At 49.0% G+C, this 57,551-nt stretch carries 56 protein-coding genes (1 of these 56 running past the window's edge); 38 read left to right on the top strand and 18 right to left on the bottom strand.

Annotated elements, in window-relative coordinates; translation table 11 throughout:
- Positions 1–428 carry the final stretch of an ATP-binding protein gene (locus H6F72_RS19380; RefSeq protein ID WP_206755450.1) on the top strand. It extends 1,477 nt beyond the left edge of the window, so 428 of the gene's 1,905 nt are visible here — the last part of the coding sequence; its start codon lies beyond the left edge, outside the window; the stop codon is at positions 426–428.
- Here H6F72_RS19380 and cobS read toward each other — a convergent pair whose 3' ends face one another.
- A complete protein-coding gene (cobS, locus tag H6F72_RS19385; RefSeq protein ID WP_190439352.1) occupies positions 429–1,178 on the bottom strand; it encodes an adenosylcobinamide-GDP ribazoletransferase in 750 nt (249 codons plus the stop codon).
- A 557-nt stretch (positions 1,179–1,735) separates the two neighbouring features.
- Here cobS and H6F72_RS19390 point away from each other — a divergent pair.
- Positions 1,736–2,194, top strand: a complete 459-nt coding sequence (locus H6F72_RS19390) for a hypothetical protein (protein ID WP_190439354.1) — start codon at positions 1,736–1,738, stop codon at positions 2,192–2,194.
- 631 nt (positions 2,195–2,825) lie between these two features.
- Positions 2,826–3,290 carry a CAAD domain-containing protein gene (locus H6F72_RS19395; protein WP_190439356.1) on the top strand — a complete coding sequence of 155 codons (465 nt, stop codon included), beginning with the start codon at positions 2,826–2,828 and terminating at the stop codon, positions 3,288–3,290.
- A 247-nt stretch (positions 3,291–3,537) separates the two neighbouring features.
- On the opposite strand, the gene H6F72_RS19400 is transcribed toward H6F72_RS19395, so the two are convergent.
- The 3 genes from H6F72_RS19400 to H6F72_RS19410 all read right to left on the bottom strand — a co-directional run bounded on the left by H6F72_RS19400 (position 3,538) and on the right by H6F72_RS19410 (position 5,726).
- Complete coding sequence (locus H6F72_RS19400) at positions 3,538–5,124, bottom strand: glucose-6-phosphate isomerase (RefSeq protein WP_190439359.1); 1,587 nt, start codon at positions 5,122–5,124, stop codon at positions 3,538–3,540.
- A gap of 72 nt (positions 5,125–5,196) precedes the next feature.
- Positions 5,197–5,454, bottom strand: coding sequence for a cytotoxic translational repressor of toxin-antitoxin stability system (locus H6F72_RS19405; protein WP_190439360.1), 258 nt, complete (start codon positions 5,452–5,454; stop codon positions 5,197–5,199).
- A 74-nt stretch (positions 5,455–5,528) separates the two neighbouring features.
- A complete protein-coding gene (locus H6F72_RS19410) occupies positions 5,529–5,726 on the bottom strand; it encodes a hypothetical protein (RefSeq protein ID WP_190439362.1) in 198 nt (65 codons plus the stop codon).
- A 220-nt stretch (positions 5,727–5,946) separates the two neighbouring features.
- Here H6F72_RS19410 and ispF point away from each other — a divergent pair, with 220 nt between their 5' ends.
- From ispF to H6F72_RS19460, 10 genes are all read left to right on the top strand, one after another.
- The gene (gene ispF, locus H6F72_RS19415) at positions 5,947–6,429 is read left to right on the top strand and encodes a 2-C-methyl-D-erythritol 2,4-cyclodiphosphate synthase (RefSeq protein ID WP_190439364.1); all 483 of its coding nucleotides are present in this window, start codon (positions 5,947–5,949) and stop codon (positions 6,427–6,429) included.
- Positions 6,430–6,465: 36 nt separating this feature from the next.
- Complete coding sequence (locus H6F72_RS19420) at positions 6,466–6,879, top strand: peptide chain release factor 1 (RefSeq protein ID WP_190439366.1); 414 nt, start codon at positions 6,466–6,468, stop codon at positions 6,877–6,879.
- Positions 6,880–7,003: 124 nt separating this feature from the next.
- Positions 7,004–8,785, top strand: coding sequence for an ABC transporter substrate-binding protein (locus H6F72_RS19425; protein WP_190439368.1), 1,782 nt, complete (start codon positions 7,004–7,006; stop codon positions 8,783–8,785).
- Between the two features lie 76 nt (positions 8,786–8,861).
- The gene (locus H6F72_RS19430; RefSeq protein WP_242017023.1) at positions 8,862–10,694 is read left to right on the top strand and encodes an ABC transporter substrate-binding protein; all 1,833 of its coding nucleotides are present in this window, start codon (positions 8,862–8,864) and stop codon (positions 10,692–10,694) included.
- Between the two features lie 15 nt (positions 10,695–10,709).
- Positions 10,710–11,480, top strand: a complete 771-nt coding sequence (gene larB, locus H6F72_RS19435) for a nickel pincer cofactor biosynthesis protein LarB (RefSeq protein WP_190439381.1) — start codon at positions 10,710–10,712, stop codon at positions 11,478–11,480.
- A 131-nt stretch (positions 11,481–11,611) separates the two neighbouring features.
- A complete protein-coding gene (gene yidD, locus H6F72_RS19440; protein WP_190439383.1) occupies positions 11,612–12,118 on the top strand; it encodes a membrane protein insertion efficiency factor YidD in 507 nt (168 codons plus the stop codon).
- A 137-nt stretch (positions 12,119–12,255) separates the two neighbouring features.
- Positions 12,256–12,798: a photosystem II reaction center PsbP gene (gene psbP / locus H6F72_RS19445; RefSeq protein ID WP_190439386.1), complete on the top strand. Its 543-nt coding sequence runs from the start codon at positions 12,256–12,258 to the stop codon at positions 12,796–12,798.
- Positions 12,799–12,827: 29 nt separating this feature from the next.
- A complete protein-coding gene (locus tag H6F72_RS19450; RefSeq protein ID WP_190439388.1) occupies positions 12,828–13,433 on the top strand; it encodes a nucleoside triphosphate pyrophosphatase in 606 nt (201 codons plus the stop codon).
- A gap of 194 nt (positions 13,434–13,627) precedes the next feature.
- The gene (locus tag H6F72_RS19455; RefSeq protein WP_190439391.1) at positions 13,628–14,758 is read left to right on the top strand and encodes a serine/threonine-protein kinase; all 1,131 of its coding nucleotides are present in this window, start codon (positions 13,628–13,630) and stop codon (positions 14,756–14,758) included.
- Positions 14,759–15,049: 291 nt separating this feature from the next.
- Positions 15,050–16,111 (top strand): hypothetical protein, encoded by a 1,062-nt coding sequence (locus H6F72_RS19460; protein WP_190439395.1) that lies wholly within the window; start codon positions 15,050–15,052, stop codon positions 16,109–16,111.
- Between the two features lie 96 nt (positions 16,112–16,207).
- Here the strand turns inward: H6F72_RS19460 and H6F72_RS19465 are convergent, their stop codons facing one another.
- Positions 16,208–17,632, bottom strand: coding sequence for an NADP-dependent isocitrate dehydrogenase (locus tag H6F72_RS19465; protein ID WP_190439398.1), 1,425 nt, complete (start codon positions 17,630–17,632; stop codon positions 16,208–16,210).
- Between the two features lie 521 nt (positions 17,633–18,153).
- On the opposite strand from H6F72_RS19465, the gene H6F72_RS19470 reads away from it, so the two are divergent.
- The 5 genes from H6F72_RS19470 to H6F72_RS19490 all read left to right on the top strand — a co-directional run bounded on the left by H6F72_RS19470 (position 18,154) and on the right by H6F72_RS19490 (position 24,013).
- Positions 18,154–18,810, top strand: a complete 657-nt coding sequence (locus H6F72_RS19470) for a response regulator transcription factor (protein ID WP_190439401.1) — start codon at positions 18,154–18,156, stop codon at positions 18,808–18,810.
- A 111-nt stretch (positions 18,811–18,921) separates the two neighbouring features.
- On the top strand, positions 18,922–19,416 hold the full coding sequence (locus tag H6F72_RS19475) for an adenylyltransferase/cytidyltransferase family protein (RefSeq protein WP_190439404.1): 495 nt from the start codon (positions 18,922–18,924) through the stop codon (positions 19,414–19,416).
- Between the two features lie 96 nt (positions 19,417–19,512).
- Positions 19,513–20,286 (top strand): GUN4 N-terminal ARM-like repeat domain-containing protein, encoded by a 774-nt coding sequence (locus H6F72_RS19480; RefSeq protein WP_370527538.1) that lies wholly within the window; start codon positions 19,513–19,515, stop codon positions 20,284–20,286.
- A gap of 632 nt (positions 20,287–20,918) precedes the next feature.
- Complete coding sequence (locus H6F72_RS19485; RefSeq protein ID WP_242017024.1) at positions 20,919–22,475, top strand: GAF domain-containing sensor histidine kinase; 1,557 nt, start codon at positions 20,919–20,921, stop codon at positions 22,473–22,475.
- Positions 22,476–22,582: 107 nt separating this feature from the next.
- Positions 22,583–24,013, top strand: a complete 1,431-nt coding sequence (locus H6F72_RS19490) for an IctB family putative bicarbonate transporter (RefSeq protein WP_190439407.1) — start codon at positions 22,583–22,585, stop codon at positions 24,011–24,013.
- Between the two features lie 74 nt (positions 24,014–24,087).
- On the opposite strand, the gene smpB is transcribed toward H6F72_RS19490, so the two are convergent.
- Positions 24,088–24,552: an SsrA-binding protein SmpB gene (smpB, locus tag H6F72_RS19495; RefSeq protein ID WP_190439420.1), complete on the bottom strand. Its 465-nt coding sequence runs from the start codon at positions 24,550–24,552 to the stop codon at positions 24,088–24,090.
- Between the two features lie 60 nt (positions 24,553–24,612).
- Entirely contained in the window at positions 24,613–24,879 is a 267-nt protein-coding gene (locus tag H6F72_RS19500; RefSeq protein WP_190439423.1) for a YciI family protein, read from the bottom strand.
- A 59-nt stretch (positions 24,880–24,938) separates the two neighbouring features.
- Between H6F72_RS19500 and H6F72_RS19505 the strand changes: the two genes are divergently transcribed.
- The 13 genes from H6F72_RS19505 to H6F72_RS19565 all read left to right on the top strand — a co-directional run bounded on the left by H6F72_RS19505 (position 24,939) and on the right by H6F72_RS19565 (position 39,275).
- Positions 24,939–25,520: a 2'-5' RNA ligase family protein gene (locus H6F72_RS19505; RefSeq protein ID WP_190439426.1), complete on the top strand. Its 582-nt coding sequence runs from the start codon at positions 24,939–24,941 to the stop codon at positions 25,518–25,520.
- Between the two features lie 394 nt (positions 25,521–25,914).
- Positions 25,915–27,273, top strand: a complete 1,359-nt coding sequence (locus tag H6F72_RS19510; protein WP_190439429.1) for a CmpA/NrtA family ABC transporter substrate-binding protein — start codon at positions 25,915–25,917, stop codon at positions 27,271–27,273.
- A 59-nt stretch (positions 27,274–27,332) separates the two neighbouring features.
- Entirely contained in the window at positions 27,333–28,160 is an 828-nt protein-coding gene (gene ntrB / locus H6F72_RS19515; RefSeq protein ID WP_190439432.1) for a nitrate ABC transporter permease, read from the top strand.
- A gap of 116 nt (positions 28,161–28,276) precedes the next feature.
- On the top strand, positions 28,277–30,280 hold the full coding sequence (locus tag H6F72_RS19520; protein ID WP_190439435.1) for a nitrate ABC transporter ATP-binding protein: 2,004 nt from the start codon (positions 28,277–28,279) through the stop codon (positions 30,278–30,280).
- 83 nt (positions 30,281–30,363) lie between these two features.
- The gene (locus tag H6F72_RS19525) at positions 30,364–31,230 is read left to right on the top strand and encodes a nitrate ABC transporter ATP-binding protein (protein WP_190439450.1); all 867 of its coding nucleotides are present in this window, start codon (positions 30,364–30,366) and stop codon (positions 31,228–31,230) included.
- 70 nt (positions 31,231–31,300) lie between these two features.
- Positions 31,301–31,447, top strand: coding sequence for a hypothetical protein (locus H6F72_RS19530; RefSeq protein WP_190439453.1), 147 nt, complete (start codon positions 31,301–31,303; stop codon positions 31,445–31,447).
- 100 nt (positions 31,448–31,547) lie between these two features.
- Positions 31,548–32,015 (top strand): phosphate-starvation-inducible PsiE family protein, encoded by a 468-nt coding sequence (locus H6F72_RS19535; protein ID WP_190439456.1) that lies wholly within the window; start codon positions 31,548–31,550, stop codon positions 32,013–32,015.
- A 9-nt stretch (positions 32,016–32,024) separates the two neighbouring features.
- Positions 32,025–32,888, top strand: a complete 864-nt coding sequence (locus H6F72_RS19540; RefSeq protein WP_190439458.1) for a DUF6671 family protein — start codon at positions 32,025–32,027, stop codon at positions 32,886–32,888.
- Between the two features lie 255 nt (positions 32,889–33,143).
- Entirely contained in the window at positions 33,144–34,976 is a 1,833-nt protein-coding gene (locus H6F72_RS19545) for an NAD(P)H-quinone oxidoreductase subunit F (protein ID WP_190439461.1), read from the top strand.
- Positions 34,977–35,035: 59 nt separating this feature from the next.
- Entirely contained in the window at positions 35,036–35,782 is a 747-nt protein-coding gene (locus H6F72_RS19550) for a carbonic anhydrase (protein WP_190439464.1), read from the top strand.
- Positions 35,783–35,812: 30 nt separating this feature from the next.
- Positions 35,813–37,327: an NADH-quinone oxidoreductase subunit M gene (locus H6F72_RS19555; protein WP_190439467.1), complete on the top strand. Its 1,515-nt coding sequence runs from the start codon at positions 35,813–35,815 to the stop codon at positions 37,325–37,327.
- Between the two features lie 112 nt (positions 37,328–37,439).
- Positions 37,440–38,726, top strand: a complete 1,287-nt coding sequence (locus H6F72_RS19560; protein WP_190439470.1) for a CO2 hydration protein — start codon at positions 37,440–37,442, stop codon at positions 38,724–38,726.
- A gap of 147 nt (positions 38,727–38,873) precedes the next feature.
- Entirely contained in the window at positions 38,874–39,275 is a 402-nt protein-coding gene (locus tag H6F72_RS19565) for a fasciclin domain-containing protein (protein WP_190439473.1), read from the top strand.
- A 64-nt stretch (positions 39,276–39,339) separates the two neighbouring features.
- On the opposite strand, the gene H6F72_RS19570 is transcribed toward H6F72_RS19565, so the two are convergent.
- Entirely contained in the window at positions 39,340–40,308 is a 969-nt protein-coding gene (locus H6F72_RS19570) for a M48 family metallopeptidase (RefSeq protein WP_190439476.1), read from the bottom strand.
- A 190-nt stretch (positions 40,309–40,498) separates the two neighbouring features.
- On the opposite strand from H6F72_RS19570, the gene H6F72_RS19575 reads away from it, so the two are divergent.
- Complete coding sequence (locus tag H6F72_RS19575; protein ID WP_190439479.1) at positions 40,499–40,723, top strand: hypothetical protein; 225 nt, start codon at positions 40,499–40,501, stop codon at positions 40,721–40,723.
- 214 nt (positions 40,724–40,937) lie between these two features.
- On the opposite strand, the gene psb34 is transcribed toward H6F72_RS19575, so the two are convergent.
- The 6 genes from psb34 to H6F72_RS19605 form a co-directional block, all read right to left on the bottom strand.
- Positions 40,938–41,108: a photosystem II assembly protein Psb34 gene (gene psb34 / locus H6F72_RS19580; protein WP_190439482.1), complete on the bottom strand. Its 171-nt coding sequence runs from the start codon at positions 41,106–41,108 to the stop codon at positions 40,938–40,940.
- Between the two features lie 293 nt (positions 41,109–41,401).
- On the bottom strand, positions 41,402–42,262 hold the full coding sequence (locus H6F72_RS19585) for a neutral zinc metallopeptidase (protein WP_190439485.1): 861 nt from the start codon (positions 42,260–42,262) through the stop codon (positions 41,402–41,404).
- Between the two features lie 371 nt (positions 42,263–42,633).
- The gene (locus H6F72_RS19590) at positions 42,634–43,569 is read right to left on the bottom strand and encodes a phosphodiester glycosidase family protein (RefSeq protein ID WP_190439889.1); all 936 of its coding nucleotides are present in this window, start codon (positions 43,567–43,569) and stop codon (positions 42,634–42,636) included.
- Positions 43,570–43,609: 40 nt separating this feature from the next.
- Positions 43,610–43,858, bottom strand: coding sequence for a hypothetical protein (locus H6F72_RS19595; RefSeq protein ID WP_190439487.1), 249 nt, complete (start codon positions 43,856–43,858; stop codon positions 43,610–43,612).
- Positions 43,836–45,479, bottom strand: a complete 1,644-nt coding sequence (locus H6F72_RS19600) for a hypothetical protein (protein WP_190439490.1) — start codon at positions 45,477–45,479, stop codon at positions 43,836–43,838. The genes H6F72_RS19595 and H6F72_RS19600 overlap by 23 nt, the downstream gene beginning before the upstream one ends.
- A gap of 87 nt (positions 45,480–45,566) precedes the next feature.
- On the bottom strand, positions 45,567–47,015 hold the full coding sequence (locus H6F72_RS19605; protein ID WP_190439492.1) for a PLP-dependent aminotransferase family protein: 1,449 nt from the start codon (positions 47,013–47,015) through the stop codon (positions 45,567–45,569).
- A 580-nt stretch (positions 47,016–47,595) separates the two neighbouring features.
- Here H6F72_RS19605 and H6F72_RS19610 point away from each other — a divergent pair.
- The 4 genes from H6F72_RS19610 to H6F72_RS19625 all read left to right on the top strand — a co-directional run bounded on the left by H6F72_RS19610 (position 47,596) and on the right by H6F72_RS19625 (position 49,753).
- Positions 47,596–47,820 (top strand): hypothetical protein, encoded by a 225-nt coding sequence (locus H6F72_RS19610; protein ID WP_190439494.1) that lies wholly within the window; start codon positions 47,596–47,598, stop codon positions 47,818–47,820.
- A gap of 64 nt (positions 47,821–47,884) precedes the next feature.
- Positions 47,885–48,679 (top strand): PhzF family phenazine biosynthesis protein, encoded by a 795-nt coding sequence (locus H6F72_RS19615; RefSeq protein ID WP_190439496.1) that lies wholly within the window; start codon positions 47,885–47,887, stop codon positions 48,677–48,679.
- Between the two features lie 24 nt (positions 48,680–48,703).
- Entirely contained in the window at positions 48,704–49,435 is a 732-nt protein-coding gene (locus tag H6F72_RS19620) for an SAM-dependent methyltransferase (RefSeq protein ID WP_190439499.1), read from the top strand.
- Positions 49,436–49,567: 132 nt separating this feature from the next.
- On the top strand, positions 49,568–49,753 hold the full coding sequence (locus H6F72_RS19625) for a hypothetical protein (RefSeq protein WP_190439503.1): 186 nt from the start codon (positions 49,568–49,570) through the stop codon (positions 49,751–49,753).
- Positions 49,754–49,778: 25 nt separating this feature from the next.
- Here the strand turns inward: H6F72_RS19625 and H6F72_RS19630 are convergent, their stop codons facing one another.
- On the bottom strand, positions 49,779–50,036 hold the full coding sequence (locus tag H6F72_RS19630; protein WP_190439505.1) for a hypothetical protein: 258 nt from the start codon (positions 50,034–50,036) through the stop codon (positions 49,779–49,781).
- Between the two features lie 249 nt (positions 50,037–50,285).
- Positions 50,286–50,441, bottom strand: coding sequence for a hypothetical protein (locus H6F72_RS19635; protein WP_190439507.1), 156 nt, complete (start codon positions 50,439–50,441; stop codon positions 50,286–50,288).
- Positions 50,442–50,724: 283 nt separating this feature from the next.
- On the opposite strand from H6F72_RS19635, the gene H6F72_RS19640 reads away from it, so the two are divergent.
- The gene (locus H6F72_RS19640; RefSeq protein ID WP_190439510.1) at positions 50,725–52,236 is read left to right on the top strand and encodes an SLBB domain-containing protein; all 1,512 of its coding nucleotides are present in this window, start codon (positions 50,725–50,727) and stop codon (positions 52,234–52,236) included.
- A 489-nt stretch (positions 52,237–52,725) separates the two neighbouring features.
- Entirely contained in the window at positions 52,726–54,381 is a 1,656-nt protein-coding gene (leuA, locus tag H6F72_RS19645) for a 2-isopropylmalate synthase (protein ID WP_190439511.1), read from the top strand.
- Between the two features lie 108 nt (positions 54,382–54,489).
- On the opposite strand, the gene H6F72_RS19650 is transcribed toward leuA, so the two are convergent.
- Positions 54,490–56,280: an ABC transporter ATP-binding protein gene (locus H6F72_RS19650; protein ID WP_190439514.1), complete on the bottom strand. Its 1,791-nt coding sequence runs from the start codon at positions 56,278–56,280 to the stop codon at positions 54,490–54,492.
- A 22-nt stretch (positions 56,281–56,302) separates the two neighbouring features.
- Positions 56,303–57,472 (bottom strand): glycosyltransferase family 2 protein, encoded by a 1,170-nt coding sequence (locus H6F72_RS19655; protein ID WP_190439516.1) that lies wholly within the window; start codon positions 57,470–57,472, stop codon positions 56,303–56,305.
- Positions 57,473–57,551 lie beyond the last annotated feature (79 nt).

The raw sequence follows: 57,551 nt of genomic DNA on the forward strand, positions 1-57,551 counted from the left end.
CGCTACCCCTCGTAGAATGCTATGCGGGCCAGCTCAATCAGGTATTTATGAACATTCTTAGCAATGCTTTAGATGCCCTAGAGGAGCGGGAGAACCAAAGCCACGCAGCGACCCTACAGCAATCCCCCAGCACGATTCGGATTACTACTCACCAGCAGAGCAGAGATCGTATTGCCGTTTGTATTTCTGATAATGGTTTAGGAATGACTCCAGAGGTGCAGCAGCGGATTTTTGATCCCTTCTTTACGACCAAATCTGTTGGCAAGGGCACAGGCATGGGCATGTCGATCAGCTACCAAATTGTCACAGCGAAGCATCAAGGGCAAATTTGGTGTGAATCGTTCTTAGGAGAAGGCACTAAATTTTGGGTTGAGATTCCGATCAAACAAGCTGCTAGCTTAGTCACTCAAGGCGTTGCTCAAAATTAGTTAGAGTCCAGCAAGTAAGCATAGTAAACCAGCTTCGGTCCACTCCACGGTGGCTCCGTACGTATCACCCGTATGACCGCCGAGCTTGTGGTTGAACCATGTGCCAGTTAGCCAAGCGATCGCAATGCCTCCCGTAGCCATCCCCAAAGCAACAGGCCAGTGAGCTGGATTGAGCAAGACTTGTAGCCCACTCAGGCTGAACAACAAAAATAAGCTAGGCACTGCCTCCCAGAGCGAACGAATGGCTTGCTTGTGAAAGGCTCCTTTCCCCGTGGGTTTGAGGTAAGGGTAACGGGCGATCGCCACGAGTTGTCCCCAACGGCCCCAACCTGCCGCCGCCATTAAAGCCAGCCATCGATCCCCTTCTAAGTCATTCAAAGCTGCGGTTTTGAGCAAGACGAGCGCGATCGCCGCCATTACCCCAAAAGCTCCAGAGCGACTATCCGCCATTACCTCCAGCCGACGTTCTGGGTCTAAAACTGCCAAGCCGTCGGCGGTGTCCATTGCTCCATCTAAATGCAAGCCCCCTGTCACAGCCGTCCAAGTCACTACAATCAAGGCACTGCGAGTCAAAACGGGCATCGCGATCGCCTGTAGCCCCAGATCCAACGCGCCCAACAGCCCTCCGATTAGCAACCCTATGTAAGGCGCGAGACGAGCTACACCCTGAAACTCCAACGCCCAAGTCGGAGGAACAGGTAAACAGGTATAGAAGGCGATCGCCGCTGCGACTCTAGAACCAATTCTCATAGCTTTCTCACTCTGCTTTACTTGTGCCACAGCCCTTGCTCTCCAATGCTCCCAATCAGATAGCTGATGCTTGAGAGCAGATTTTCAGCCTTTTGACCGAACTCATACCTTACTAGACCAAGCACAATTAAAGAACAGCCTAAATCTTGCCTCTGTGACAGATTCCTTAACGCCATCTACCCGGTGCAGCTAGGTCAGCGACCGAATCTATAACTGGTCCAGTCTCAGCCTTAAAACAGGCATAGATTTATTAAAGTGAAATATATTAATCAATCACTCAAGAGGGTGTTGCTAAACTAGGTCAGACCAGTCCATCCCCTGAAATTTTGTTAGTAGCGAACCGAAAATCTTGAGCTAAGATTGTTTCGTACACAACCATTTTCTACATCCAGCGATTACCCTCTCAGGGGTTAGCTGTCCTGAAGTCGTCCCATTAGCGCCTCTTAAGAACTTCTCTGGCTTTGGTTAACCAGCCTTGGTTGCCCAATCCTTGCCAAGTTCTACCGTCAAATTCGATCACTGCATCCCGCTATAAGGCCCATTTGAGGCTGTTTCCCATGAGTCATGATCCCCTGCCTAGAGATATGAGGTTGCCAGCGCCCTGTATTGTTGACACTGGCATCATTGTGAGTAAACAAGACATGCAGCGGCTGTTAGCTGACTTGGGCCGAGTTCGCTATATCTATACCCAAGATGACAATCTCCTCAGCGAAGGGGAAGGGTGCGTGTTAGAGGTTTTTGCCGACCCTCAACAATCAACCTTAGTTGCCAATCACGCCCTGTATCTAAACGTTTGTAGCTTCGATTATTTAGAACTTAAGAAATCAGCTGAACAGGAACCTTGTTTTGATTTAATTCAAGATTCAAGACAACTCCGGTTGATTCCAGTCTCCAATCCTCTGCAAGAGCAAACTACCCGCACCTTAAATGCAGCCGCCCTAGAAGCAGTCGTGGCCGAGGTACTGTCTGCTAACTGGGATGTCAGAATTGACGATGAAGAAAACTTTTCGTTTTAAGTTCTATTCACTGTTAGGTCTTGCTGGATGAAGGTTACGGTTCTTCAGCAGCAAAATCTAGGACCAAGCATTTCTAGCAACTGCCAACGATCTACATGGTCACGAGCGGCAATCATCGCTCTATATAATGCTGGCTTTAACCATGTAGATGTACCAGTGCAGAGAAACTTAGCTTAACAATAGTCCGAGCGCTTGCTTGCTTTCCTGATGCGATCGCAGAGTATCCAGTTGACTTAATTCTGGTGCTCAACTGTAAGATTCATCGAGCTTACTCGCGTAGCAGACTTACTCGCTGCGGCCAAATCATCACGCTGGATGCGCCCATCACCCGTGATACCGTCACTTAGCGCCAATCGAGTCAGCTTCCCAAACAACCCAACCTAAGACAGATTCAGGCAGGAATTTCTGATTCTAGTCTTATGGGATGCTGTAAGCAATCGTTTAACTGAAACTTTACTTAACAAATTTTGAAGTCGCAGTTGTTAACTATCTTGCAATTTGTGAAGCTCTGCTTTAGTGTCAGATATGTTTGAAAACTAGCAAAAACAGTTCTATAACTCTGCTACTGTCTGCCGTTAGTTGGAGCTTCCCAAAGCTATATTACCCAGGTTGTCGTTCTCGAGATATTCATATGAATCCCGAACTGAAAACATCTGATTATACTGATTCCAGCACCCCTGAGTTTGCTGACGTAGAAGGTAGAGCAGACATTGAAGTAACTTCTACTGAACCTGCTCCGCTCGTTGTTCAACCTCATCAGCAGTCTCAGTCTTCTGAGCAATGGTCACAAATTGGCGATCGCGTTTCTTACTATTTAGGACAGTTGCCCGACCTGCTATCGGATTTCTTTAATCAGAATCAGCGCCTTCTGATTAACTTAGGCCTTCTATTTGGGGGCATTGTTACTGTCAAAATCACCCTAGCGATTTTAGACGCCATCAACGATATCCCTCTTCTAGCTCCTACTTTTGAACTAGTTGGAATTGGCTACTCAGCTTGGTTTGTTTACAGATATCTATTGAAGGTTGAGAATCGCCAAGAGCTATCTCAAGAAATTGATGTGCTGAAACAACAAGTTGTCGGCGGTCAGAAATAGGTAGCCTGAGCAGTGTTGAATCTGTTGGGTCTGCTGATTTAACTTCAAAGATTTATCCATTGATTTAGCTAAAAAGCCCACTATTAAAATTAGTGGGCTTTTTTATGTAGCAATCCTGAATGATTTATGAAATTGACCGGTTGGAGAAGCACACCCCTCCATCTACCCTATTTAGGATTGCTATATCAGGTCAGGGACGTGAGAACGGGCGCTATAAGGAAAAGAGTTGAACGATTAAGTTAAGGGGTTAGAGGGCTGAGACGGTTAGTTGGTTAGGTTGGGCAGGGTTGCCGTGGAGGGTGACGGTGCGTTGGTTGGCGGCTAGGTGGCGGACGATTTTGTAGATGGGCTCGATTTGGTCTGGGGCACCTGCTTTCTCAGCGATCGCCTGTAAAGACAGAGGTTGACCAGATTGTTGCAACGCCTTGACCACTTGTTTTTGCAAGTCAAGTACGGAAGCGGCGGCTTTTTTGCCTGCTTCTACACCGGGTTGGTGGTAAGCGTTGACGTTGACGAGAAAGCCGTAGAAACCCACAGCTCTTTCGTACAGAGCAATCAAAGCTCCAACGTTGTAGGGATCAACTTGGGGAATAGTAACGGTGATGGAGTCCCGCTGGTTTTCGTAGAGGGCGCGGCGAGTGCCTTGCAGCAAACCAGAGAGGTAGTCACCTGAGGTAACGCCGGGCTCAACTTCTACAGAAGGGCCTTGGCGATCGCGTAGTACTTCGATAAAGGTAACGAAGAAATTAGCGACACCTTCGCGCAACTGCTGCACATAGGCATGCTGATCGGTCGAGCCTTTATTGCCATAAACGGCGATCCCCTGATGCACCACTTGGCCGTTTAAGTCTTTCTCTTTGCCCAGAGATTCCATGACTAGCTGTTGCAGATAGCGACTAAACAGCAGCAGGCTGTCTTTGTAGGGCAGCACTACCATGTCTTTTTCGCCTCGACCATTCCCAGCGTAATACCACGCCAGAGCTAGGAGAGCAGCTGGATTGCTTTTGAGGTTGGGAATCCGAGTCGCGGCATCCATCTCTTTCGCACCCTCTAGCATCGTGCGGATATCAATTCCTTGCAGGGCCGCAGGTAGCAAGCCGACTGACGAAAGCTCGGAGGTGCGTCCACCGACCCAGTCGTGCATGGGAAAAGTGGCTAACCACTCTTCTGACTTGGCGAGTTTATCCAAGCTGCTATCTTGCCCTGTAATGGCGATCGCATATTGCGGAAAGTTGAGCCCTTGGTCGTTGTAGGCTTTTTGCACTTCCAGCATGCCATTACGTGTTTCTGGGGTACCGCCAGACTTGGAAATCGTAATTACCAGCGTGCTAGAGAGCCGATCTTGAAGCTGAGTCAAGACGCGATCGATGCCTGCGGGATCAGTGTTGTCAATGAAGTGAAGGTTGAGGGGCGGAAAATCTGGTGCTAGTGCTGCGGCAACAAACTGCGGCCCTAATGCCGAACCCCCAATCCCGATGGAAAGGACATCAGTGAATTTTTCAGCTTGGGGAGGACGAATGGCCCCGCTATGAACTTTTTGAGTAAACGCTTCAATCTGCCCTAGCGTTTCTACAATGTCTTGCTTGAGTTCCGCTGTGGGAGCTAAGTCGGGGTCGCGGAGCCAATAATGCCCCACCATGCGATTTTCATCCGGGTTGGCGAGCGCGCCTTTTTCTAGCTCAGCCATGTCCCGAAAGGCCCGCTCAAACTTAGGCTGTAGTGCTGCGACGAAGGCATCATCAAACCGCATGCGGCTGATATCTAGATAAAATCCCAAGCCCTCGTGGTAGTAAAGCCAGTCTTGGTAACGTTGCCAAAGTGCAGCGGCATCCATAAACAGTATTTCCACCTATTGTCTTTACCATTCATCAGTTTACCGATGGAGTTTAGAGTCTGTCTGAGTCCTCTAAACATTCGGCTTTGGAAGGATACGCAGAAACTTAATAATTTGACCTGTGACTTCGATGCCGACGAAGTGATGATCGAGGGTGAACCGATAGAAAATTGCTCTAGAACCCATTTGTCGAAGTTCTGGCAAGTCTTGCAATTGCGTTATCTGTAAAAACTCCACAAAGACAAATTGGCACACCTGCTGATACACAGTCGGCTCTAGCTCTTTTAGGTCTAAGAGAAAAGACCTCTCGTAACGAATTTCCAACTTCAAAGGTTTATGCAATCTACTCTTTAGTGGTAATTCACGCATGTTGGCACTGCCACAGCATTGGATTACAGCGTTTTTTACAGTAAAGGCAGCGATCGCAACGCTTCTTCACGAGTGAGCGTGTCACCGGGTTGCAGGGTTTGCTTCGATTCTTCGATCGCCCGGAGCATATAAAAATCGTAATAAAGCGCTTCTAATACTGGCCATATACTTTCTATCTCCTCATCCGACAGTTGATCAATTAAGCGATGTACCCTACTTCTCAGAGGATTCATACTTCAAATCTGCTGTAGTTACCGAGTAGCCAGCGATCGCGCCGCCACTTTTACAACACACAATACTGCATTGGCTCAATTTAATGGCGAAACTACCCTGAGAGATGTTGTTCGTCCCAAACCTTGAAGCCAAGCATTTTTAACAACACCTGTTGGCAACACTTGTTGACTGAAGACACCGAGATGATGCAGATTGCTTAATGCAGCGATCGCAGAGTTCATGAATATTCGCATTGGCAACGGCTACGACATTCACCGCCTCGTAGAGGGACGAGCCTTAATTCTGGGTGGTGTCAACATTCCCCACAAACTCGGCTTACTGGGCCATAGTGATGCCGATGTGCTCACCCACGCCATTATGGATGCCATGCTAGGGGCGCTCAGCTTGGGCGACATTGGCCTTTACTTTCCCCCATCCGATCCCCAATGGGCGGGAGCCGACAGCCTCAAGCTACTTGAGCAAGTGCATCAATTAATCCGGAACGAAGGTTGGCAGATTGGCAACATTGACTCGGTGATTGTGGCAGAGCGGCCCAAGCTCAAGCTCCACATCTCAGCCATGCGCGATCGCCTTGCCACCGTTTTAGAACTCAACCCCAATCAAGTCGGCATCAAAGCCACAACCAACGAGAAGCTAGGCCCAGAAGGCCGAGAGGAAGGGATTTCCTCTTATGCAGTCGTACTATTGCAGCAAGCAACGTAGCAAGTAGAATCGAGGCAATTAGCTGCCCCTTTAAACATGTTCGATCCATTGCGCCGCTTAAAGTTTTTGCCTTGGCGATCGCTCGCCTTACTGACACTTGCCACTTTAGCGATCGTGGCAGTGATAGAAGTGGCCTTAGGAATGGGTTACACCCAAGTGGGTTTGCTCAGAGCGGTCTTAAACGCTTTATTTAGTCCACCTTGGGTAGTGATTATGCAGGTGGCTGCTGGCATTGGCATCGGAGGGTTAGCAGTTTTCCTACTAGAAACAAAATGGCAGCAAGTATCCATCAACGCTGGCGTGCTGTGGGCATTAGTGCTGTGTTTGATTTTGGGATCACTGGTTCGCTCCTTCATTCCGTTGCCAGCAATCCTAGTCAATCCTGGGGAAACGCTGTTTATGGGCTTCATTGTGGGGGTATTTTGGCGAGGCCGCCCTTACTGGCGCTAAACCAGCCACATCATTGAGGTAGCCTCAAGCAGACTTCAGCCAGAAAATCTGACTTTTGGCTTTACCTACCTACTTCAGAGAAATTGAGATCTATGATGGCAAAGAAGCTTGATGTTCGTGCAACATGTTCTCTGCTGCTTTTTTGACTGTACCGCTGCGTCGCTGGGGTTTAGTTGCCTTGGTCGCTATGTTGGCGATCGCCCTAAGTGCTTGCAATCTCACCAACTTTAAGACTGAAGCAGCTCAGGTGCCTCAGATTGTGGTTAGCACCCTCAGTGATCCCAAAACTTTTAACTATCCCCTCAACCAAGAAGCTCCTAACGTTTTCACCTACATTTACGAAGGGTTGGTCACCGAAAACGGCAACAGTGAAATTGAGCCAGCTCTGGCGGAATCCTGGGAGATTTCGGAGGATAAGCGGCGGATTGTCTTTACGCTCCGTGAGGGCTTGAAGTGGTCGGATGGAGCACCTCTGACAGCAGACGACATTACGTTTACTTACAACGACCTTTACTTCAACGAAAAAATCCCCACTGATACGAGGGATGTTTTGCGAATAGGCGAAAGTGGCGCTTTACCAACGGTTCGCAAGCTGAGCGATCGCCGGATTGAATTTACGGTACCAGAACCATTTGCGCCGTTCCTCCGCATCACTGGTTTACCGATTCTGCCTCGTCACGCTCTGATTGATTCTGTCAAAACCCTAGGTTCAGATGGTAATCCCAAGTTCTTATCGACTTGGGGCGTGGATACAGATCCCAGCAAGATTATTGCCAATGGTCCTTATATGCTGGCAGGCTATGTTCCTAGTCAGCGAGTGATTTTTCAGCGCAACCCTCATTACTGGCGTAAGGATGCTCAGGGCAACGCGCTGCCCTATATTGAGCGCTTTATTTGGCAGATTGTTGAGTCTACCGATACCTCACTGCTCCAGTTTCGCTCTGGGGGCTTAGATGCTTTAGGAGTTCAGCCCGAAAATTTCTCGCTGCTGAAGGGAGAAGAAAAGCGTGGCAAGTTCACAATTTACAATGGCGGTCCCGCAGCAGGCACCAACTTTATTTCCTTTAATCTCAATAAAGCTCGGCGCTCAGATGGTCGCCCGATTGTAGACCCGATTAGGTCCAAGTGGTTTAATACCCTGGCATTTCGGCAGGCAGTTGCCTATGCGCTCGATCGCCAAACCATGATCAACAACACCTTTCGGGGAATCGGTCAGCCGCAGAACTCTCCCATCTCCTTGCAAAGCCCCTACTATCTCTCGGCTGAGGAAGGGTTGAAGGTTTATAACTACAATCCCGAAAAAGCCAAACAGTTATTGCGAGGGGCGGGGTTCAAATACAGCGCCCAGGGACAGTTGCAAGATGCCGAAGGCCATCCGGTGCGGTTCACTTTGATTACTAACTCTGGCAACAAAATTCGGGAGGCAATGGGGGCACAGGTAAAGCAAGACCTCCAGAAGATTGGCATTCAAGTGGATTTCAATCCGATTAACTTCAACACGTTGGTGGAAAAACTCTCCACGACCAGAGATTGGGACTGCTATCTTTTGGGCTTAACCGGAGGGGTAGAACCTAATGATGGCGCGAACGTATGGTTAAGCCAAGGCGGATTACACAGCTTTAATCAAGGTCCATCACCGGGACAACCTCCCATTCAGGGTTGGGAAGTAACGGAGTGGGAAAAAGAAATCGATCGCCTTTATATCCAAGGTGCTCAAGAGCTAGACGAGGCCAAGCGCAAAGCTATTTATGCCAAAACGCAGCAGATTACTCAGGAGCAAGTGCCTGTGATTTATCTGGTCAATCCACTGTCGTTGTCGGCGGTACGCGATCGCGTTGAAGGGGTGAAATTCACGGCTTTGGGTGGCTCGCTCTGGAACATCTACGAACTCAAGTTAAGCGAGTAATTTGTTCAGAACTAGCCATCATTCAGACACAAATAACATAGCGGTTTATGATGCTGAAAAGCTTTGCAACGTCTCCATGACCGCTATTTCTTTTGGGATGAAATTGCTCCGTCGTTGGCTCTCTGTCCTGCTGGTATTGAGTTTGGCGATCGCGCCCTCTCTACTCTTAACTGGGTGTCGTCCAACGGAGTTCCGCACTGCTGCCGCCCAAGTGCCGCAATTAGTTCTGACATCCTTGAGCGATCCCAAAACGTTTAATCCCACCTTTAACCAAGAATTTCCCAATGTGTTTCTCTTTACCGAGGAGCATCTGCTGCGAGAAAACGGGGTGACGGGTGAGGTAGAACCTGCTCTGGCAGAATCTTGGAGCATTTCAGCTAATAAACAGCGGGTCATCTTCAATTTAAGGCCAAATCTGCAATGGTCGGATGGTCAACCGCTGACGGCGGCAGATGTCGTCTTTACCTTTCAGCAGGTCATCTTCAACCCAGAAATTCCCACGGATTATGCCGATAGCTTACGGATTGGTGGTAACCGAGCTTTCCCGCAGGTACAGCAACTAGACGATCGCCGGGTAGAATTTATTTTGCCTGAACCGTTTGCGCCGTTGCTGCGATCGCTGGCAGGACATGATGGTGCGCCGATTTTGCCTAAACATGCTTTAGAGCGATCGGTGCAGACACTCAGTTCCGATGGCAACCCCCAGTTCATTTCCACTTGGAGTACAGCTACCAATCCCAAGCAACTAGTCGTCAACGGTCCCTACCAAGTCGAAAGTTACGTTTCGGGACAGCGGATTGTGTTTCGTCGCAACCCTTACTACTGGCGGCGCGATCCTCAAGGCCAACCCCTACCCTATATCGAGCGGCTTGTTTGGCAATTTATCGAAAACACCGACACTCAACTGCTACGATTTCGCTCTGGCGATTTGGATGTGATGGGTGATGTGCGACCTCTACGCCCAGAGTATTTTTCGTTGTTAAAACGGGAAGAAAAGCGGGGCAAATTTAAGCTTTACAATGGTGGCCCTTGGTCGGGTACTACCTATCTCACCTTTAACCTAACGGAAGCGAGAGACAAAAATAATCGGCCCTTTGTAGACCCCATTAAGTCTAAGTGGTTCAACACCTTGGCCTTTCGGCAAGCGATCGCCCACGCCATCGATCGCCCCCGCATGAATAACAACCTGTTTCGGGGCATTAGTGAGCTGCAAGATTCGCCCATTTCGGTGCAAAGCCCTTACTATCTCTCACCCCAAGAAGGGCTAAAAACCTACGATTACAATCTGCAAAAAGCGCGACAGCTCTTGAAAAGCGCAGGCTTTAAGTACAACGCCCAAGGCCAGTTGCTTGATGCGGAAAACCACCCAATCCGTTTTACATTGCTCACTAACGCAGAAAATCGTCAGCGAGTTGCGATGGGAGCGCAGATCAAGCAAGACCTAGCTGCTATTGGCATTCAAGTTGATTTCACTCCAATTAGCTTCAACACTTTGCTAGATAAAGTTTCTAGCTCGCGGGATTGGGAAGCTCATATGATCGGCTTTACGGGTGGCATTGAACCCCACGGAGCGGCGAATCTGTGGCTGAGTAGTGGTGGGTCGCATTCCTTAAACCTGAAGCAACAGCCAGGACAACCACCGATTCAAGGCTGGCAACCGAAAGATTGGGAGCTAGAAATCGATCGCCTGTATACTGCTGGTGCCAGAGAGCTAGACGAAACTAAGCGCAAAGCGATTTACGGCGATTTTCAGCGAATTGTGCAGGAGCAATTGCCCGTGATTTACCTGGTGAATGAAATTGCCATCGTGGCGGTGCGCGATCGCATCCAGGGAATTCAGTACACAGGTTTACCCAGTTGGGGATTGTGGAATATCGCAGAACTTAAAATTGAAGACAACAAAGATTAACTAATTCTGAATCCTGTGACCCAACCCGAAGCCATCCGTCTCCTCCTGCAAGCTGTAGCTCACGGTGAAGTCAGCCCTGACTCAGCCCTAGAAAAACTCAAGCATTTTGATTTTGAACCTGTTGAAGATTTTGCTCGCATTGATCACCACCGCACCCTGCGAACAGGATTCCCTGAGGTGATTTGGGGTCCGGGCAAAACCCCAGAGCAAATTATTGAAATTATCAAGGTGATGCGCGATCGCAATCCAGTCGTCATGGCGACTCGGATCGAACCTAATGTGTACGCTCAATTGCGAGAGCAGATTCCAGAATTGCATTACTACGCCCTGGCTCGGATTTGCGCCTTAGTGCCTGCCCGTTTAGAACCTCGCCATTCTGGGACGATTGGTTTGCTGTCAGCGGGTACAGCCGATCTGCCTGTAGCTGAAGAAGCCGCCATCACCGCCGAACTGTCTGGTTTTCAAGTCAAGCGGTTTTGGGATGTCGGAGTGGCGGGCATTCATCGTTTGCTCAGTAACCGTCAGGCGATCGCGGAAGCAGACGTGTTGATTGTGGTAGCAGGTATGGAAGGAGCCTTACCCAGCGTGGTCGGTGGCTTGACCGATTGCCCTGTGATCGCAGTACCCACAAGTATTGGCTATGGCGCTAGTTTCAATGGCTTAGCTGCTTTGCTCACCATGCTCAACTCCTGTGCCGCTGGGATTGGTGTGGTGAATATTGACAATGGTTTCGGCGCAGCAGTTCTGGCAGGGCAAATTCTCCGCACGGCGCAGAAGCTGCGATAAAGATTTGCAAGTCTGCCTGGAACCCTGCACAACTCTGATGAATTCTACAGTAGCTATTTCATAGTCCTGGTATAGGCTGACACTGCTGCCTGTATCAATTCCTTGAGCTTCTGAGTTGAAATTCGCCTGCAATGGAAACGTCAATCCCTGATCTTTGGCTTCGTCAAGCAGCGGCCAGTGCGATCGCTGGGTACCAAAAACATCTCTCCCCCCGCAAAGGTTTCTCCTGTGCCCATCGGGTGCTGCATGGAGGTGAATCCTGCTCACAATATGTGAAGCGGGTGATTCTAGAGCAAGGCTTGTGGACTGCCATTCCAGCCACGCGATCGCGCTTCGCTGAATGCAAGGTTGCTAACCAGATTTTGCAAGCTCGGAGAAACCATTGCAGACTGCAAGCGGCCAGCAAGATCGAGCAAGAGGGGGAAGAGAAAAGGCGCGATCGCAGCTCCCAGCCACAAAACGACTGTTATGGAGTAGACGGGTTACTGTCCTGTATTGATTGCGCCGATTGCATGAACTTTAAATGGGGAGAGCAGGCCAATTGCGCTGACCTGGATTGCGGCTCTGGTCTAGACTGCTCTAGCTGCGATTGTAGTGGGGGTGACTGTGGCAGTGGTGATTGTGGCAGTTGTAGCTAAACGATTTAGCTTGGCAATACTTCCTGCTGCCGAATTCCCCCTAAATGAGACAATAAAGGCACAAAACCACGGAGCCAGTAAGTTCTTGAATTAACTTCACGGACTCTTTGGTTAGTACATCGGGGAAGGGTATGGCAATGCTGAGAAAAATCGCAGCACTCTTGATCGTTTTATGTCTCAGCCTCTCTGGTTGTGCCGCTTCAGCCACCAGCGGCATGACTAGCTATGTGGACAGCATTGATGGTTACCAATTTCTGTATCCACTCGGTTGGAGCGAAGTTAAAGTCACCAACGGTCCAGATGTCGTGCTGCACGATTTGATTGAGCCGACTGAGAACGTCAGCATTGTGATCAATCCTGTCCCCAACCAGAAAACGCTACAGGATTTAGGCAGTCCGGGTGAAGTCGGCTATCAACTCTCCAAAAGTGCGATCGCTCCCACAGGGTCTAAGCGCAAAGCCGAACTAGTCACCGCCGATTCCCGCGAGTTCAATGGCAAAACCTATTACACCTTGGAATATGCAGTGCAGTTGCCCAACAACCAACAACGGCACAATCTCGCTAGTGTAGTGGTGAGCAATGGTCGGCTTTACACATTAAACGCTTCCACTACCGAGCAACGGTGGCCCAAAGTGCGTAGTTTATTTTCAAACGTCGTCAACTCTTTTTCAGTTAATTAAGTCCAGTAAGTCCAGTTAATTAAGGTTGGATGGGTATCCCACAGTTTGTTTTAGCCTCCGCTTCTCCCGCTCGTCGTCGCTTGCTACAGAATGCTGGCATTCAGCCACTTGTCAGTCAGAGCAATTTTGACGAGTCTCAGGTACAGCTATCAAATCCAGCAGACTTGGTGCAAACGCTGGCGCTGCGTAAAGCTGAAACCGTCACCCCTTACTTTACAGAAGCCCTGATTCTAGGCTGCGACTCTGTCTTAGCGATTGACGGAGAAATTCACGGCAAACCCGCTGATGCAGCCGATGCGATCGCCCGTTGGCAACAAATGCGGGGAAAAATTGGTGATTTATACACAGGCCACGCCCTGATTGACCTCACCCGAAACCAATCCCTAGTCCGCTGCCGTGTGACTCGCGTCTACTTTGCCAATGTCAGCGATCGCCAAATTGAGGCATACGTGGCGACAGGTGAACCGTTGAATTGTGCGGGCTGTTTTGCCTTGGAAGGAAAAGGCAGCGCTTTTGTCGAGAAGCTAGAAGGCTGTCATACCAACGTGATCGGCTTGAGCATGCCACTGCTCCGACAAATGGTGAGCGACTTAGGCTATGACATTACCGACTTTTGGGGTAGGACTATTAGCTGATAACTAAACCCAATATTCTAACTAAGGTAGTATAAAGATTTCAACAAAATCGAGACATCTCTGACTAGACTGTAAATAGCAAGCAAATCCTTTGGTGGTCTGTCCTAGATCACATTGCTAAGGCTCCATACCAGTTAAAGTTTGTATGAAGCTGGCTTGGAATCTTTTATTCCAGCAGTCATGAGTAAAGTCTGATGGCTCCTTCATTAGCAGATCTATCTAATTTTCGCGCTAACATCTTGAACCAAACGGCACCAGGCCAAGTTTGTGGTTCAATCCAGTTGTTTCGCGATCGCTACAAGGTTTTGCGTGTTCTAGGTCGCGGTGGCTTTGGGGTCACTTTCCTAGCGCGGGATGTCTCCTTGCCATATCACCCACTCTGTGTCATTAAGCAACTGTGTCCCAAAGTCAACGATCCTGTGACGTTGGATCGAGCCCGGAAGCGATTTGAGCAAGAAGCCAAAACTCTTAGCAAATTAGGCAGTCACGCGCAAATCCCTCAATTATTGGACTACTTTGAGGCGGACGGCGAGTTCTATCTCGTGCAAGAATACGTCCGTGGCTCTACCCTCGCCCGGGAGATTCGGCGCTACGGTCCCCAATCTGAGGTAGTGGTCAAGCGATTTCTGGTAGAGATGCTGCCGCTTCTGCGCTACGTCCACAGCCACCGAGTCATCCACCGAGACATTAAACCCCAAAATATTATTCGTTGCCGAGATGACGGTCGGCTCGTTCTGATTGACTTCGGTGCTGTCAAGGAGCAGATTGCACGATTGGAAGACACCAGTCAGCGAGCCCCTACTACGCATTTTATTGGTACTGTTGGCTTCGCTCCGCCAGAGCAACTGTCGATGCGCCCAGTCTTTGCTAGTGATATCTACGCTTTGGGCGTTACTTGCGTGTATCTGCTCACAGGCAAGTCCCCGTTCGATTTTGACTACGACCCCAGTACAGGGGAAATCGACTGGCAAGGCTCAGCTCAAGTCAGTGAGCATTTTGGTCGCGTGCTCACCAAGATGTTGCACCATGCGCCACGCGATCGCTACCCATCAGCCGAGGCTTTACTCCGGGCACTCAATCTAGAGCCCTATCTGGATAGCCTTTCCAATTGCATGACGGTACAACCCCACCGCCCTGAACCAGAACATTCAAGTACCGCTGGAGCGGCTGATGGTTATCAGTCTCCGATTACCAGAACGGCGATCGCTATTCGCGAATGGAAGACAAAGTTACAAAACCGAAATTTGATCAAACAGAAGCACCTAGTTCCGGTCGGTGCTGTGACTACCCCAGCTCGGACTCAGTTTCGTCACCAAGACACTTGAGGCAGCAACTCAAGTAAAGTTGGTTGGTATCAGCATCAAAACTTTCATGAAGTGCTCCGGACGTTAGAGGCGTTCCGGAGCTAATTGAACTTAGATTGAACGTAAACAGGTTTTAGTTAAAGTTAAACTCAGACTCGTTATCCCAAGCTTGGATATCTGAGCAACTGAAGTTATTCTGACTGTAACAACCTGCGACTATTCACTTTGCTGCGTAGTGCCATGCCATTTTCGAAACAGCTTCCTGCTCCAGTTAGTCACCTGAAAGCCAGACTACGGGCTCTAAAGCAGCCTATGGTATGGGGACCTGGCATCATCTTGATGCTGATTGTGCTATTTACCCTGGAATATTGGTTGCATCCAGAGTGGTTTGAAAATACTCAGAGCGCTACGAATGTTGAGGGTGGGTTTAATCCTGCCGTCTCATCGGAAGATGGAGCCATTGGCGCGGATATTGACAGTTTGCCGCTACTACTAAACCAACTTAACAGCGCTCCTGCTGACCAAGCCCAAAATAAGCAGGAAGGCGGCAAGGACAAGGTAGCTACCAAGCCGAGCCTGTTTAGTGAGCTGCTGAAACCTAAGAACCCAGCCACTACTCAGAACGGCAACAGCACGCCCAGCAACAGTTTATCTGCTCCCGGATCGGCTACATCACCCCTGCTCAGCTCTAACGGGGGTTTACCCAGTCAACCCGGAGACGGGGCAACGCCTGGATTTACAGGGCTTAACGCGCCTGGCTTGCCCACTACAGCGCCAAGTGCTTTATTAGCTCCCCCTAAAGCTTCCACTATCCCTAGTTTAAATTTGCCGAACACCTCTAGTACCCCTGCTTCAGCCCCTGTTAGTGCCCTTCAAACCGCAATAGAGCAGGCTCAATTACAGAAAAATGCCGCAGGCGCTTCTCCATCAAGCCCGACGACGGGACTGGACAATAACACCACTTCGCCTAGCTCCACTCAGCCCTCTGCTCAACCCAATGCGATCGCTCCTGGTTTTAGTAATGGCGGCATCAACTACAGTTCCACTCCAGGGGTGAGTAGTGCTCCTCCTAGCAACTCCTTTAACTATCTGACTCAGCCCCAGCCAGATAGCAGCCTTCCCTCTGGGATTGCGCCTGTTGTCCCTGATGCCCCAGCGATCGCCCCAGTGGTGCCGAGCACTAACTTAAACCCCAACTTCGGGCAGTCTTCTTTTTCAGGATCTCAAAACAACAACGGCTTCAACAACTCTGGCTTTTCTGGCAATGCAGGCATTCAGCCCAGCCAACTGAATCAACAGCCCTTCTCCACGCCGCGTCGGGTTCCAGGACGAAACATTGGAGGCGGACAAATTAACACCTTCTCTAATCCGTAAATCATTGAGTCAAATCTTACAGGGAAGGCAGGAACCAAGAAAACTATAAAGTTCTGGCTCTTGCCTTCTAGCTCCTAGGCTGCTCTTTCTAGTCGCTTAGTCATTAAAGTGCTGAATAATTGCTTCAGCAAATTCCGAACACTTTAGTGGTTCTACTGGAGGCTCCATCATGCGAGCCAAGTCATAGGTGACTTCACCCTGAGAAATTGCCGCACCAATTCCCCTCTTAATCAGGTCGGCTGCTTCTTGCCAGCCCATATATTCCAGCATCATCACCCCAGATAAAATCACCGACCCAGGATTAATGCGATCGAGCCCAGCATGCTTAGGAGCCGTGCCATGAGTCGCCTCAAAGATGGCACAACTATCCCCAATATTGGCCCCGGGTCCCATCCCCAAGCCCCCGACGATCGCCGCTGCCGCATCAGATAAGTAGTCTCCATTCAGATTCATCGTGGCCAGAATCGAGTATTCATCCGGTCGAGTCTGGATCTGCTGGAAAATGCTATCTGCAATGCGGTCATTCACCATCACTTTGGTCTTCCACTGACCGTTGCCGTGGGTATCCCAAATAGCGTTAAGCACTGTTTCCACTTCTTGACGAATCTGCGCTTGCTTTTCCTCAGTCAGAGCGTCGTAACCTGGTTCAATTTGGCGAGCATTGTCTTCTACAGAAAGGTTAGGGTTGCCTTCTTTGTTACCCAGAATCCAAGACTCTCGCTCTGTCACGCATTCATGACGAAACTCAGTTGTAGCTAACTCATAACCCCAATCCCGGAATGCACCTTCGGTGTACTTCATAATGTTGCCTTTGTGCACTAAAGTCACCATTTGCTTTTTCGCGGGAAGTCGTAGCGCATGTTTAATGGCTCGTCGCACGAGACGCTGAGAGCCTGTCTTACTGATAGGCTTAATGCCAATCCCCGAATCTAAGGGAATTTGTTTGTTGCGGTGCTCTGGAGTCGCAGGAATCAAATCGGTGTTTAGCAACTTAATCAAGCGATCGCCGATTTCACTGCCCTGCCGCCACTCAATGCCTAGGTAAATGTCTTCAGTATTCTCCCGATAGACAATCACATCCAGCTTTTCTGGGCTTTTGTGTGGCGAAGGGGTACCTGGATAATACTTACAAGGACGTACACAGGCATAAAGGTCGTGAATTTGACGTAGAGCCACGTTGAGCGAGCGAATACCACCACCCACGGGAGTTGTGAGCGGTCCTTTAATCGCAACTCCATACTCCTTGATGGCGTTTAAAGTGTCTTCTGGTAAGTACTGATAGGTACCATACTTCTCGCAAGCTTCATCGCCAGCATAAATCTTGAACCAAGCAATTTGGCGCTTGCCACCATAAGCCGCTTGTACTGCGGCATCAAACACCTTTTGGGCTGCTGGCCAAATATCAATTCCCGTACCATCTCCCCGAATAAACGGCACAATCGGGTTGTCAGGAACAATGGGTTCTCCGTTCTCAAACGTAATGCGGCTTCCAGTTTCGGGGGGCGTAAGCTTTTCGTACATAACCTAACAGCGGCTCCTGATTACCACACAGCAAAAGGGTTCAGGGGAATATGCTAAGCGATCGCGCGGGTAAAAAAACACTCAATCTGAACCAAGTTACTTTTGTTGACGTGGCTATCCATGCTCCATATTTCTCTGGTAGGCTATCAGGCTTGTGGCACTGCTAGGACGCAACCAGCTCTGGTTGGCTCCAAATTCTTGAATGAATTAGCAACATTCCTAGAGTACACAACCTAAATAGTGAGCTGATAGGAGGGAATTCTTACAATAGAAGTGGCAATAGAATTTAGTTTTACTAAATCAAGGCAGCATTATAGCGATCTCCAATGGGTTGTCAGAGTCGCATTCCCGAGGGTGGGCTTTTCACAACCCGCCAATTACATAAATTATTTAAGACTGCTGTATCAACAAAAATCATTCCTAGTTTGCTTCAGCAATCTTAAGCAAACTGATATACAACCCATATTAGGAATAGATTGAGTGCCTGTTAAGCTGTTTGTACTGCGTGCGTGAGAGCTTGGATGAAAAGAATTTTAGTCGTCGATGACGATACTACTTTACGAATCGCTTTAACACGCTACCTCCAAAATCGTGGATACGTGGTTCAAGACGCTGGCTCTGGAGTCGAAGGACTATCAGCTTTTGAACAAAGCTCTCCGGATTTAGTTGTATCGGATGTCATGATGCCAGAAATGGACGGGTTCGAATTTTGTCGCCGTCTTCGGGCCATGCGCTCTGGTCAGCTTGTACCCTTTATCTTTCTGTCTAGCCGAGGAGAAGTTGAAGACCGCATTCAAGGGCATGACATTGGCGCAGATGACTACTTAATCAAACCGTTTGAGCCGAGGGAACTAGTCGCCAAAATTGAGGCCCAGTTAGAGCGATCGCGCCGCACTCATGCTGAGATCATTCGCTTAATTCAGCAATCCAACGTTACTACTGAAGCCAGTCCCACCCCCCTACCGCTCACTCCCGCTGAGGAAAAAGTCTTTTGGGAAGTGATTCAAGGCTATACCAACAAGCAAATTGGCGATCGCTTATTTGTCAGTCCCCGCACTGTGCAAACTCACCTCAGCAATATCCTGAGTAAGTTGCAGCTGGAAAATCGTTCCCAGCTCGTTCGCTTTGCCTTTGAGAGAGGCTATCATCCCCCCACGGAAGCGAAAGAGGCAGAGTAACTAAGCCGAATCCAGGCTCAGCAGAGTTACGGAGTGATTTGTTGGTACCATAAGGGTTGGGCGGAGCATCTCCGCAGGAAATTGATTGACTGCTGAGAGCAAAGCTAAGTGATGATTCCTGGCGTTTATACCTTGACTGAACTACAGCAAGCAATTGCCGCAGCGCCAAACCGCTGGCGACCTTTAGTGTTCACTAACGGTTGCTTCGATCTACTCCACGTTGGACATATCCGCTACCTCCAGTCGGCAAAAACTCTAGGGCGATCGCTAGTGGTTGGTCTCAATCATGACGCTTCTGTTGCCGCCATTAAACCTCACACACCAGGACAGCCACCTCGACCAATTGTTCCAGCAGAGCAGCGAGCCGAACTCTTAGCAGCGCTCAAACCTGTAGATGCAGTCGTTGTCTTTGCAGAAACCACTGCTGATCCCCTAATTGCCGCCCTTAAACCTGATGTCTATGTCAAAGGCGGAGACTATCAGCTGGAGACTTTACCAGAAGCGTCCAGTGTCCGAGCCTGTGGGGGTCAGATAGAGTTTGTTCCTGTAGAAGTACCTACCTCTTCCACAGCCATCATCAATCGAATTTTGCAGTCCAGCGGATAAAATGAGCTTTCTGAGGCGCGGCTATCCAGCAGCGATCGGGGGCATTTAGATTCCAGCTAATTTTTCCAGCCTGCGTTGGGCAAGAGCTTCCAGTCCATGAATGAATTGCAGCAACTTGACATGAGCGGTTTCACTACTGATTCAAATCTCTCTTCTGCAACCCATACCGCGAGTCACCTAGACGACCTCCGGCTCAAGTTAAAGTCGGACTCTCCTAAGACTCAGTTGCAAGCCTTGCAAGACATCATTCAGGCAGACGAAGTAGGGCTAGCCTTATTGATGGAGTTTCTGCTAGAGCGCCGTGCTGCCGTTCCAAGCTTCGTTGAAGGCACAGCGTATCAAGCGCTTTATGCAGCCAATTCTCCCAAAGCCGCAGAATTTCTTCAAACCCACTTCCCTACAGGTATTGTTCCTCTGCGCTCTGAGGGCAACATTGACTACAGCGAACTGCAAAAGTTACTGGCTCAACAAGAACTAGAAGCAGCCGATCGCCTTACCTTAGAGAAACTCTGTGAATTAGCGGGTCCTGCCGCAGCCCAACGTAAATGGGTCTACTTTACAGAAGTTGGTAGCCTACCAATCACAGACTTACAAACCATTAACAGCCTCTGGCTTGTGCATTCCGAAGGCAAATTTGGCTTTTCTGTGCAACGAGAAATTTGGCTGAGCGTTGGCAAAGACTGGGACAAGCTTTGGCCTAAAATTGGCTGGAAAGCTGCCAACAACTGGACTCGCTATCCTCAAGGGTTTACCTGGAACCTTAGCGCTCCTAGAGGCCATCTACCCCTGTCTAACCAGCTACGAGGCGTGCGAGTGATGGCCGCCCTCCTAGCTCACCCTGCGTGGCTTAGCGCTCCTACCGCCAAATAGCACTGGCAAAAGTGCGCTCAGTCACCCAAACAGTTAGCACTCCAGTCTAAGGCATACGCAGGGATAAATCCTGGCTGAATCCAGAAATATGTAACACGCCAGAGGTACTATAGCCTTGTATTTAACAGCTTAATTTGATACTGCAGCTTTATAAAATTTTTACTTTTTCCGGGAATTTTTCTACTACACCTGAAAACTGTAGCGTAGCCAAGAGTTGTAGGCTCAAATCATGCCTTCGTCTTGGGTCGCCCTACTTATCGAGAAGTCCTGAATTGATTTCTCTCCCTGTCTAATATGTCCTATTTCGAATTCTAGATAGTTTCATGGTTGGCATCAGTATATTCTCTGAGGTATGGCATCAATTTACATCTCATAGCATCATCCAGATACCTGATTCAACGGACTCTAGAATGTTGATTGCATCCTAGGTTTGGGCATAGTGATGGCAGAGACGATTGTGAGCCAAGTGCAGCAGATTTTAGGGTTGGTTCATTAATCATTCAATTCGTTAATCTTTCACTTCACCACGTTTGTCATGCACAGAGTTAGGGCATTCTCTGTATAGTTGACTACCCTTGGTAAGAGCTAGATGAGTCACATGGTCAACACATATGGGGGTAGGGGTTAGAATAATGAACCCTGAAAACAGACTATTTTTTCATCACAACAGCTTGGCAAGCTCAGCTCAAGAACAGCAACGCTTGTTAGCGTTGGTAGACTTGGGGCTGCTAGAGGCAGAAAGTGTTCCAGTTTTTGAAGAGGCTACGCAAACAGCTGCCCTCTTTTTAGACATCCCTGTTTGTATGTTGGGTGTTATTGATCAGGACCGCCAATGGATTAAGTCAGCGGTAGGCTTGTCTCGGCTAGGTCTGATGAATGAGTTGGCCGCCTCTCGCCAGATGCTACGCAGTGATTCTTTCTGTAGCAAGGTGATTGAGAACCAGCAAGTCTTAGCGATTAATGACACTAGTGCCGATCCAGACCTTGCCACTAGTTTGCTAGCACAACGTTATCGTATCCGGGCTTACTTAGGCGTTCCCTTAGTAGACTCCGCTGGCAATTGCCTAGGTACCTTAGCTGTGATGGATTTAGTCCCCCGTAATTTCACTAGCCGGGAGATTCAGTTCTTAGAACTCACAGCCCGATGGAGTATGAGTGAGTTTGAGCGCAATCGTCTTGTCAAAGCGCAGCAAATAGCTCCTCACATTCAGGCTCTCCCAGGCTCCGTTGGTGAGTTGGGCTATGAAATCAATGTCGCCTCTACCAGTGCTCTTGCCATTTCACTAGAGCAAGCGGCCCGGAATGTTAGTCAGGCAGAAAAATTAGCGTTAGTCCAAGCGCCCTTCAACAATCCAGTCAAAATTCAGTTGTTGGCCCAACTGACTCAAGAACTACGCACCCCCTTAACCTCAGTGATGGGAATGGCGAGTGTGTTGAATCGGGAGATTTACGGCCCGCTTACGACTAAGCAAAAAGAATATCTCAACATTATTTATCAGAGCGGACAGTATCTCCTCTCGCTAGTGAATGAAATTCTAGAGTTAGGAACACTAGACGATCGCGCTGAAACGCTCAACCTGGCTTCTGTAGATATTGAGATGTTGTGCCAGCAAGCGATCAATACTTTGGAGCAGGCTGCCAACCGACGGGAACAACAAATTCGCCTAAGCATTGAGCCAGGTTCTCGCATTTGGTTGTTAGACAAAAATAAAGTCAGACAGATTCTGTATCACTTAGTGTTTGGTGTTATCCAGGCATCAAGTGCCGGAAGCATTGTCCGGATTCATGTTTCTCGGAAGCAAAATCGACTAAATATTGCAATTTGGGTTTCTCATCCTTGGTTAGGAGATAGTCTGCCCAACACGGAACTCTATACTTATCAAGCTCCTACTCCTGCCGGAATTAATGGCTCTGAGACAGCCTATTCTGGGCATCAGACCTGGAATAATAATGCAGACAATGGCTTAGCGATCGGGACTACGAGCACCAGTGCTTTAACTGCCGCAGAAACGACAGAAGCCGTAGAATCTAGTCAAGAAATTGGTTCTCGCGAAAGTTTGGGAGTGCTTTTGAGCCGCCAGCTAGCAGAGATGCATGGTGGGCAAGTCTCGATCCAAGGGACCCCGGAGTCAGGATATCGTTATGTGGTCAGTTTGCCGCAAATGACTGAACTGGAGGAAGTCCTCTAATCGGGATTCTTCCGGACCGAGCTTGCTGAGGGGTTGTTTTTAGGGATAATGGCAATGACCTTTGCGGTAGCTACAGCCGTTTCCCTTTGACCGACAGAAAACAGCCTATGAACTCAGCGTGGCAACAGCTTACTCTCGCCAATTTGTCCCTGGCGCAGTGGCGGGGTGGAAGCTATTTATATCGACTGGTCGGCCCATTACAAGCATGGCGGCAAAGTAGTTGGCTGATGCAATGGTCGGAACCCATTGGAGCCTTACTGCTGAGTTTTGTCTTTGGCCTCGCTCCGTTCGTCTCTAATGGCTTGATCGGCATGCTGCTGGCTGCCTGTCTGGGCTATTGGGCACTCCTGACAATTTCAGACTCAGCTGAGTCAAAATTTAGCACCCCCATTCACTTATTAGTCTTGTTGTACTGGGGTGTTTCGACAGTTGCAACGGCTCTATCTCCGGTGAAGCAAGCCGCGTTGGTGGGTTGGGGCAAGCTAACCCTTTATCTGGTGCTGTTTGCTCTGATGGCCCGTATACTGCGATCGCCTAGACTCCGCTCTTGGGTGATTACGCTCTACTTACACGTATCGTTGATTGTCAGTGTGTACGGCTTACAACAGTGGCGTCTAGGCACGACTGCCTTGGCTACTTGGGTTGATCCAGAATCACCCCTGGCTAAGACAACGCGGGTATATAGCTATCTAGGCAATCCCAACTTGCTAGCAGGATATTTAGTTCCAGCAGTCGCTTTTAGTTTGGCAGCTTGCTTTGCTTGGCGACGATGGCCCGCGAAGGCTTTGGCCGCGACCATGACTTTAGTCAACACGAGCTGCTTGATGTTGACCTTTAGTCGGGGTGGCTGGATTGGAGTCGTGGCCGCTGGCTTTGTCTTGTTGATGCTCTTAACCCATTGGTTGAGTACACGGCTACCTCGCTTCTGGCAAACTTGGCTGCTACCCATGGTTTTGGGGGGAGTCACAGGCTTTCTAGTGCTGGCTGTGCTGTTGGTGGAGCCATTGCGCGATCGCGTGGCTAGTATCTTTGCAGGTAGGGGAGACAGTAGCAATAATTTTCGGATCAACGTGTGGGCTGGGGTGATTCGGCTGATCCAAGATGATCCAGATAATCGTTTGTTGCCTAACTACATCTTGGGAGTGGGTCCAGGCAATACCGTCTTTAACAAAATCTATCCCACCTACATGGTGTCGCCCCGCTACAGTGCCTTGAGCGCTTACTCGATTCTCCTGGAAATCATAGTAGAGACGGGGCTTATTGGCCTAACCTGTTTTGCTTGGTTGTTATTAACTACGTTTACTCAAGGATGGCTGCAACTGCAACGTCTACGCAACATAGGCAGCCGAGAGGGCTTTTGGCTAATGGCTGCGATCGCCAGCCTTGTCGGTATGTTGGTGCATGGCCTTGTCGATACGGTTTGGTATCGGCCTCAAATCAGTACGCTTTGGTGGCTGATGATCGCGATTATTGCTAGTTACTATGTACCTCAACCCTTGGCAGACAAAAACTCATCTGCTGAGTTACCCCAAACCTAATCTGACTGTAGGGGCGAACGGCTGTTCGCCCTTGTTGGCTTTGTGAAACAAACCGTTGCGAAATAGTAAGGGCTTTAGCGCTTCATTGCTCGTTCCATGTCTCGCTTGTCGTCTCGGCGCTTGAGATCTTCCCGCTTGTCGTGCAACTTCTTGCCTTTCACGAGGGCCAAATCAACTTTGACCCAACCCCGCTTCATATACATTTTTAGCGGCACTAAAGTTAATCCTTGCTGCTCTACCTTGCCAATCAGCTTGCGAATTTCTTCGCGATGCATCAGTAGCTTGCGGGTGCGGCGAGGGTCGTGGTTAAACGCTTGGTTAGTGGTTTCATGAGGAGAGATATGGACATTGAGCAACACCACTTCTCCATCTCGCACCAAAGCAAATCCATCTCGCAAGTTGACTTGTCCGGCTCGAATAGATTTGACTTCGGTTCCCCTTAGCTCAATCCCTGTTTCATAGGTTTCAAGAATCTCGTACTGAAACCGAGCTTGACGGTTATCACTAACGATTTTGTAGCCTGTACTATCCTTACTCATAATTTACGCTTCAATAAAAAATAAAACTTTGTGACTGCCAGCAATTAATTTAACTACAGCTTATTCAACTACAACTCGCCACTCGTAAAGTTGATAATCCACACAGCCATTTTGTACGAGTGGGTCTTGAGCCACGATCGCAGCCGCTTCATCCATTGACTCTGCCTTAAAGAGCAACATCCCTCCTCCTCGTTGTGCCCAATAACCCGTTTTGGCTTGATGTCCCTTCTCAATCAGAGATTGCACATAAGCTTTGTGATCTGGGACGTATTTGTCAAAAAGCGGTTTATCTACTAAACCTTTTTCAATTTTCACGAACCAGGGCATGCATGTCTTCCTTATAACGGTGTATCAATTTAGGTAGCCTGTCTAGATTAGCTTGCACTTTGAACCAGCAAAAACGTCGCTTCTTTGTTGCCTTGTTGCCGCCGCAGCCAATTCAGGACTATGCGAACGAGATTAAGCAGCACTTCGCCGAGCAATACGCCAGTCGAGCTGCCCAAAAATCTCCGCCGCATATCACGTTACAGGCTCCCTTCGAGTGGTCAATGGATGAGATTGACACACTGAGGCAGAGTTTGAGTGAGTTTGCGATCGCTCAAACCCCTATCCCTATCTCATTATCCGGGTTTAGTGCCTTTGTGCCACGGGTGATTTATATCAATGTTTTAAGAACTCCCGCCCTGCTCGATCTGCACCAAGCTTTGATCGCTCATATGGAAACAGCACTGGGAATTGTTGATCAGAAAGCAAAACAACGTCCGTTTGCCCCACACATGACGGTAGCGTTCCGAGACTTATCTAAGCAAAACTTCCGCGCCGCTTGGCCAGAGTTTCGACATCGGTCTTTAGAGTTTGAGTTCCTTGCGTTGCACCTAACCTTACTGCTGCATAACGGCCAGCGCTGGAACAGCTACGAAAACTTCCCCTTGGCATCATCTACTTCTACCCCTCTGCGGACGGATTAGTCGCTCACCCGATTGCTGCCAACAGCTTCCCTACTCCAGAGATTTAATGCCTCTATCATAGAGAATAATCTATGCCATAAATCAGAAACATTGTATTTTCTTTATGGGATTCTAAGAGTATTATCTTGACTATAGAGAAGTTCAATTCCCTTCCACAAGACGTTGCACAGTCCCAAATCGCAGGCTTTGGGGTTGTGCTTTCCCTCCTGACTTTTACCTATTTCAGCAGCAAGAGTCCGTCAAACTGATGATTCGGCATTGGGTCTAGTCATCCGTTCACGAAACTCTGCCTCAGCTTAATTGCCTCTAGAGCCTCTTTGTCTCTAGAGGATTGATATTGGCGTTCTTTCGAGGACAGCTGCGCTATTCACCTCTGAGTTTCTAAGGATAGGATATGAGCCCGTTTGATCGTTCGGTTTCGCGTCGCAAGTTTCTGATCACGGCTGGAGCCTCTGCGGTGGGCTCTATATTTCTCCACGGCTGTTTAGGAAATCCTCCCGATTCACTTACTAGGTCTCAAGCCGTACAACCTGTCTCAGCAGCTAACTTGAGCCCAGAGCAAAGGCCAGAAACCACCACGATCAAGCTGGGTTACATCCCTATTATCGAGTCTGCTCCGCTGATCATTGCCAAAGAAAAAGGCTTTTTTGCGAGGCATGGCATGAGTGATGTGGTGCTTGATAAGCAGTCTTCTTGGGGCACCATGCGAGACAACACAGAAACGGGCTTCGAAGGTGGCGGCGTGCATGGAGGGCAATATCAAATGCCAATGCCTCACCTGATCTCAGAAGGAATCATCACGAAGGGCAACAAAAAAATCCCGATGTACAACCTATTGCAACTCGTTACACATGGCAATGGGATTGCGATCGCGAATAAGTATCGGGAAGCTGGGTTTGCTTTAAATGCGAGTCAGGCAAAAGGGGTGATCAGCAAAGAGAAATCTCTAGGAGCCCAGTTTGTGGCGGCGCACACTTTCCCCCATGTGAACCAAGACTTCTGGATTCGTTACTGGTTCGCCGCAGGCGGGATTGATCCAGATAATGACATCAGCCTGCTACCAGTTCCCTCAGCCCAAACGGTTTCCAACATGAAGACTGGCACAATGGGAGCTTTTAGCACCGGAGATCCTTGGCCCTACCGGATTGTGGCTGACAAGGTTGGTTATATGGCAGCTTTGACGGCTGAGATGTGGAAGGAGCACCCGGAGGAATATTTAGCGATTCGGGCTGATTGGGTAGATAAACACCCCAAGGCTACTAGAGCAATTCTTAAAGCCGTGATGGAAGCCCAGCAGTGGTGCGATGACTTCAACAATCGCCAAGAATTGTCTGAAATCCTAGCCAGTCGGCAATACCTCAATGTGTCCGTCAAAATCCTCCTCGATCCTTTCATGGGCAAAATCGACATGGGCACAGGTCGCGTAATTGACGACCGCTCAATGGCACCTCTGTATTGGAAAGGCGAGAAAGGAAGCGTTTCTTATCCTTTCAAGAGTCATGAACTCTGGTTCCTCACAGAGAGCGTGCGTTGGAATTTCCTACCTCCGGATACCTTGGCGAGAGCTAAAACCATCATCGACGCAGTTAACCGAGAAGACTTGTGGCGAGAAGCTGCCAAGGAATTAGGAGTTGCTGCTGCGGATATCCCTCAAAGTACTTCCCGTGGTGTGGAAACCTTCTTTGATGGCATCAAATTTGACCCGGAAAACCCCAAAGCTTATCTCGACAGTCTCCAGATTAAACGTGTGTAAGTAGACCATTTTAGTTCTGCTCCAAACCCTAAGAAGCAACATCAAGGAGAGTTTTTCAAATGACTATCAGCCTCAAAAGCCGCCGTCGTAGCTTTGATCTACTTGGTTCTATTGGTAGCCTATTCAAGGCAGTTAAGTCACCTGCGATCGCGATCGCCGTCTTTTTAGCGATTTGGCAACTATTTAGCTGGCTGCCTGGGGCCACACTTCCCGGTCCGATTCAGGTGGTGCAAGAGACTTGGATTTTAATTTTGTATCCTTTTTACGATCGCGGTGGCACCGATGTTGGTTTGTTCTGGCAGTTATTGGCTAGCTTAAAGCGAGTTGCTGTGGGCTTTACAGCTTCTGCTATCGTTGGCATCGGCCTCGGTATTTTGATTGGGGTTAATACCGGGATTTACAAATCCCTTGACCCCCTCTTTCAGTTGTTACGCACCATTCCTCCCCTGGCTTGGTTGCCCCTCTCCCTAGCAGCGTTGCAGAAAAACGAACCTGCGGCTATCTTCGTCATCTTCATTACTTCTATCTGGCCGATTTTGATCAATACATCGGTAGGCGTTCGGCAAATCCCTCAAGACTACAACAACGTAGCTAGAGTCTTACAGCTCTCGAAACAGGAATATTTCACCAGCATTCTAATTCCCTCTGCCTTGCCATACATCTTTACAGGTCTGAGAATCGGGATTGGTTTATCTTGGTTGGCGATTATTGCGGCAGAGATGTTGGTCGGAGGTGTGGGAATTGGCTTCTTTATCTGGGATTCCTGGAACGCCAATAAGATCAGCGAAATCATCTTGGCCTTGGTTTACATCGGTGTGGTGGGTCTCTTACTAGATAAAGCAATGGCTTATGTCGAATCATTAATTGTCCCTGCGGAACAGAAATAGCGGCGATCGCTCCATCACTCATTGCATTCGCTAGCAGGACTCCACTTACAAACTCACGCCTTTGCCAGTTCAGAGGATACAGGCAGGCGTTGTTAACCCTACCTCCGAGATGAATCATGTCTACCTTTGTTGCCGTTGATCAAATTGATAAAGTCTTTCACCTGTCCGGCGGTCAAGAGTATATTGCGCTGAAAGGCATTGACCTGCAAATCAAAAAAGGAGAATTTGTCTCCCTGATTGGTCACTCCGGATGTGGCAAATCCACGCTCCTGAACATGGTGGCAGGGCTAGATCTCCCGACAGAAGGCATCGTGACCCTAGAAGGGAAGAAGATCACCCAACCAGGCCCCGATCGCATGGTGGTGTTTCAAAACTATTCTCTGTTACCCTGGCGAACTGTGCGCGAGAACATTGCCTTGGCGGTGAACGCGGTGATGAAAGATTTATCGGTGAGTGAGCGCCGCTCCATTGTGGAACAGCACATCGACATGGTGGGATTACGCCCCCACGCCGATAAGCCACCTGCCATGTTATCCGGAGGTCAAAAACAGCGAGTTGCGATCGCCCGTGCCTTGGCAATTCGGCCCAAGCTGCTGCTGCTCGACGAACCCTTTGGAGCTTTAGATGCTCTAACTCGTGGCAACTTGCAAGAACAGTTAATGAAAATCTGCGAGGAAAACCAAGTCACAGCGATTATGGTGACGCACGATGTGGATGAAGCCGTATTGCTCTCCGATCGGATTGTCATGCTCACCAACGGGCCAGAATCTAAGATTGGGCAGATTTTAGAGGTGGATATCCCTCGGCCCCGCAAGCGCTTGGAAGTGGTGGAACATCCCAGCTACTACAGCTTACGCAGTGAAATTATTTACTTCCTAAACCAACAAAAGCGCATTAAAAAGCTCCGGGCGCGAAAAACTACTGCGATCGCCCGTCACGGCCTAGAAAAAGTCAATTTAGAAATCGGTTTTGTGCCGTTGACCGCTTGTGCGCCTCTGGCGATCGCCAAAGAAAAAGGATTCTTTGCCAAGCATGGCTTAGATGAAGTCACCCTGGTGCGGGAAACCAGTTGGCGCGGCATTGTCGATGGCGTTGCTGGCGGATATTTGGATGCGGCGCAGATGCCCTCTGGAATGCCAATGTGGTTAACGCTGGGAGGACATGAGAACCGCTCGCTACCTACAGTCACCTCTCTCACCATGACCCGGAATGGCAACGCCATTACCCTAGCCAAGCGCTTTTATGAGGCAGGCGTGTATAGCCTCTCGGATTTCCGGAAATATCTTCAGCGCACCGCTCACCAGCGGCACACAATGGGGATTGTCCATCCCTCTTCAATGCACAACCTGCTGTTGCGGTACTGGTTAGCGGCTGGAGGCATTGACCCGGATCAAGATGTCTCTCTCACCACGATTCCACCCGCACAAATGGTGGCAGACCTTCAGGCAGGGACGATTGATGGCTATTGTGTGGGCGAGCCTTGGAATATGCGTGCTACGGAAGAAGGAGCAGGTTTCGTCATTGCCACGGATCTAGAAATTTGGCTAGGGCATCCAGGAAAAGTGCTGGGCGTGCGGGAAGAGTGGGCCGCCGCTTACCCCAATACTCATATCGCCTTAGTCAAAGCGTTGCTAGAAGCAGGTCAATATTGTGCTGACCCCGCCAATGCCGCAGAAGTTCGCGAAATCCTAGCTCGCCGCGAGTATCTCAGCACAGACATGGCCTATATCCAGATTGAGGAGCATGACCCCACTATCTGTGACCTCGATCGGCCCATGCAAGAGTATGCCCACCATCAGTTTTATGGAGAAGGGGTGATTAACCGCCCCAGTCGCACCGAACAGTTGTGGATTATGACTCAGTTGGCCCGCTGGGGAGACACGCCATTTCCGCGTAATTGGGTGGAAATTTTGGAGCGGATCTGTCGAGTTGGAGTCTTCAGCACGGCTGCTCGCGAATTAGGCCTAGAAGTGAACTACAACCGCAGCCCAATTCAACTGTTTGATCAGGTGCCATTTAACGCCGATGACCCAATCGCCTATCTCAATCACTTGAAGATCAAACGTGCCTTCAGCGTCGCAGATGTAGCAGTTCAGGCTTCCACCCGCACAGCTGCCTAGTATTTTGCCCCCTAGCCCCCCAATCCTGGGGAGCTGAACTTCAGGCTTTTCTCCACCCAATCTTAAAAAGTTGAGCTCCACCGATGCACAATCGTCCCCTTGCTTATACAAACTCCGAGACCAGCAGCACCAAACAGCGCAGCTCAGTTGCTACCTCCTCCGAACCGTTTCTCAGCATTCAAGATGTCGCCAAGATCTACCCAACTGCTAACGGTCCTTATCCCGTTTTGCAAGGCGTGAACTTGACGGTGCAGCAGGGAGAGTTCATCTGTGTAATTGGTCACTCTGGCTGTGGCAAGTCAACGCTGCTGAACATGATATCTGGGTTTGCCACTCCTACCCGTGGGGAGGTGCGGCTGCGATCGCAACCCATCACTCAACCCGGACCCGATCGCATGGTCGTGTTTCAGAATTATGCGTTGCTGCCGTGGAAAACCGCGCTGGAAAACGTCTACATTGCCATTGACGCGGTGCATAAGCAAAAGTCTAAAGCCGAAAAAATGGCGATCGCCCGTGACCACCTCGCCTTGGTAGGGCTGACGGAGGCGGCTGACAAAAAGCCAACACAACTGTCTGGCGGGATGAAACAACGGGTAGCGATCGCCCGCGCTCTAGCCGTTCGGCCAGAGGTGTTGATTTTGGATGAACCCTTTGGCGCGTTAGATGCCATCACCAAGGAAGAACTCCAAGAAGAACTGCTCAAAATCTGGAATGACCACCGTTGTACGGTCTTGATGATCACCCACGATATTGATGAAGCGCTATTCTTAGCGGATCGCTTAGTCATGATGACCAACGGCCCTGCTGCCAATATTGGGGAGATCATGACCATTCCCTTCCCTCGCCCCCGCGATCGCGCCCGGATTATGGAAGATCCACACTACTACAAGTTACGCAACCAAGCGCTTGACTTTCTCTACCATCGTTTTGCCCATGATGACGTTGGTTGAGCTATTTCTCCCGGTGGTTTGTTTTTAACCCAGTGTGCTGCTAACTCCTTGATTTTTGAGGTATCTAGTCATGGCTTCGGCAACTTCTAGCTTACTCTTCATGCTCAATTGGGCTACGCAAGAATCGACTCCCACGCTTAACTTCACCAGTTTTCTCTTTGTTCTTAGCAGCGCGATTGCCCTGGCAACCTTACAAATCGCCCACAAACACAACTAGAAACCTAAACCCCAACCTCTCTAAGACAAGACTTAAAGCCCCTCTCCTGTAAGAGAGGGGTTTGGGGAGAGGTTTTTCTAAACAGTGGATGAGCAAGCAAATGTGGAAAGAAATTAGAAGCCAAATTTCTGATTGGAGCGATGATGAAGCTTTTCTCATCCGTGTGAAACAGCTGGAGAATCTGGCTTCCAAAGCTCTGTCGATCGCGATGGTAGTGGTTATTTTATTTGCGATCGTTGATTTGGGAGTTGTCCTAATAAAGGATTTACTATTACCGCCTTATAATATCCTGGGTAAAGATTTACTTGAGATCTTTGGGCTGTTCTTAAATGTTTTGATTGCTCTGGAGATTCTGGAAAATATTACGGCTTATCTCCGAAAGCATGTGATTCAGGTTGAGTTGGTTATTGTCACTTCAATTATTGCGGTCGCTCGCAAAATTATTATTTTAGATTTTGGCAAAACGTCAGGGCTAGATTTAATTGGTCTGGCGATCGCAATCTTCGCCTTGGCCGTCAGTTATTGGGTGATTCACAATACCAATTCCAAGTCATCTCATCATCCGTAACAGCAGCAAATGTCAGAGCCTTCTTGCTTTACTAATCGAGTTGCCGTCCTAGCGACGATGCATTACAAAGAAAAGGTCATTGCTCCAATTTTAGAATTGGAATTGGGCCTCAAAATTGTGGTGCCACCCCACCTAGATACCGATCGCTTTGGTACCTTTACTAGAGAACAACCTCGTCCTGGCAACCAGCTAGAAACTGCCCAATTAAAGGCACAACAAGCCTTAGCTCTAACTGGAGAAACACTGGCGATCGCGAGTGAAGGAGCCTTTGGACCTCACCCACAAATTCTTTGGTTATCCTGCGATCGCGAAATTGTTTTGTTGCTAGATCAACGGCAAGGAATTGAAATTGTGGGGCAAACCCTTTCCACAGAAACTAATTTTGCCTCGCAGACTATTGCCAGCTATGCAGAAGCTCAAGCCTTTGCTGCCAAAGCGGGATTTCCGACTCATGGCTTGATTATCATGAGCGATCGCGACACTAAAAATTCATCCGCGATCTATAAAGGAATCCGAACAGAAACAGCACTTTACGAAGCTGTGAAGCAAGCTTTGGCACAATCCACGACAGGCCGTATCCATATCGAAACCGACATGCGAGCCATGCATAATCCCACTCGGATGCAGGCGATTGCTGCCGCAACTGAAGACTTGGTGAGAAATATTCGTCAGGTTTGTCCTCAATGCGGTTGCCCTGGGTTCGCGATCGTAGAGGCTCTACCAGGTCTACTTTGTGCCCATTGTCACTCCCCAACTCGGTTGACTCGTAGCGTGAGATATGAATGCCAGAAATGTCATTCTTCTGAAGAAGTTCTCTTTCCCAACGGTCTAACCACTGCCGACCCAGCACAATGTCTATACTGCAACCCCTAAAATTTGCATGATTTACTACTGCCTTTGGGCATAACTATTTAAGCAATCACAATTTTGCAGTAATAAAAGGGTTTTCCATAGACTTAAGCCTATGGAAAATATTTGACATATTGACTTTTACTTATAACGAAGTCACTCTATGATGCTCATAGAGCGAACTAGTTGATTGCTTCCAAGCTATCTGTCGGGTGCCCCCTGAGCTTGCAAGTAGTTAACTCGTTTTAACTGCTGTTTTTTCACAATTAGGCACTTGCTATGAGCCAGCTTCTCTTGGAGAGCATCTGGTTGATTCCTTGCTATGCCTTAGTGGGCACGGTACTGGCGATTCCTTGGTCACCAGGCTTGCTAGACCGCGTCGGTCCACGGCCCGCAGGCTATCTCAACCTACTAATGACCACTTTGGCGTTTGGCCACAGTCTGTTGGCCCTTTGGTCGATCGGACAACAAGCGCCTCAACAAATCTTTTTCCCTTGGCTACATGCCGCAGGTTTGCAAATTGATCTTGCATTCTTGGTATCCCCGGTGACTCTTAGCGCGATCGCCGTCGTCACTGGGCTGAACTTACTCACCCAACTCTTTGCGATCGGCTATCTAGAGATGGACTGGGGTTGGGCTCGCTTTTTTGCCCTGATGGGCTTTTTTGAAGCGGGGGTATGCAGTCTAGCTCTCTGTAACTCTTTGTTTTTTAGTTACGTTTTTCTAGAACTGCTAACCCTGGCAACCTACCTTTTAGTCGGATTTTGGTTCGCACAGCCATTGGTCATGACTGGAGCCAGAGATGCCTTCTGGACGAAGCGAGTCGGCGATTTGATCCTCTTTATGGGCGTAATCGCACTTTTCCCTTTAGCAGGCACCTGGAATTTTACAGAGCTAGGAGAATGGGCTGCAACTGCCAATCTTTCTCCCTTAAGCGCGACACTACTAGGCTTGGCGCTGATTTCAGGCCCACTAGGTAAATGTGCCCAATTTCCCTTTCAATTGTGGCTAGATGAAGCGATGGAAGCGCCAATCCCCGCTTCAATTTTGCGGAACTCAGTGGTAGTCGGGGCAGGGGCTTATGTGCTAATCAAACTACAACCTGTTTTAGCCCTCTCTCCCGTGGCTTTGACGGCTTTGGTAGTGTTCGGGACTGCGACAGCTCTAGGAGCTTCGTTAATCGCGATCGCCCAGATTGACATCAAGCGGGCGCTGTCTTACTTGGTTAGCGCTTACATGGGCTTGGTGTTTATTGCAGTGGGCACTCAACACCCAGAGGCAGCTCAGTTACTGCTGTTAACTCAGTCCTGTTCATTCGCCCTGTTGTTTATGGCCGCAGGAGCGGTGATTTGGACCACGATTAGCCAAGACTTAACTCAGCTAGGCGGTTTGTGGTCTCGGCGACCCATCTCCGGTTTAGCTTTGCTAGTCGGTGGCGGTGGGTTGATTGCGCTCCCTCCATTCGGCGGTTTTTGGGGATTGTTGCAGCTAGCCGATTCTCTATGGACAACCCGACCCTGGTTAGTGGGTGTGTTGTTAATCGTGAATGGGCTGACGACCTTCAGTTTGATGCGCGTCTTTGGCCTAACGTTTGGTGGCCAGCCAACCCCAATGACCGAGCGATCGCCAGAGGTAAGTTGGCCAATGGCTTTACCCATGACTGTGCTGACTGTCTTCACCTTGCTGCTGCCTTTGGTGTTAGAGCAATTTAATCTATTACCAAACTGGGCAGACCTGAACAAACAACTAGCTCCGTTGATCGTTTGGTCAAGTGTTTTGGGCGGTAGTTTAGGTGGCGCAATTTATCTCGGCAACGCGTTACCCAAGCCTGTCAAGTTGTTTTGGCAACCCCTGCAAGAGTTCTTTGCCCACGACTTTTACATTCAGCGGCTCTACCAACTGACCATCGTGAGCTTGGTGAATTACAGCGCTCGGTTAACCGCTTGGTTCGATCGCCATGTGGTCGATGGTGCGGTGAACGCCGTGGGTTTTGTGACTTTGTTTAGTGGCCAAGCGTTGCGATATACCGCATCTGGTCAGTCGCAGTTATATGTTCTGTTGGTGGTTTTTAGTTTGATTGCGATCGGATTTCTAGTCAGTTGGTCTTTCTAGACCCCATCGTTTTTAGTTCCTCGTTGACAGCATTTGTAAGCATAAAAGGATAAACAGTCATGGCTCAGCAGCAATCACAGTTTTCTCGCCGCAACATGTTGAAGTTTGGAGCAGGTGCTTTAGGCAGTGGTGCGATCGCCGTGGGCTTAGGTGCTAAGTCGCAAGCAAAGGAGCCAGCAGTTGCCAAACCAGCCGCTCAACCCGCCGCTGCCAAGCCCAAAGTTGACAAAAAGGACCTCACTCCCGACCAAGCGCTGAAACTATTAATGGATGGCAACAAGCGCTTTGTTACCCGCAAACTGGAAAAGCCTCGTCAAGATTGGGCCAGGATCCAGGAAGTTGCTAAAGGCCAAAATCCCTTTGCTGCTGTTCTAAGCTGTGCAGATTCACGCATCCCTTCTGAGATTGTTTTTGATCAGGGATTTGGCGATTTATTTGTCTGCCGCGTTGCAGGTAATGTCGCAACTCCTGAAGAGATTGGCAGTTTGGAATTTGGGGCGGCGGTGCTCGGAACCAAAGTAATTATGGTAATCGGTCACGAACGATGTGGAGCTGTAGAAGCCACAATGAAGGGTGCCCAGGTGCCAGGACAAATTGGCAGCTTGATCGATGCGATTAAACCTGCTCTAAGTCGCTCCAACAAGTTTACAGGTGATCCGCTGGCAAAGTCAGTGAAGGCCAATGTGTCACTGCAAGTTAGCAAGCTTAAAGCCTCCACAGTACTAGCCGATCTGATCGCATCAGGCCAACTGAAAGTGGTGGGCGCTTACTACGACTTAGATGCTGGAACGATCACGCTCGTTTAATTGATTCATCTTGCTGGAGTAAATCGCGTCATGCTCAGTACAATCATTTGGCTGCCTGTGTTGGGCGCTGCTTTAATCGGATTTTGGCCGCAAACCTGGAGCCCGCAGCGATCGCGTCTTGTGGCTTGGGCGATCGCGGGTCTGACTTTCCTCGTTACGGTGTTCTTAGCGCTCAAGTTCGACTTTCAAGCATCAGGTCTGCAATTTCAAGAACATATTAGTTGGATTGCTCCGCTGGGCTTAGATTATCGGCTCGGAGTTGATGGCTTGTCACTGCCGTTGGTAGTGATGAATGGATTGTTGATCTGGATCGCGATCCAAAGTACACCGGAGCAAGTGTCCCGCCCTCGGCTGTTTTATTCGCTGATCTTCCTACTCAGTGCAGCGGTGGCAGGAGCCTTCCTCGCTCAGAACTTGCTGTTATTCTTCTTGTTCTATGAGATAGAGCTGATTCCCATCTATTTACTCATCGTGATTTGGGGTGGCGATCGCCGAGGCTATGCAGCAACCAAGTTTCTGATCTACCAAGCGCTGTCTGGAATTGTCTTGCTGGTTGGATTCTTAGCTTGGGCTTGGGCGAGTGGCTCCAGCACCTTTACGGTGGAAGTGGAAGCGCTGGCTTCTACCTTACCGATGGGACTGCAACTCATATTGCTCTCGATTTTAATCTTGGGCTTTGGCATCAAAATGCCGCTGGTGCCGTTCCATACTTGGCTACCGGATGCCTATGTCGAAGCTTCCACGCCTGTTTCAATTTTGTTAGGTGGCATTGTTTCCAAACTGGGCACTTATGGCTTGATCCGCTTCGGCCTCAGCTTGTTTCCGGATGCCTGGAATGTGGTGGCACCTTGGCTGGCTAACGCTGCGGTCGTCACCGCTCTGTATGGAGCTTTAGTCGCGATCGCGCAAACCGACATGAAGAAGATGATCGCCTACAGCTCGGTCTCCCACCTCAGCTATGTTTTGCTGGCCAGTGCGGCTGCTACGGAACTGAGCCTCTTGGGTGCGGTCTGCCAGATGGTGGCTCACGGCTTAATCTTGGCGCTCCTGTTCTATCTAGTGGGTGTGATTGAGGCCAAGACGGGCAGCCGCGAGTTAACCCAACTGCAAGGATTGTTGAACCCCAAGCGGGGATTGCCACTGATCAGTGGAGCCTTAATCTTGGGGACAATGGCAAGTGCTGGAATTCCTGGAATGGTCGGATTTGTTGGTGAGTTTCTCAGCTTCCAAGGCAGCTACAGTAGGTTTTCGGCGCAAACGCTGCTCTGCTTAGCCAGTACGGGGCTGACCTCAGTTTATTTTGTGATTTTGATTAACCGAGCTTTGTTTGGTCGTTTAGAAGGCAAACTCAGCTACCTGCCTAAAGTCACTTGGGAAGAAAAAATTCCAGCGATCGCCCTAGTCGCGTTAATTGTTCTATTAGGGGTACAACCAAATGCCCTAGTGCGCTGGAGCCAAAACACCACCAGTTCCCTCGTGGCAATGGTGGCTGAACACAGTCCCCAGCAAGTCGCCCTCACCCCTCCATCCGCTCAATCCGATTAGAAAACAGTGGACCCACGATGTCCTGAGCAATGTTCACGCCCTGAAAATACGACGCGATCGCTTAACTACAGCTTCTTGAATTAATCCCTATCTCGGAAAGGAGATCTGCAACATGACAACTGCAACCGCAACCAAACTGCCTCCTTCTAACCATGAATTCGCCGACGTGATTCATCGGCTAGAAGCGGGTGGTGCCATGCTGCCTGATACGCCAGAAAACCTGATGCAAATTATCGGTATCTACAAAGCCTACGCAGTGCCGATGGATTTCTACTGGCGCGATCTCCTTTACATTGCCGAGCGCGTCTTCCTCAATCCCTTGCCCTTTTTCAAATACTTCCTACCTCAAGAATATTTAGACCTGCACAACCACTACGCCGGAGATGACGCCGATTTGCGGATTTGGCGAGGGGAAGCAACCGCCCATCCAGAACTCCTAGCATTCATGCAGAAGGGCGAAACTACCCAGATGCCCAAGTTGTTCCATCACCTGTTGCACGATCGCGTCAACATGGAGTTTGCCGAAGCTTGTATGCGAGCGATGCTGTGGCATCGGGGCATGGGTGGCAAATTTGACCCCTATCTCGACACTCCCGAATATAAAGCCGCCGCCGATCGCGCCATCAAGGCTTACTTCAAGGGCAATCCCGCCATGCTGGGCCTCTACAAGCTGTTCCCAGAAATGTTTATTGAGCAGGTGCGGCAGTTGTCTTACTACGCCAACCTAGGGTTGTTCTGGGAAGTGATGGCTCCGGTGTTCTTTGAGATGAGCGATCGCTACGATTGCGGCGAAATCACTAGCGTCCCAGAAGCAATGAATTTCTTGGTGAATGGTATCTTTGCAGTCGCAGGCCGCCCCATCTACCATCATGTCTATATTGACGGAGAGTGCTACGAAATCATCCCTAAATCCTGTGGTTTTACCTGGCTGTACGAAGCCGCGCTCCCTTATGTGGAAGCTGTGTTTTACCGCACCGCCCCCTTCCGAGGCACCAAGTCCTACAACGCTCAAGCTGAGCAAGTGCCAGCCGAGCAAAAAGATTTCCACTACGGTATTCTTTACGCCGATGTGAATCCAGTAGGGACGGCAGGGATTCCCCCCACATTACTGATGCAGGATATGTTGCACTTTCTGCCGCCTTACTTGGTGGATTATTACCAGAAGCATTGCCGAGGCGAAGATGACATGCTGATCCAGCTAGGGGTGAGCTTCCAGCGATCGATGTATTGTGTCACCTCAGCGGTGATTCAAGCGCTACGGACAGCGTTGCTTTATCCCTTAGATGATCAAAATCCGAAGCATTTGCAAGCCAACCGAGATTTCTTTGAAGCCCAGATCGATCGCTTTAAGCGTCCAGAAGCTCGGTTGCGGGATGTTCAGGCTCAGTCTTATCGCTAAGCAGACTCATTCACAAACGTTTCACCGAGAAAGCCGGTGAAGCATTCGGGTGAGGCTCCTCCGAGCAGTTTTACACATACTTAGCCGAATGCTTCACCCCTACAACCCTATTGTTCTTTAGTTCCTATCCCTTCAACTCCAAACGCTATGGCAGACATTGTTGATATTGCAGTAGGTGCAGGCTCCTTTAATACGTTGGTGGCAGCAGTACAAGCGGCTGGTCTCGTTGAAACGCTTAAAAGCCCAGGACCGTTTACCGTTTTTGCGCCGAATGATGCCGCCTTCGCCAAGCTCCCTCCTGGAACCATCCACACGCTGTTGCAAAATATCCCGCAGCTGGCGCGAATCCTGACTTATCATGTCGTGTCGGGGAAATGGACTCAAGCTGACTTGGCTAAGGTAGACTCTCTGACTTCGGTAGAAGGTTCACCGATTCGCCTTGATCTATCCGATGGATTTGAAGTCAAAAACGCCACGGTGGTTGCTCCCGACATCGAAGCCGATAATGGCATTATTCACGTCATTGACAATGTGATTCTGATGGGCTGAATCGACTTAGCAAAGGCGATCGCTCTAGACTGAAATCAACTGCGATCGCTCTATTTATCTCGGTCTACTTGTCCCGTCGAATCCGATTGATCTCTTTTTGTAGTTCCGCCAATTGCCGCCGTAGCTCCTCTGCTTCGGCTTGGGAGGATTTGGCAGAAGTATTGACGGCTCCTGCGGCTTCGGCGTGTTGATAGTGTCCTTGGCGAATTTGACGGTACTCTTCTGAGCTGGCCCATTCGCGGATGTAGCGGATGCGCTCAACGGGGAAGGGATGGCTGAGCATGGAGCCTTGAGAGCCGTTGCCGTTGTAAAGCAAAAACTTGTAAATCTGATTCAGACCATCTTGGTCTAGCTCTTGGTAGCTTTCGGACTGGCGGATAAACTCGTTTAAGCTGCATTCTTGCAGATGTTTGCTACTGCCACCCGCGATTTTCATCATGGTTTGCATCACCAGTGTCAGGTCATCGGTGGCAAGAAGTGCAGCGCGATCGGAGGTCAGTTCGGCTTTGCGTCGCCATTCGTAAAAGGCATAGATTAACCCACTACCGACGATATTGCCCAAACCCATCGTCATTTCTCCGATCGCCGCCACCATCTGAATCGCCCAGTTTGCCATCTGGATCAGTGTGGTATGACCGCATTTGATGTGACCTAATTCATGGGCCAACACTACCCGAATTTCTGCATCGGTGAGTAAGTCCAGCAGTCCCGTGTGAAGGACGATATAAGGATGCTCTTCTCCCAAGGCATAACTGTTGGCTAGGGGATTTTGCACCACAAACAGGGAAGGTTCTGGGTAGATGTCTAGGTCACGGACACATTCGCGAAAAATGTGATAGATCGAGGCGTACTGACGGGGACCAACCTGAATGCCATTGCCCATGAGGTAAATCAGTTGGGGCCGTTCGTAGAGGAATTCCACAAATTTCCGCGCCACGAGATCAAAGCCAGGGACATTGCGTAAAGCTTGCTCTGCTTGGCGATCCAGGGGATGCCGAAATGCTTCACTCGAAATTCCTGGATAGGTAGGCATCGCAACACTCCTTAATGGTTGATCTCAAAAATCCAGAAAACTGTCAATACTGGTATAGCAAGTCAGAGAGCGCTTTTGAGTGATTTTGAACCACAAGTTAAAGAAAGGCGATCGCTTTTTGTAGCTTACGATTCTACATTGCTCGCGATCGCGCGGAATAATAATGGCAATTGGGATTCTTCAACCGCCTATGAAGCCATACCAAACCCTAGCCACACTGCTTTCTACCGTCACCGGGCGTTTAACTGTGACCAGCAATCACAGGCGTAGTGGCTTCTTGGAAGCAAATCCGAGGCTACATGCTTTGCTACTAGAACATCCGGAATTGGAGCATCCCGAAATTCTGTTGACTGAGTTGCCTAAAGAAGCTGCTTTCTCTTCCGTCACAGATCAAGATTTGCTGTTAACTCGCTAGTTAGCAGTCTAGTTAGGGGCACTACCGCATTGGTCATAGACTAACTACCTGTTTCTCCGAAGCGCGATCTCACACAGTTCTCCAGTCGTAAGGCTGGAGATTTTTTTGTTTAATTAGCCTTTGATGTTTGTCCAAAACTAAAAGCCCCAGTCAAAGACTGAGGCTGGGAAGTCGTATGCTAGCTAGCGATTTTTATACAAGTTCAGCAGCGATGTTAGCTAGCTGAAAGTGCAACAAATACAGAAGTGGCAACCAAAAGAACTGCGATCGCGGCTTGGAACAGGTAACGCTGTTGTTGTGCTGGGGAGGGATATTCTGAGTAGTACATGGCAGGCTCTACTGCGTAGTTGTTGAGAACGCCGTGTTCGTCGGTGGTGTAGCGCATGTTTTGGCTCCCTTTGTTACTCTATGTAAATTAATGTAACAGATTATTTACAAATTGCAACACTTTTCCAATTTTCTGCTAGCCATTTTTCTGGGGGCAGTTATAAGCATGTCTTAACTGTGCCTTTAACCCCAGATGGGAAGGCGATCGCAGGTTTAGCTAGAAGCTGGGGTAGCAGTATTTCTAAAGCCAATACGTAAAAAACCGCTACCCCAAGGGGTGCGGCTATGTTTACACAAGCTGCCTACGTAGCCTCAGAGTTTCGAGTTACAAGGTAGTCGAGCCGTAAAGAATTACAGACTATTAGCAGCGAAGGTATTGCATTGATCGGGGTCGCCACTCTGAACACCCCGGCGAAACCATTCGACTCGTTGTGCGGCACTCCCGTGTGTGAAGGATTCAGGCACTACATAACCTTTAGAGCGGCTTTGTAAGCGATCGTCGCCGATGCTACTCGCAGCAGTTAGGGCTTCTTCGATGTCACCTGTTTCCAAAACTTGGCGGGAACGGTTGGCTTGGTTGGCCCAAACGCCTGCAAAACAATCGGCCTGTAGTTCTAAGCGCACAGAGAGTTGATTGACTTCTACTTTACTCCTGGCTTGGCTTTGAAGCGATCGCACTTTATCGGAGATACCCAGCAAGTTCTGGACGTGATGGCCTACTTCATGGGCGACGACATAAGCCTGAGCAAAGTCTCCGGGTGCGTCAAAACGATTTTGCAGGTCTTCGTAGAAACTCAAGTCGATGTAAACTTTCTGGTCTCTAGGGCAATAAAATGGCCCGACTGCTGCTTCGGCGTAGCCACAGGCAGATTCCACGGCTCCCGAAAACAGCACGAGTTTAGGTTCAACGTAATTTTCGCCTGCCTGCTGGAAAATCTGATTCCAGGTGTCTTCGGTGTCGGCAAGCACGACTGAAACGAAGTCAGCCATTTTGTCTTGAGTTGGGGAATTGGTCGTTTGGGGGGAGTCGGGGTAGGAGCGATCGCCTGAGGGAGCTGCTTGATCCAGAATCACGCTGGGGTCACCACCTAAGAATGCCACGACCAACGCTAAAAGAATGGAACCAATACCGCCGCCAACGAGGGGGCCAGAAACTCTAGAACCACGCCGATCTTCAACGTTTTCGCTTCTACGACCAAATTCCCAACGCATGGCAGCTTTCCGAATGGTTTTATTGGTCTAGTTTGGCTTTCCTAGGCTAGCGATATCACTCTCTCTAGACTTAATGTTTGGGTGACGTTAGATCTGTCAGTCTATGTAAACAGGCAGAGTTTGTCTCTTCTACGCAGGTTATTGTGGCTTTTGCGATCGCTGCCATCTTTTGCGGAACCGAACTCTTGGGGACGCTTGCCCCCAAACCCCCGCTGAGGGACGGTTGCGTCCCCCAGACCCCCTCCAAAAGCTAAGTCTACATCCAGTTTCCTCCAGATTTGGGTGGTAGGGGGGCTAGAAGTCAGATCAGGATAAGAAGGAGGATACGTGTGTATGCAACAGGTTTAGATGGGTGGAATGGTTAATTTACTTTAAGGAGCAGTTGGGCGATCGCTTTCTTTTGGCAGCACTAGCAAGACAGATTTGACAGGGCGCTGAACGGGATCTCCTTCGGTGCCAACTTTGCCGTACCAAGTTTTGCCTTTGTAATAAAAGGAGGATGAGCTACCTCCATCTAGGTTCATGGCTTGTTCTATGCCTAGGGTTTTCAGAAAGGCGATCAATTCGGTGAAGGTCATGCCTGAATCAGTAGGGGATTCTGACTTTTGAGCCACCATGACCCAAAGCACATCTCCTGTTTGGGTGAGGGCGATCGCGGTTCTGGCGTTGGGTTGGTTGCTGCCTAATGGATCTCGAATCACTTCTCCATTGACGGTATCCACAAATCCTTCTGGCTGTGCGGTCAGCTCTGGGAGCAGGCGAGGGCCACCGCCCAAAGCATCGATTAGCTGGCAGTTGGCAGGGAGAGGTGCGTTGTGTGGAGCAATATCATAGCGAAAAGTGGAACCGCATTGATAGCGACGAAACTCGGTGCGGTTAAAAATTTGGCTTAGGTAAGGAGATAGATCTGGGTTGTTGACTAAGCGCTCATTTAGTTTTGGATCGGCTGCTAATTTGCCTTCTAGGATCACATAAGAAGTTGATTTCTGATTGGTTGGGTCAAAGAAGCCACCGTTTAGAACTGCGATCGCGCCATATTGTTTGGCAAAACTGTCCAAAGTATCAACGCTTTCTGACAGGGCTGGAACTACTACAAATGAACTTTGCGCCGGAATCAGCAGGGTATGCACCACGCTATGCGCCAAGGTGTAAGTTTTGTATTGCAATGGCAAGCTCTGTTGAGGTTGAGGCGAGGTAGGCGACACGGTTTGCGACGTGGGAGATTGGGCAGATGGGGTTCCAGCGAATACCAGCAGGGCGATCGCCAAACTTCCTAACCCTGCTACCACCCAACTCAGTCGCCACATCTTACTCACAAATGGTTGCAAACCTTAGGATTTTAACTGGTTACAGCCCAGAAGGATTTAGAGTGCCGAGATCAAACAAGTCGTGATTTCTGTACTCTACCAGTCGCCGTATCTCAAACAGCCTTTGGATACTGCACTTCTTGTGCAAGTTATTCGCGGTATTGTCCCACTCTCTGTCTCCTGACGCGAAGAACTGCTGCAACGGAGAGCGATCGCCAAAGAACGGTTTGTCAGCGTCAAGTAAGGCGACCGCCGCTAATGATGAACTATTCAGAAAATGCGGCTTCAATAGGAAACTTTGTTTTTATTTGTTCAATCATCTGTGCTTCTTCTGGCGTAGTTACACCATCAAGTTCAGCAATTTTCTGGCTTAACGCAATTAAGGGTACTGCAAAGTCAGGTTCAAGCTGATTTAACAATGTTTCCAGAGCTATTGGTGATTTGATATGAACAGCGATCGCCTCTAGAGAAGTTGGACTCAAGCTTAAAGTTTGCAGTTCTGGTAGAATCTGCTGCCAAGTCTTGCTAGGATTACCTGCCAAAATGAGGTGGGCTAGGATCTGATCCATGACAGCTTGCTGAGCCACTACTTGCTTTAGATACTCTTCGCTCTCAACGGGAGAAGCGGCTGCTTTGGCATCAGGACTAGTTGGATTGAGCTTAGCTTCATAGAAATGACAAGCGGCATAGCCAACGGCATAAAGAGCGGCTGCATTACTACTTGCACCAATTACAGCACCAGCCATCGGAATATTACGCAGGAAGCCAAGGCCAGCTTTGAGGGCATAGCTACCACCCAACGCCAGTCCAAAAACGGCCACAATCTCTCCTTTGCGGGCTGGTTCGTTGAGGTCAAAACCATAAGCACAAGCAATTTGATAACCCATCTCAGCTTGAATGGCAGTGGTTGCTGCTAAGTCTACTGCAAATAGAGCCGCCGCAAATCCTGGTACTAAACTACTGCTTAATCCGGAGCCACCTACATACAGCGCTTTTTCTAGCATGAGACGGTGGGCAATATCGCTCGGTTTTTCTTGAGGATATTTCCGTTGAAGATTTTTGACATGCGTTTCAGCCTTAACGACATCAACTTGATCAATAATCCTAACCAGCCAGTCAACTTTTACCGCTTTTGTCAGTTCCTGCAACTGTGGGCTGTGGCTAATCGTATCAAGGACGTAGCCAATTCCATCAGTTGCATGCCAAGCAGCATTGCCCACTGCTCCGCCAACACCAACCGCCGTTCCAACCACTGCTCCACCCGCTTGGACAGCAGCATTTCCAATCGCGCCACCTGCACCAATGGCAGTACCTACAACAGCGCCACCTGCTTGAGCAGCAGTATTTCCAACCACACTACCAATGCCAACCGCAGTGCCTACAACCGCACCACCCGCATGAGTCGCTGCACTTCCGACAGTTCCCGCCGCACCTGTCACTGCGCCAAAGACTGAACCCCAAAGCGATCGCTGCGGCTGTTCTGATTTTTGTGGTTGGGATGCTGTTTCAGGTAAGCTTTTCAGGATTGACGTTACTTCTGGTATTGCTACAGCCATTTCCTCCACCGAAATTTGCTCAGAATCAATACTAGAGGCTAGAGAGAGGGTTGCTTGAGATACATCTAGCTCTTGTTGCCACGCTGGAAAATCCTCACCAATTTGTCTTCCATAAACACGGAGCTTTTGAATAGACTCTAATCCCAAAACCACTGTGCTTTTTCGCACAAACTCGACCAGGACTTGCTGGTTAGGGACTTGTTCTGATTCGAGCATCATTTGCAGGCAGTTGTCTTTAAGAGATGCCTTGGCAGTAATATTTTTAGGCTGTAATAACCGATTCATTAAAGCGGCGATCGCTTCTATGTTGCCTTGCTTAGCGGGTTTTAGAAGATCAGGTTGTGAGGATGTCATGAGTGGAGTTTGGAGAAATTGCAGCAACGTCTTTCATAAGATGCCCTCTCCCAAACTTTGGCTAACGAATATCAGTTCGTCTGCAAATTACAAATACTTTTTCAGTAGTTGACCTAAGACCGAAATGCCTCGCTCAATTTCGGCGGGTGTAGAGGAATAATTTAAGCGCATGGCGGTGTAGCCCTTTTGGTCAGGGAAGAAGAGAGAGCCGCAGGACATCACAACTTTTTGGGCGATCGCTTCTTGGCGGATCATTTCCATTGGTAATTGAGATGGCAGATGCACCCAGAGAAACAGCCCGCCATTGGGCACAGTCCAAGATGCTTCTTGAGGAAAATAGCGTTCTAGGGCTTGCAGCATGGCATTGCGGCTTTGCAAATTCTCGGTGCGGAGATGGTTGAGATGCCGCCGATAGTGACCAGAGGCTAGATACTCACTGATGATGGCTTGCGAAACTGTGGAGACATGCAGATCATTCAGCAACTTGCGCTCCACTAACGGGCGGTAATGCTTCCCAGTCACCACCATGTAGCCGACTCGTAATCCAGGCATCAGTGTTTTAGAAAAGGTGCCAATGTAAGTGACTAAATCCTGGCGATCGATCGCCTTAATCGGAGCAGGCACAGGCTCAAAATTCAGTCCTTCATAGGCGTTATCTTCCAAAATGGGGCAGGCATACTGTTCTGCCAGTTCTAACAACCGTTGCCGATGCACTTGGGAAGTTGTAATCCCAGTAGGATTGTGCAGCGTGCTAATCGTGTAAATCAGCTTCGGGCGATGACTGCCAAGATATTGTTCTAGCAGTTCCAAATTCATCCCGGTTGCGGTCATCGGGATGCCAATCACTCTCGCACCCAAATTCTCTAGGACTGCGATCGCCCCATGATAGGTGGGACTCTCCACAATCACCCAATCTCCCGGTTGCACATAGTAGTGCATCACCAAGGACAGCCCTTGCTTGGAACCGCTGGTAATGATGATGTTGTCTGTCGAAACTTGTAACCCCTGTTGCCACACCAGCATTTGGGCAATCTGTTTCCGCAGCACCAAGCGCCCTTGAGGCAAATCATAATTGAATAAAGCTGTGTCTATATCTGCGATCGCGCGTCTAGCAATCCGCCGCAAATCCTCTGACTCTGGTGGCCGAGGGAAACCACAGCCTAGATTGATCACACCCTTTTGGGTTTGCGCTAGCATCGAGTCCGCGTAGACATCAAAAAAAGAGATGCTACGTTGTTGCGGAATGATCACATCCTGCGCTGGGGCAAAGGTAGGCTCCGACTGTGGGGCAGGAATGGAGGAAGAGTTGACAAAATATCCCGCACCTTGACGAGCAGACACCAAACCATCCGCCTCTAACACGCCATAAGCTTCAATCACTGTCAGTTTGTTGACTTGAGCATTTTCAGCCAACATCCGAATCGACGGCAGGCGTTCTCCTGGCTGCATCGCTCCTGATTGAATCAAATGACGAAGGCGATCGCGGATTTGCAAATAAACAGGTTTTGGTGACTGTCGGTCTAACGGAATTCTCATCACTCGCTCCAATAACAGAAGCAGCAGTTAAAAACAGTTGGAGCCGAAATCTACTAACAGCTCTAAGCAGAATTCAAGCATTACTAGCTGCCACAAATTGAAATATATATGATTCTTTTCAAATTAACCTGGTACAGTTTTGCTCAGTTTCTACTAGAACAGTTTTTGGACTTGCACAACTGTATTAGTTACTATCTCTAAGTTTCAAAATTTTCTGACAATCCTCACCCAAACCTGAATAGCCAAAGCTAAATCCAAATCAAAGCCTAGCTTGCGATTCAGTAGAACCCAACCTTACTCTTGCACACATCCCCCGATCGCATGAATCTTCTGAACGAGGTAAATCTTTAACAGTTTACTTAGCTTAGAAGAATCAGTCCCACTACAAAAATTCAGATTTCTTCCCTACTACAGCCAATCAGAAATCACTTGAAACTACCAAGTAATTGCTGCACTTGAACAATTTTTAGGATTAAAAACTGTACTAGTCAAATTGATTCATTTTTGTACCTTTTCAGTCAATTACAACACCATCCATAGTAATTAACAAGAACTTGAATTACCTTTCGTGAGGTTCATCATGAAAACCTTAAGATTTACTTCTTCAACATCTCAATATCTCTCTAACCTGTGGCAATCATTGAGGCGAGTGATTGCTCGTTATACAGAGATTCGAGTTTGGCAGAAAAGCGATCGCCAGGGAAATCTCTATTGGCATGGCTACAACCCCAACAACGGCGACTATGTTTCCTTTGGCACAGAAGCGGAAATTCGCATGTGGATTGAGGAGCATTACTACAGATAAACCCAGTTTTCCGATAGGCTCTTAAGTGTTGCTGAGTCATCCAGGCTAAGAAACTGGAACATTTATGGGACTGACAATTACGCAGGTAGACGCATTTACCAATCAACCCTTTAGTGGCAACCCTGCCGCTATTTGTGTCTTACCTGAGTCACGAGATGATCAATGGATGCAAAACGTTGCCAGAGAAATGAACTTATCGGAAACCGCTTTTCTGCTGCAACAGGAAGATGGCTTTAATCTCCGTTGGTTCACCCCTACCGTTGAAGTTGATCTGTGCGGTCATGCTACTCTAGCTAGCGCTCATGCGTTGTGGGAATTGGGATATCTAAAACCTGACCAAGAAGCACAATTTCATACTCGCAGCGGACTCCTCACCGCCCAGCACCAAGGAGACTGGATTGTGCTCAACTTTCCCGCTCAACCCGCCACCGCGATCGCGCCTCCACCAGATCTAGCTGCTGCTCTCGGTGTCACCAACCTCAACTATGTCGGCAGCAACCAAATTGATTATTTAGTAGAGCTAGAGTCAGAAGCAGTAGTCCGCGATCTCCAACCCAATCTGACTTTACTCAAAACATTTCCTGTCCGAGGCATCATTGTCACTAGTCGAGCTGATGCTGGAGAATACGACTTTGTCTCCCGTTTCTTCGCTCCGCAATCGGGCATTGACGAAGATCCAGTCACAGGTTCCGCCCATTGCTGCCTTGGCCCCTATTGGCAAGAACGCCTCAAAAAAGATGAGTTTTTGGCTTACCAAGCTTCTCCCCGTGGTGGGGTATTGCGAGTTCATTGCCAAGACGATCGCGTTGCCATTGCTGGGCAAGCGGTTACTGTCCTGAAAGGGGAACTGATTCACTAGGAAGTGAGGAGTGAGGAGTAGCAAGTGGGTATTAAATTAGAAACTATTGTGCCTTGGGGGCGATCGCTGAGCGAATACATCGCTATGTTTAACCTGACCGCCACAGATCTCAGCCGCAAAATTCTGGACTGTGGCGCTGGCCCCGCTAGCTTCAATGCTGAAATGACCCGCCAAGGTTACACCGTCACATCCTGCGATCCCATTTACCAATTCAGCACCGACGAAATCTCCCAACGCATCCAGGCAACCTACCCCCAAATCATCAATGGAGTTACAGCTAGCCGGGACAGCTACATCTGGGACGCGATCGCCTCTCCCGAACAGCTAGGAGAAGTCCGCATGGCCGCTATGAACCAATTTCTCCAAGATTTTCCAATGGGCTTTGCGGCAGGACGCTACCTCACCGCCGAGCTCCCCCATCTCCTTTTTTCAAACCAGCAGTTTGACCTAGCCCTCTGCTCCCACCTGCTATTCACCTACTCCGATCAGCTCTCGACCGAGTTTCACATCCAAGCGATCGCAGAACTTTGTCGAGTTGCCACCGAAGTTCGTATCTTCCCAATTTTAGATATTTCTGGCGCAACCTCTCCCCACCTCCAACCCGTACTGGATCATTTCCAGCAACAAGGCCACCAGACAGAAATCCAGCTAGTTTCCTACGAGTTTCAAAAAGGAGGCAACCAACTTCTCAAAATCAGCCAACCTTACCAATCTGCCAACTGTCACAGTCCCACTCAAGCAAAACCCAGAGTTTAGGCCTGCGATCGCCATCCTGAATCAGCCAATTGAAGTTCTGGATCAACCACCGCACCTCACTTGCTGCTAGCGAGATTTACTCAAGCTATAGAACTTCCACCAAGTTCAACGTGCATCAGCGAGGTAAACTCCATGAACTTCAAGCAGACAGTTCTCAGCTTCTTCCCTTGGGTCAAGTCCAACTCAGAATCCAACCCAGAGCCACCAGCCGCTGCTCCTGAAGCTAATCTTACCCCTCAGCCTCCCGTCACTATGTCCTTCTACGCCGTTAGGTCCCGAAGGATTCCTGGCCGTCGTAGCCCAGCAGGGTCTCGCTAGCTAGTCAGGATGATACGAATGTGAGCTATTTGGTCATACCACAGCACGATCGCAGGCTGACCCAGACGGCACAACTACCTTGAGAACGGGTTAGAACCGTTTTACCCCCATGTTGAGCCAAGTCAATTCCTAAAGCGTATGCCTGACGATGTTGCTCAATTTCAAAGGAAGCGACATGGCGATAAAGCTCCGAGCGGTGCCGCATCCCATCTTGCAAGTCACCTTGAGCCCCCAGAAATTTAAAACGATGAATTGTTAATTCAGGAATAACTGGAAGCAACATAGCTCTACACCAAAGCCTACCTGGCTCAACTCATAAGCTCAGCTTAGGTATTTCTGGTTTACTTCTATTCAGTTATTTGGCCTAAATTAGCTCCGCAATAGTGCCAACTTTACTGATTGCGTGCAGTTTGGTTAAACCTGCATTTCTAGGATCACTGACTGGCTTTAGTTGCCTGCGGAGCTACACCAAAACTTGCTCATGCCACCAACGAGAGAACCGCTGCATCCCTTCACTCGTTTGCCCTAGCAATTAATCCTTCAAAGAATCTAATAACTCTGTTAAAGCTGAAAAAGTATCTGGATTGCCGATGATCAAGTCACCATTCGCATCCATAGAGAAGTCTTCGCCAAACTCGAAGCCGCTGCGAATGAGAAAGAGTACTATATCAACCTTAAAGTCATCCATGATCTGTAGATGAAAGCCTATATCTGATCTAAATAGAAATAAGATTTATAGCCACCCCTCTATAGGATTAACTTAGGTAATCGCTTCTCTAACCTACGATCCCCACATCGCGAGTTACTGCGTTTTGGGAACTTTAGAACCTCGAATTCTTCAAACCTAGGGGAGACTGGACAAACTGAATTGCTACGAAAGTTCTCCATTTTGTTTGTCTTGATGGCAGTGCTTAGGGTGCCAGCTTTTAGTCGTAAGCCCAACTCTTAACTAGCCATTTGTGGAGGTGTCAATGAATCGCTCAAGCTTAGAATCCCCAATCCGGTGGTATCTCCAAGCCATAGCGCTGGGACCAACTCAACAATCTAGACGACCCCAGCAACGGGTCAAAGCCGCAAAGCAGCTAGTATTATTGGCGCTGGTGGGCTTGATTGCCTGGCCTGCTCCCGGTGTGGCGCAATTTGCCCAGACAGTCCCCAACCTACAACCAAGTGCAGCAACAACCGGAGACGCTGGGTACATTTTGGGAGCGGGCGATCGCATTCGAGTTGATTTCTTTGAAGTCCCAGAGTACAGCGGCGAGTTTCTTGTCTTGCCGAGTGGCACTGTAAACCTACCCCAAGTAGGTGCCGTCTCGGTGCAAGGCAAAACCTTAAAACAAGCTTCTAACGACATTGGCGCTAAATTTGCGCCTTATCTCAGACAGCCTCTAGTCACGATTAGTTTATTAGCAGCTCGCCCCATCAAAGTCGCGATCGCGGGTGAAGTCAATCGTCCTGGTTCTTACAATACCAAGCCAGAAGCCTCAGCTACCGACATTGGCGCAACTTCAGTCACAAGGATGATCGAACTTGCAGGCGGCATTACCCAAGCGGCAGATGTGCGTCGTGTACAAATTCGCCGAGCTAGACCTGGCAGTACTGGTGCTGCTGTGCTCAATGTTGACCTGTGGCAGCTCTTAAAAACAGGGGATATCAATCAAGATGTTGCCTTACGGGATGGCGACAGTATCTTCATTCCTGCTTCTGAAAGTATCAATTTAGACGAGGCATCGCAGTTAGCCTCTGCGAGTTTCTCCACGACTGAAACTCGTCCCCTCAAAGTTGCCATTGTGGGTCAGGTGCAACGTCCAGGACCTTATATTATTAGCGGCGCAACTGATAATGAGACTGGTATCAACACCAATACTCAACAAAAAATTCCTACCATTACTAAGGCGATTCAGGTCGCTGGCGGCATCACCCAAACTGCCGATATCCGCAATATCGAACTGCGTCGTCGCACTAATTCTGGGCCAGCTCAAATTACCAAAATTGACTTCTGGCAACTTTTAGCAGGAGGCGATCTGCGTCAGGATCTACCCTTACAAGATGGCGACACGATTGTCATTCCTACCGCCACAGCCCTTAGCGCAAAGGAAGCCACAGAACTAGCCGCTGCAAGTTTCTCCCCGGACAAGATCACAGTCAATATTGTGGGTGAAGTTGTCAAACCAGGAGCGGTAGAAGTGCCACCCAATACGCCGTTAAATCAGGCAGTACTAGCAGCAGGGGGCTTTAATAAGCGTCGGGCTAAGCAAAGCGCTGTAACGCTGGTTCGCCTTAATCCTGACGGTACCGTGTCCAAGCGACTCATTTCAGTTAACCTGGCCCAAGGCTTGAATAACAACAGCAATCCGCCCCTCCGCAACAATGACACAGTCATTATTGGTCGCTCCTCTCTAGCAGGTATCTCCGATACCGTGGGGAATGTTCTATCACCTCTAAGCAATGTCTTTGGACTCTTTAGGTTGCTAGGGCTCTAACTTCTGGCTCAACAACCATCTCTTGACCCAGCGATCGCTTGCCGTTAGGATACAAGCAGTCATACCAACTTTGTCTTATGCGCACACAGCAGCGATCGCTACGCCAGTCCTCAACCCTACTCCTAGGGCTGGGACTGCTGCTGCGCCTTGCGCGCAAATAATTCTGTGAGCTGAATCTAGTTTTTTTCCAATCTAACCACCCTTCTGGAGGGGGTCTGGGGGACGCAGCCGTCCCTCAACGGGGGTTTGAGGGCAGGTGCCCCCAAGCTCTTGGTTTTAGAGTTTCAGAATATTTAGCTATCCATTGTCTTAACGTGACTGGAGATCTCTCATGCAACTGCAACAAACATTTGAGGCATTACTGCGACTGTGGGTGGGTTGTCAGGCTCGGACTGAGTGGCAACCTACATTGCAATCTGACAACCCCAATCTTTTAATTACCACCGCCACAACACCTCATCAACCGCAAAAATTAAGGATTTGTCGATCATGTTGAAACAGCCTGCTAACAAATACCGCTCCTTTCCCCCAGTCGCCTTACACGATCGCACTTGGCCCGACACCATCATTACCCAGCCTCCTATCTGGCTCAGCACCGACTTGCGCGATGGTAATCAAGCGCTGATCGAGCCGATGAACGGAGAGCAAAAATTACAGATGTTCAATTTGCTAGTGCAGATTGGCTTCAAAGAAATCGAAGTTGCGTTTCCCTCCGCCTCACAAACTGACTTCGACTTTGTGCGTCATCTGATTGAGCAAAACTTGATTCCCGATGATGTCACGATTCAAGTTTTGACTCCTGCCCGCGAAGCCTTGATTCGCCGCACTTTCGAGTCTCTACGCGGTGCCAAACGCGCGATTGTACATCTCTACAACGCCACCGCTCCCGTGTTTCGTCGTGTTGTGTTTGGACTCGATCGCCCCGGCACTATTAACCTCGCAGTCACCGCCGCCCAACTCTTTAACGAACTCGCTGCCGAGCAACCAGACACCAACTGGCGATTCCAATATTCTCCTGAAGTCTTTACCTCGACAGAGTTGGACTTTGCGAGGGAGATCTGTAATGCGGTGCTAGAAGTTTGGCAACCTGCTCCCGAACGCAAAGCTATCATCAATCTTCCTGCCACGGTGGAAGTGTCAACTCCCAATATCTTTGCAGATCAGGTGGAGTGGATGCATCGTCATCTAACCATGCGAGACAACGTGATTTTGAGCGTGCACCCTCATAATGACCGGGGTTGTGCGATCGCGGCAGCAGAGTTGGCCCAAATGGCAGGGGCTGATCGCGTCGAAGGCTGTCTATTCGGCAACGGTGAACGTACAGGTAACGTAGATTTGGTGACGCTCGCCCTCAATCTCTACACCCAAGGCGTTGCCCCAGGTTTAGACTTCTCTCAAATTAATCACGTCGCCAGATTGGTAGAGGATTGCACACAACTCCCGATCCATCCTCGTCATCTCTATGTAGGCGATTTGGTCTTCACAGCCTTCTCTGGCTCGCATCAAGACGCAATTAAAAAAGGATTCTCCGCCCAATCATCAGATGACATTTGGGAAGTCCCTTATTTACCCCTTGATCCAGCCGATGTCGGACGCACTTATGAATCTGTAATTCGAGTGAATAGCCAGTCTGGCAAAGGTGGAATTGCCTTCTTGTTAGAGCGAGACTATAACTTGGTGTTGCCTCGACGCTTACAGATTGAGTTTAGTCGGATGGTGCAACAAGCCGTAGACACACATGGGCAGGAGATGGCCGCGGCTGACTTGTGGAAGTTGTTTGAGCAGGAATATTTGCAAGCAGTTTCACCTATCAAATATCTCGCTCATCACCTTGAGGAAGTGGATTCACAGCAAACGATCAGCGTGACATTGGAGAGGGATGGCCAGCCAGCCACACTACAAGGCCAAGGCAACGGTCCGATAGATGCTTTCCTCCAAGCCTTAAACCTAGACATCCGCGTAGACCATTACGAGGAGCACTCCCTCAACCAAGGCAGTGATGCAGCAGCGATCGCCTATGTCGAAGTCACGAGCGATTGCATCTCCGGTTCGTTGCATGGCGTGGGGATTCATTCCAACATCGTCACTGCATCTCTATTAGCCATTCTCAGCGGCGTGAATCGGGTGTTGTCACACAGGCGCTAAAGATACATAAACTCACTGATTCAATCCGTTGTAAGAGTAGGGGCGAACGGCCGTTCGCCCCTACAATAATCTGTAATTTGAGTTTAGAGAATTGGTATAGCACCATTCCTAGAGCTGAGCATTGCGATATTGCAAGCGATATAACTGGGCAAATAAGCGATCGCGCTTGAGCAGTTCTGCCATCGTTCCCTGCTCCGTCACTTGTCCCTCCTCAATCACAATAATCTGGTCGGCTTGCTCAATTGTCGAGAGACGATGGGCAATCACAATCAAGGTGCAACGCTGGCTCAGAGCATTGATGGCTTCCTGGATCAAATGCTCAGAGATACTGTCGAGGGCATTGGTGGCTTCATCTAGAATCAAGATTTCGGGGTTCCGAATAATGGCGCGAGCTAGAGCCAGGCGTTGGCGTTGACCTCCTGACAGCCGCACTCCCTGATCGCCTACCTGAGTCTGATATCCCTGCGGTAGTTGGCTGATAAATTCATGAGCATTAGCCTGTTTGGCAGCGGCGATCACCTCTGCTTCTGTCGCTTCAGGCCGACCATAGGCAATATTTTCATAAACCGTAGTGCTGAAGATATGTACGCTTTGGCTCACAACCGCAATGCGATCGCGCCAATCGGCCAGATTGAGCTGTGGCAAAGGCTGACCATCAATCTCAATTTCGCCACTAGTGGGGTCATAAAACCGACAAATCAGACTGATCAAAGTAGATTTACCTGCTCCAGAAGGTCCCACGATCGCCGTTGTTTTACCTTTAGGGATACAAATCGAGATGTTTTGCAGTGCTGTCTTTTCACCTGGGCCATAACAAAAATCTACAGCTCGAAATGCGATCGCCTGACGCAATCCTGTAAACCGAGTTTTGCCAGAGCGAATATAAGGCTTATCACTGCGATCGAGCAGAGACATGACATCATCGATCGCCGTAGTCAGCGACATCAAATTGACTCGCGCTCCATCTACATGCCGCACCTGCGGTTGCAGTCGATAGAGCATAAACACAAAGGTGAGTAAGGTAGGCAGATTCACTTGTTGCTGCAAGGCAATGACTAAAATGCCAGCCAGCAATCCGGTAGACAGCACTTCGGAGAGCGGATAAACTGCTCCAGAAATGCGATCGAGTTCCATAAAGGAGTGACAGACTTGCCGAGAAGCTTGATCGAAGCGGGCCTGCTCATAGGATTCGCGGCCAAACTCCCGAATCACCCGCATCCCTAGTAATCCTTCCCACACCCGTTGCACAAAGACGGCGTTTGCCTTCTCAGCCTGTTTGCCCAACTGCTTAACTTGGCGAGTCATAAATTGAATCATGCTGGAAATTAGTAGCATGACCGCTGCTACCAAAAGCGTCAGTCTCCAGGAAATGAGCAGCAGCAAAATTGTAAACACAACGACTGTGCAGCTACTAATAATGAGACCCACCAACACAGATAGCGCTTGACTAGTGCGCCAGGTTTCATTATCTAAAGTACTGAGAAACTTGCCCGACGGATAACGCTCTAAAAAGCTATAACCAACACTTAATAGCTGTCTAAAAATACCCGAACGCAACTGATAGCTAATCCGCCAATTCAACCAGGAAAATAGGAGAGTGTTGCCATACAACAAAGCATTTTTCAGCAAAACGCTGCCAAAGATAAATCCAGCAGTAATGGGTAAACGGTTTTGAATCGGAATTTGAGCAAAAATTCGATCAAAAAAAGCAATCAAGACATTACTCTGAGCAGTTTGAGCCGTGCCAGCATCAAAACTTTGCAATAAAGGAATAAATAAACTAATTCCTAACCCTTCAGAGAGAGAAGCTAAAATTCCCAAGACTACAATAACTGGGATTGCCCAAGGATACAGCTTCAATAAAGGAAACAATTTTCTGATTACTTTCGCCTCTTTCATAAATTCCTATTTTGCTAAAAGTTTAATGCGAAAGTAGCAATTCTTGTAATTTTTTTGATTTAGTAGAGACAAGCTGTTGACAAATTTTCATTGCTTTTGTCCAACGCCATAAAAGTACCCAATCATAGGGTTTCAGAATTGGCAGGGGCTTTGTCTCCTGATTGTTAATCTCTTCAATCGTTAGCGGACGCGGCGGCAATCTAAAGCGCTGTCTAAATTTTAGCCAAGAGCGATGATCAGGCCAAATCAAGGAAGTAACTGGTTTAGCGGCAATTTTGAGTAAGCAGGTCAGGATCATCGGATACAAACCAGGACGCAGTAGCAAGCTCAGATCATCCTTGAGTGTCAGAGCCAGCCACTCTAATGTGTGCCAGTGCGCTCCAGATTTATAGCTTTTACCCATCAAATAGTGATAGAAGCATCCCCTAGACCAACGATAGATAGTAGGTGGGATTTCAGCGTGGCGAGTCCGCACTTCTGCTATGACCAACTGATAAGATTTAGCCATCGCTCGGCAATTGCTAGCCATACTACCGAGCAACTGCCGATACCCAACTAAAAACTCAGGCACAACGCGAAATTCATAAGCATCAGCGATGCGTAAATACAACTCCCAATCTTCGCAGCCTTGAGCATTTTGTGCCCGCAATTCTGGATTAAATCCTCCCACTCGATCTAGGCAAGTGCGACGGATCAGTGGGTTACTAGCATTATCCAAAAAATTGGAATAAACCAAAATTGGATAAATAGAACCCTCTGGTTTATAAGCTCGTTCTAGATTATATTTGCCAATAATGGCTCCCGCTTCATCGATATGCACAGACCAGGTATAGACTAGACCGACTTCTGGACCCGATCGCAACATACATTGCACTTGTTTTTCTAGCTTTTGGGGATACCAAACATCATCGGCATCAATCGGAGCAATGTATTCTCCCTGAGCATGGGCGATCGCTAGGTTCCGAGCCGCTGCCACTCCAGCATTCTTCTGCCTCAGTAGCTGCACGCGCGGATCTCTTTGCACAAAAGATTCAACAATTTCGGCAGTTCGATCCTGCGAACCATCGTCTACTACCAAAACTTCAATGTTTTGATACGTTTGTGACAGAACTGATTCCAAAGCTGGGCCAATATAGGATTCAGTGTTATATGCAGGGATAATCACTGAAACAAGCGGAGACTGAAAACTCATGGGTTATGGCTGAAGTACTGGATGAGTGAGATTTGTCCATGCCAACCTCACCCCGCCTACAGCACCCCTCTCCTGAAGG

Source organism: Trichocoleus sp. FACHB-46, assembly GCF_014695385.1.
GTDB lineage: Bacteria > Cyanobacteriota > Cyanobacteriia > FACHB-46 > FACHB-46 > Trichocoleus.

Coding starts and splice junctions, on each gene's coding strand:
- H6F72_RS19535 (WP_190439456.1), top strand. CDS start 31,548: ATGTGGAAAGAAATTAGAAGCCAAATTTCTGATTGGAGCGATGATGAA.
- H6F72_RS19510 (WP_190439429.1), top strand. CDS start 25,915: ATGAGCCCGTTTGATCGTTCGGTTTCGCGTCGCAAGTTTCTGATCACG.
- H6F72_RS19530 (WP_190439453.1), top strand. CDS start 31,301: ATGGCTTCGGCAACTTCTAGCTTACTCTTCATGCTCAATTGGGCTACG.
- H6F72_RS19420 (WP_190439366.1), top strand. CDS start 6,466: ATGTTCGATCCATTGCGCCGCTTAAAGTTTTTGCCTTGGCGATCGCTC.
- H6F72_RS19525 (WP_190439450.1), top strand. CDS start 30,364: ATGCACAATCGTCCCCTTGCTTATACAAACTCCGAGACCAGCAGCACC.
- H6F72_RS19555 (WP_190439467.1), top strand. CDS start 35,813: ATGCTCAGTACAATCATTTGGCTGCCTGTGTTGGGCGCTGCTTTAATC.
- yidD (WP_190439383.1), top strand. CDS start 11,612: ATGGAAACGTCAATCCCTGATCTTTGGCTTCGTCAAGCAGCGGCCAGT.
- H6F72_RS19575 (WP_190439479.1), top strand. CDS start 40,499: ATGAAGCCATACCAAACCCTAGCCACACTGCTTTCTACCGTCACCGGG.
- H6F72_RS19585 (WP_190439485.1), bottom strand. CDS start 42,262: ATGCGTTGGGAATTTGGTCGTAGAAGCGAAAACGTTGAAGATCGGCGT.
- H6F72_RS19520 (WP_190439435.1), top strand. CDS start 28,277: ATGTCTACCTTTGTTGCCGTTGATCAAATTGATAAAGTCTTTCACCTG.
- H6F72_RS19560 (WP_190439470.1), top strand. CDS start 37,440: ATGACAACTGCAACCGCAACCAAACTGCCTCCTTCTAACCATGAATTC.
- H6F72_RS19540 (WP_190439458.1), top strand. CDS start 32,025: ATGTCAGAGCCTTCTTGCTTTACTAATCGAGTTGCCGTCCTAGCGACG.
- smpB (WP_190439420.1), bottom strand. CDS start 24,552: ATGAGTAAGGATAGTACAGGCTACAAAATCGTTAGTGATAACCGTCAA.
- H6F72_RS19635 (WP_190439507.1), bottom strand. CDS start 50,441: ATGGATGACTTTAAGGTTGATATAGTACTCTTTCTCATTCGCAGCGGC.
- H6F72_RS19430 (WP_242017023.1), top strand. CDS start 8,862: ATGACCGCTATTTCTTTTGGGATGAAATTGCTCCGTCGTTGGCTCTCT.
- H6F72_RS19410 (WP_190439362.1), bottom strand. CDS start 5,726: ATGAATCCTCTGAGAAGTAGGGTACATCGCTTAATTGATCAACTGTCG.
- H6F72_RS19470 (WP_190439401.1), top strand. CDS start 18,154: ATGAAAAGAATTTTAGTCGTCGATGACGATACTACTTTACGAATCGCT.
- H6F72_RS19590 (WP_190439889.1), bottom strand. CDS start 43,569: ATGTGGCGACTGAGTTGGGTGGTAGCAGGGTTAGGAAGTTTGGCGATC.
- ispF (WP_190439364.1), top strand. CDS start 5,947: ATGAATATTCGCATTGGCAACGGCTACGACATTCACCGCCTCGTAGAG.
- H6F72_RS19465 (WP_190439398.1), bottom strand. CDS start 17,632: ATGTACGAAAAGCTTACGCCCCCCGAAACTGGAAGCCGCATTACGTTT.
- H6F72_RS19605 (WP_190439492.1), bottom strand. CDS start 47,015: ATGAGAATTCCGTTAGACCGACAGTCACCAAAACCTGTTTATTTGCAA.
- H6F72_RS19610 (WP_190439494.1), top strand. CDS start 47,596: ATGAAAACCTTAAGATTTACTTCTTCAACATCTCAATATCTCTCTAAC.
- cobS (WP_190439352.1), bottom strand. CDS start 1,178: ATGAGAATTGGTTCTAGAGTCGCAGCGGCGATCGCCTTCTATACCTGT.
- leuA (WP_190439511.1), top strand. CDS start 52,726: ATGTTGAAACAGCCTGCTAACAAATACCGCTCCTTTCCCCCAGTCGCC.
- H6F72_RS19475 (WP_190439404.1), top strand. CDS start 18,922: ATGATTCCTGGCGTTTATACCTTGACTGAACTACAGCAAGCAATTGCC.
- H6F72_RS19655 (WP_190439516.1), bottom strand. CDS start 57,472: ATGAGTTTTCAGTCTCCGCTTGTTTCAGTGATTATCCCTGCATATAAC.
- H6F72_RS19625 (WP_190439503.1), top strand. CDS start 49,568: ATGAACTTCAAGCAGACAGTTCTCAGCTTCTTCCCTTGGGTCAAGTCC.
- H6F72_RS19480 (WP_370527538.1), top strand. CDS start 19,513: ATGAATGAATTGCAGCAACTTGACATGAGCGGTTTCACTACTGATTCA.
- H6F72_RS19550 (WP_190439464.1), top strand. CDS start 35,036: ATGGCTCAGCAGCAATCACAGTTTTCTCGCCGCAACATGTTGAAGTTT.
- H6F72_RS19390 (WP_190439354.1), top strand. CDS start 1,736: ATGAGTCATGATCCCCTGCCTAGAGATATGAGGTTGCCAGCGCCCTGT.
- H6F72_RS19455 (WP_190439391.1), top strand. CDS start 13,628: ATGGCTCCTTCATTAGCAGATCTATCTAATTTTCGCGCTAACATCTTG.
- H6F72_RS19600 (WP_190439490.1), bottom strand. CDS start 45,479: ATGACATCCTCACAACCTGATCTTCTAAAACCCGCTAAGCAAGGCAAC.
- H6F72_RS19640 (WP_190439510.1), top strand. CDS start 50,725: ATGAATCGCTCAAGCTTAGAATCCCCAATCCGGTGGTATCTCCAAGCC.
- ntrB (WP_190439432.1), top strand. CDS start 27,333: ATGACTATCAGCCTCAAAAGCCGCCGTCGTAGCTTTGATCTACTTGGT.
- H6F72_RS19545 (WP_190439461.1), top strand. CDS start 33,144: ATGAGCCAGCTTCTCTTGGAGAGCATCTGGTTGATTCCTTGCTATGCC.
- H6F72_RS19615 (WP_190439496.1), top strand. CDS start 47,885: ATGGGACTGACAATTACGCAGGTAGACGCATTTACCAATCAACCCTTT.
- H6F72_RS19570 (WP_190439476.1), bottom strand. CDS start 40,308: ATGCCTACCTATCCAGGAATTTCGAGTGAAGCATTTCGGCATCCCCTG.
- H6F72_RS19450 (WP_190439388.1), top strand. CDS start 12,828: ATGGGTATCCCACAGTTTGTTTTAGCCTCCGCTTCTCCCGCTCGTCGT.
- H6F72_RS19490 (WP_190439407.1), top strand. CDS start 22,583: ATGAACTCAGCGTGGCAACAGCTTACTCTCGCCAATTTGTCCCTGGCG.
- psbP (WP_190439386.1), top strand. CDS start 12,256: ATGCTGAGAAAAATCGCAGCACTCTTGATCGTTTTATGTCTCAGCCTC.
- H6F72_RS19400 (WP_190439359.1), bottom strand. CDS start 5,124: ATGGATGCCGCTGCACTTTGGCAACGTTACCAAGACTGGCTTTACTAC.
- H6F72_RS19650 (WP_190439514.1), bottom strand. CDS start 56,280: ATGAAAGAGGCGAAAGTAATCAGAAAATTGTTTCCTTTATTGAAGCTG.
- H6F72_RS19485 (WP_242017024.1), top strand. CDS start 20,919: ATGAACCCTGAAAACAGACTATTTTTTCATCACAACAGCTTGGCAAGC.
- H6F72_RS19395 (WP_190439356.1), top strand. CDS start 2,826: ATGAATCCCGAACTGAAAACATCTGATTATACTGATTCCAGCACCCCT.
- psb34 (WP_190439482.1), bottom strand. CDS start 41,108: ATGCGCTACACCACCGACGAACACGGCGTTCTCAACAACTACGCAGTA.
- H6F72_RS19630 (WP_190439505.1), bottom strand. CDS start 50,036: ATGTTGCTTCCAGTTATTCCTGAATTAACAATTCATCGTTTTAAATTT.
- H6F72_RS19500 (WP_190439423.1), bottom strand. CDS start 24,879: ATGCCCTGGTTCGTGAAAATTGAAAAAGGTTTAGTAGATAAACCGCTT.
- H6F72_RS19565 (WP_190439473.1), top strand. CDS start 38,874: ATGGCAGACATTGTTGATATTGCAGTAGGTGCAGGCTCCTTTAATACG.
- H6F72_RS19425 (WP_190439368.1), top strand. CDS start 7,004: ATGTTCTCTGCTGCTTTTTTGACTGTACCGCTGCGTCGCTGGGGTTTA.
- H6F72_RS19460 (WP_190439395.1), top strand. CDS start 15,050: ATGGTATGGGGACCTGGCATCATCTTGATGCTGATTGTGCTATTTACC.